Below are 54500 nucleotides of genomic sequence, written 5' to 3' on the forward strand. Positions count from 1 at the left end.
ACCCGCGTCAGCTGTGACAGCTCGTTCATCGCCAGCACGCCGTCGACCACGAACACCTCGTCGTCGGTCGTGGACAGCGCATTCTGCACGAAGCGGCGCAGTTCCTCCGGCATGTTGGCCTCGATCTCGAGCCGGATCACCGAGCCGCGGCGGCGGCGCTTCAGCGCGGTCTCGAACAGCCGCACCAGGTCTTCGGCCTCTTCCTCGATCTCGATCTCGCTGTCGCGGATGATGCGGAAGGCGCCCTGGCCCTTGACGGTGTAGCCGGGGAACAGCCGGCCGATGAACAGGCCGGTCGCCTGTTCGAGCGTGATCAGGCGGATCACTCCGTCCTTGGCGCCGGGGAAACGGATGAAGCGGTCGAGCTTGCCGGGCATGCGGATAAGCGCGTTCATCGGCCTGCCATCGGCGGTGCGCGTCAGCTGCAGGGCCACGGTGAAGCCGAGGCTCGGGATGAACGGGAACGGATGCGCCGGGTCGATCGCCAGTGGTGTCAGCAGCGGAAAGATGTTGGCGAGGAAGTGGTCCTCGATCCAGGCGCGCTCGGTCTTGGTGACGTCCTGGCCGTCGACCAGCACGATGCCGAGCTCGGCGAGAAACTTGCGCAGGTCGCGCCAGATCGCCTGCTGGTCGATGGCGAGCTGCGACACCGTCTCGTTGATCAGCTTCAACTGCTCGGTCGGCGTCAGCCCATCCGGGCTGCGTTCGGCGATGCCCTCGCGCACCTGGGCGCGGATGCCGGCGACGCGGACCATGAAGAATTCATCAAGGTTGTTGGCCGAAATCGACAGGAAGCGCACCCGCTCCAGCGCCGGATGCCGCGGATTGACCGATTCCTCGAGAACGCGGCGGTTGAAATGCAGCCAGGACAGCTCCCGGTTGATGAAGCGCTCGGGGCTGGAGGCGATCTTGAGCGGGGATGCGGAAACCGGCTCTTTATCTTGAATCTCAATGGCTTGTTCGGTGTCCATCAGAACTTTGTTCCATATCCGATAACGGCATCAAATCAGTCGTGCGCAGCGGCGGACCGTAGCTCAATTGGGATGACCAGGGGATGACGTTCCCGACACCATTGAGGTTCCCCCGATGTCAGCCGTCAAGATGCCGGCGGGGGGGGCCAGGTCAGAGGGGACGCAGCAGTTCGGCGGCGAGCGCCCGGGTCACCGGCCGCCCCAGCCGCAGCGACTCCTCGTCCAGCAGCGCAATGGTCCGGCGTGCGGCGGCGTAGGAGCGCTCGATGCGGGTGGTGAGATAGCTCACGACCGTCTCGTCGATCGACAGCTGCCGGTCCGCCGCCAGCTTGACGATGAGGGCGCGGAACAGCTGGTCGTCGGGCGGCAGCAGGGTGATCGCCGGCACGGCGCGCAGCCGTGACTTCAGGTCGCTCAGCGCGATCGGCAGCGCCACCGGAGCGTCGCGTGCGGTGATCAGCACGAACGCCTCGTCCTGGCGCGCCAGATTGAGCAGGTGGAACAAAGCCCGCTCGTCGAGATCGGCCGCGGTCAGATCCTCCAGCACCAGGGCACCGGTGGCGAGCGCACCGGGGACGGCATTGGCCTCCAGCGCATGCGCGGACAGCGAGCGCGCGCCGGCGCGCTCGGCCCAGATCGCGGCCAGATGGCTTTTCCCGGAGCCGTCGGGCCCGACGAGAAACATCGTCCGTGCCGGCCATTCAGGCCAGGCGTCGATCAGCGCCAGCCCGGCCGCGTTGCCGGCGCCTTCGAGGAAATTGTCCCGTGTCAGGCTTTCCGCGTGTGGCAGCGTGAAGGCCAGCTGACGCGGGGGAATGTGGCCGGCCAAGTTTGACGTGCTCCCTGTGATGGCGTGCGCGAGACGTGACAATCGTGAATCGCTGCGGCGGGCCCGCTGCACCGATTCATCGCACCTCGATGGTGTTCATGTGGCGAACCCATTCGACCAGATAAAGCCCGACCGACACGAGGGTAAAGGTCGTCACCAGCACCATCAGCACCGCATCATAGGGTTTCGGCTCGAAACCGAAGCTGAGCGAGGCCAGCACAAGGGCGGCAAATCCGACCTGGGCTGCCGTGTTCAGCTTCGAGACCATCAGCGGCTTCATCGCGACCGGGCGGTCGAACAGCCAGGAGACGATCACGGCGGCGACGATCATGATGTCGCGCGACACCACCAGGATCACGATCCAGCGCGGGATGGCCCCCCAGATGCCCAGGGTGACGAAGATCGACACCAGCAGCGCCTTGTCCGCCAGCGGATCCAGCAGCGCACCGAGTTCGGAGCGCAGATTGAACCGCTTGGCCAGAAAGCCGTCCACGGCATCGCTGACCCCGGCGACGACGAACACCAGGAAGGCGACTTCCATCTCACCGGCGGCGATGGCCCAGACGACGATCGGAACCAGCAGGATTCGACCCAGCGTAATCAGGTTGGGGAGACTGTGGGGAATGGTCACGCAGCAGGTCCCGACGGCAACTCGATCAAAACACCACCCGATTCCGAAGCAGGGCGAACCGGTCCGGTTCCTAGATAGTATGGGGACGAGCCCCTTGCGAGCCATTGCGCGCAGCCGGAATCCGACGTAACCAGCGGCCAGATTAGGGGTTTTGACCATGACCGAGCGCAAGAACGGGCTCACTTATGCAGATTCGGGCGTCGATATCGACGCCGGCAATCGTCTGGTCGACATGATCAAGCCCCTGGTGCGCGCGACCGCCCGCGCCGGCGCCGATGCCGAGATCGGCGGTTTTGGCGGCCTGTTCGACCTCAAGGCAGCCGGCTTCAAGGATCCGATCCTGGTCGCCGCGACCGACGGCGTCGGCACCAAGGTGAAGATCGCAATCGAGACCGGCCTCCATGGCGGGATCGGCATCGATCTCGTCGCCATGTCGGTCAACGATCTCGTGGTGCAGGGCGCCGAGCCGCTGTTCTTCCTCGACTACTTCGCCTGCGGCAAGCTCGATCCGGAGGCCACCGCCTCGATCGTGGCCGGGATCGCCGAAGGCTGCCGCGAATCCGGCTGCGCCCTGATCGGCGGCGAGACGGCGGAGATGCCGGGCCTGTACAAGGACGGCGACTATGACCTGGGCGGCTTTGCCGTCGGCGCGGCCGAGCGCGGCACGCTGCTGCCGTCGCCGGACATTGCTGCCGGCGACGTCGTGCTGGGGCTGGCCTCATCCGGTGTGCATTCCAACGGCTATTCGCTGGTGCGCAAGATCGTCGCGCAGTCCGGTCTCGGCTTCGACGCGCCGGCGCCGTTCGCGCCGGTGCTGACGCTGGGCGCCGCGCTGCTGACGCCGACGCGGCTGTATGTGAAGTCCTGCCTGCGCGCGATCCGCGAGACCGGCGCGGTGAAGGGGCTGGCCCACATCACCGGCGGCGGCTTCACCGACAACATTCCGCGGGTGCTGCCGAAACATCTCGGCGTCTCGATCGACCTGCCGCGCCTGCCGGTGCTGCCGGTGTTCAAATGGCTGGCGGAGCAGGGCGGCATCGCCCAGCTCGAGCTGCTGCGCACCTTCAACTGCGGGATCGGCATGATCGCCATCGTCAAGGCCGATGCCGTCGACGCCGTCACCGAGGTGCTGACAGCAAGCGGCGAGCATGTCGCGCGTCTCGGCGAGGTCGTTCCCGCCAGCGGCGACCAGCGCGTGATCTACACCGGCGCGCTCGACCTGGCGCTGTGAGACGAGTGGCCCGATGAAGCGGCGCGTTGCCATCCTGATCTCCGGACGTGGTTCGAACATGGCCGCGCTGATCCGCGCCGCGGCGCAGCCGGAGTTCCCGGCGGAGATCGCCGTCGTGATCTCCAACCGCGCCGATGCGGCGGGTCTGCAGAAGGCCGCCGAGAACGGCATCGCCGTCGAGATTCTCGAGAGCAAGCCGTTCGGCAAGGACCGCGCCGGCTTCGAAGCCAAGCTGCAGCAGGCGCTGGATGGGCGCGGCATCGAGCTGATCTGTCTCGCCGGCTTCATGCGATTGTTCACGGCGGAGTTCGTGCAGCGCTGGTACGGCAGGATGCTCAACATCCATCCGTCGCTGCTGCCGTCCTTCCCTGGCCTCGATCCGCACGGCCAGGCGCTGCGCGCCGGCGTCAAGATCTCCGGCGCCACGGTCCATTTCGTCATCCCGGAAACCGATGCCGGTCCGATCGTGATGCAGGGCGCCGTCGTCGTCAGGGACGCCGATACACCCGATACGCTGTCGGAGCGCATTCTTGGCGTCGAGCACCGCATCTATCCCGAGGCGTTGCGGCTGCTCGCCAAGGGGCTGGTGCGACTGGAAGGCGATCTCTGCCGCACATCGTCGGTGTCGGGGACCGATGCGGTTCTGGTCTGGCCCGCTGCTTCGTAGCTCGCTTGCGCACAAAAAAATCCCCGGCGAGGCCGGGGAACATCAAGGCTGCCCTTGCAACCGCGACGCAGTCTAGAGATCCGCATGCTCTGCGGAAATTGGCCATTGATACGCAGGAGGACGCACGCGCTGCTCCTGCTCGACCGCTGTCTCAGGACACCTTCAAGTTCTCGGCTGACGTCTTGCCGCGGCTTTCCACCAGATCATATTCGATGGCCTGGTTTTCGTTGAGCGTCGTCAGCCCCGCGCGTTCCACGGCCGAGATGTGGACGAAGACATCCTTGTCTCCGCCGGACGGCTTGATGAAGCCATAACCCTTGGTCGGGTTGAACCATTTCACGCTGCCTTTGTAGCTCGGCATCGCTGTCTCCTCGTCTGGACGAAAAAAAGACGCGGCCACGCTCTCGCGTGCCACGCCACAAACGGGCTTCCCGAAGTCTGCTGGATTTCAGTTGTCACGAAACGCACAGTCGAACGGCCAATCCGATTGTACGCGGATTGCATCACGATTTTCCGTAGATATCAAGTTGGCGCCCAGGCCGCGCGGACGCGTCGCGGCGTCGCGCCGGCCAGCTTGCGCCAGCGGTATTTGTTGTGGCTCGGGAACCACATTTCTCTGCAGCGCGGCTGGGCGGCGGCAGAGCTGGATTGACCGGCATGGGGAACTGCGGGCAAATCGTCTCGGCCGATATTTAGCAAATTTGAACTGGTGACCGCATCGATGCGTGGGGCATCTCGGACAAGTCAGAACGGGCGAAGCTGCACCGGGGCGCGTTGCGGGGCTCCGGCTGCGCGGGCCTTCGGCTTGGCGATCGCCCTGGTTTGCACGCAGGCGCAGGCGGAGAGCCTGCCCAGTGTCGCCGCCGGTCCGCTACCGAGCCCGTCGCCCAGCCCGACCCCCGCGGCTGTCAGTGCCGACCTGTCGTCCGGACAAGTCGTGCTCAATCGCGGATCGAGCTTCCTGCAGCGTCTCGGAACCGAGGCGACGCATGGCGGCAACCGGCTGCTGCGCAGCAATCCCGGCGGCGGCGGCGCTTCGGAGGCTTCGGAGGCGCCGAGGTTCAGGACGTGGGGCGAGACCTACGGCATTACGGCCCGGGCCAGCGCCCAGGGTGACTTCGCGGGCGACCGACGGACGACCTGGGGCGGCGTCGCTGGTCTCGGCATGCGCGTCATCCCCGGCGTGAACATCGGCCTGTCGGTCGACCAGAGCCGCACCTGGGTCGATGTGCCCTTGGCACTGCAGTCGGCCACGCTCGATCTGACCCAGTTCGGCTTCAACGCCTCGGTCGACAACGGTCCCTGGACCTGGGCGATCGCGATCGTCCACGGCTTTGGCGGCATCAATGCGCGGCGCGACACCGGTTTCGGAGCAGCCAGTTCAGCCTACGCTGCTCACATCACCGGCGTGCTGAGCGAGATCGACTATTATTGGAGCATCGGCGAGAGCCGCGTCGTGCCCAAGCTGGCCTTGGAATATGCGCGCGCTACCACGGCCGCGTTCCAGGAGAGCGGCGGGCTGGATCCGGTGTCGGTGAGCGGCACCTCGCTGGAGCGTGCGCGCATTCTGGTCGGGGCTGAGGTCGGCCGTTACTTCGTGGTCGACGGCAAGATCCTCGATCTCTCCGCCTACGCCAAGTTCGTCGACAATGTCGTACAGAATCTCGGCTCACTGACCGTGAGCCTTGGCCCACAGAGCATCACGCTGCAGGGATTGGGCGAGGGACACTATGGAGCCGACGCCGGCGCGGCGATGTCATTGTCGTTGACCCGCACGGCCCGCATCTATCTGAACTACGACGCGAAGCTCCGGTCCGTGCTGCAATCGCATCAGGGCACGCTCGGCGTCGAGCTGAAATGGTAGAGCGGCCGGCCGTTCCCTAAACCGGCTTCGGAGCGACGTAGCTGCTGAAACCCGCGGTTTCCCTCGCTTGCGCCATCAACGGCACGAGATCGAGCGGATGAATGAATTCATCGCGGAAACAGGCGTGCGCCTTCGGGTCGAAGATCTGCTTCAGCCAGTCGATGACGATCTTGTGCCGCTCGGAGTTACGGAACTCCTTGTGATAGGTCAGCCACAGGTCCATGTGATAGTTGATGCCGAGATCGACAGGCACGAGCGGCGCGCCGAGCGCGACGGCTGACGTCGGCAAAAATCCGATGCCGGCGCCGCGCTCGACGGCATAGAGGGCTGCAACGCTCGAATTGGTCGAGATGCCGACGATGCCTTCGAGGGACTCGAGACCAAGAATGCGCGCGTAGCCGGTTTCATCGAGCTGGACGCCGTGCTGCTTGATGATGCGATGGTTCTTGAGATCGGCCAGCGATGTCGGCAACCCATACGCATCCTGATAGGCCTCCGAGACGAAGCCGTAGATGTGCAGCCGGCCGAGCTTGCTGACGATCACGTCGGGGTTGGTCGGCCGCGCGAACTGAATCGAGATGTCGGATTCGAGACGCGAGACGTCGGCCTGTTCCATGGCGCAGCTGAGTTCGACCATGATCCGGCGATAGGTCTTCTGAAAGTCGATCAGTCGCGGCAGAATCCAGAAATTGCCGGGTCCCTCTGTCACGGCAACACGGACCGATCCCTGCGCATCGGTCGCGATCGCGGCGCGCCGGAAGATGTTGAAGCTCAGCCGTTCCATCTGTTCGACGTCGAACAGAAGCGAACGTCCTTCGTCACTGAGTGAGAGTCCGGACTGATCACGGATGAAGAGCCTGAACCCGAGCTCCTCCTCGAGACGGTCGATCTTGCGCATCAAGGTGGTGCCAGTCAGTCCGAGAACGTCCGCTGCGTTTCTGAAGCTCTGATGCCGCGTGCAAAGAAGAAATGCTCTTAAATCTTCCCATGAGGCATTAAGCGCTTCGTCAGACCTGCGGTGCTGCGTAGATGCAGCACCCCGATGCAAATGTTGCCGCATACACTCGAGCCCCGACAAGTATGATGACGTCATCAAAGCCTAGCTGGAAACATAGATGCAGAACCCACGTTTCGGAAGCACGGAATCGATGGTGCGACATCAGCTCGACAGTTTACCATCAACAGATCTAATTAATGCGCATCCGGTCAGGTCGGATCAACTCGGCGAACTGGCAGCGCTCGCGCGGAAGGAAATTCCGGGCGTTCGGGCGTCCGAGCGGGAGCTTGCGGAATTCCTGCAGCACGATCCAACGTCGATCTTCGTGTTGTGTCGCGGCAGGAACCTGCTCGGCGGCATCGCCTTTCTCTATCTCAACTGCGCCGGAGTTGAGGCGCTGTTAAACGATGAGTTCAATTTGAACGATCCGCCGCGGAGGTATCTGGCGCGGCCGGATGAAGATGTTGCTGCAATCTATGTCTGGGCGCTCGTCGCGCAAGGCCGCGGAGCGATCGGACTTGGCAATGTCGCAGAAGTCCTGCGCGGCGCGCGCTTCCGCTCGGCGGATTACTACGCGCAGCCGTCCAGCACGGAGGGGCGGGCGTTCCTCGGCGCGCTCGGATTCACCCCTGTTCCAAGCTTCCGGCCCGACCTTTGGATCTACCAGAGACCCTGGAACCGGTTGCGCGAGATTGTCGCACCGTCGATCCAGTTGATGCAAAATCACGCAGAAGGGAGCGTTTCCGATGCACGGTATTAGTTCGGTCAGGCCGGCAACGGCGAACGCCCGCGCCATCACGGTGCGGATCGCGCGCGACCCCAATGATCTCATGCTCGTCACGGCGATCCGTTCGGCAGTCTATCTTGCCGAGCAGGATTGTCCGATGGAGGAGGAGTTCGACGGCAATGATCTCGTCGCGGCGCATTTTCTCGGCTTTGTCGGCAACGAGCCGGCGGGCTGCGTGCGCGTGCGCTTCTTCGGCGAGTTCGCCAAGGTCGAACGTCTCGCGGTGCGTCACCAGCACCGGCGCTCGCGACTGTCGTTCAAGCTGGTCCGCGAGGCGCTCGACTATTGCAGGCGCAAGGGTTTCAAGAAGGCCTATGGCCATGCGCAGGACCGCCTGGTCGATTTCTGGGCGCATTTCGGCGCAAAGCCGCTCGGCCATAACCGCAAGCTGACGTTCTCCGACTTTTCCTACACCGAGATGGTGCTGGATCTCGAGCCTTGCGAGGATGCGATCACACTGGACAGCGATCCCTATCTGATCATCCGTCCCGAGGGCGACTGGGATCGGCCGGGTGTGCTCGATCTCTCCGCTGGCCGGCCGGCATCGTCGCCATTGCGCGACCTTGCCGCCGCGAGGGCATGATGTCGAACCGCGACATTTTCGGCCAGACCGAATCGGACCCGCCGGTTCTGGTCTGTGCCGACCTGCAGTGCGAATATCTCGCCGAGGGGCGCAAGCATCTCATCGCCGACGGCGAGCTCGTGATGTCGCGCTGCCGGCAGCTGTTGGCGTTGTGGCGCGGCAATCTCTGGCCGATCATCCACCTCAAGCGCATCGCGCAGGCCGCGTGGTTCAATCCGGCTTCCAACCTGACGAACTGGCTTCCGGAGTTCAGGCCGACGCCCGGCGAACTGAGCTTCGAGCATCCGCTGCCGTCGGCCTACAGTTCTGCGCGGTTCGCCGAGTACATGTCGAACATGCGCCGCATCCGCTGCGTTCTGCTCGGCTTCTCCCTCGACGAGACGATCCTCTCGACGGTGGTCGACGGCTTCCATCGCAGTCATCGCTATCAGGTGATCGAGGATGCCGTGGCCTGCCGCCAGGCGTGCGCCGGCGACGCCGCGACGTATCGGCTGGTGGTGACCGGGGTGATCGGCAATTTTGCCGGCGTTCTCGACAGCGCCGATCTGAGTAAGGCCTGCGGCCGGCTGGTGGTGTGATCCGATGTGATCCGCCGTGGCACTAGCCACCGGCGAGCCGCTCTGCCAGTTCGATGACCAGGCGACGGTCGGACGGAGCTGTGATCTTGTTGAAGGCGATGACGAGCCGCAGGGCCTCCGCGACATGCGAGTCCACTGGGTTATCGCTGATGAGGCGGAGCAGCTTCTGACCCGGCGGTTCGCGATCGTCCTTGCTCACGCGGTGGCTCCAGCAACGAGAAATCAAAAACAATGACCCGAGAGGACGAGCTCAGACAGCTGGCGAGCAGTCTCCGGGCGGCCATTGCCAGGGCACGACGGCTCGACCTGCCGACCAGCGCCTACATCCTGTCGATGGCTCTGGTCGAGGTTTCGCAGACAATCGAGGCGGAGTTGAGGGGACGGACAGGCGCCGAGTGAACCTGGGGAGAACCTGGGCACCATGGCCGGATGCGGCGGGGCCTGCAATAAACTGGGTAAACGAGGCCGGCTTGGGCCGGCCGTCTCAGGCCCGGTCAACCCTGATGACGCGGCCCTTCTCGATCGCCAGCGCGAGCTTGCCGTGCTTGAGCGCCAGCGCGGCCTCGCCGAACAGCTCGCGTCGCCACCCCTGCAGTGCAGCAACGTCGGCCGCGTCGTCGGCCGCGATCTGCTCGAGATCGTCGACGGTCGCGATCACCTTGCTGGCCACGGCGTGGCGCTCCGACGTCATGCGCAGCAGCACCTTGAGCAGCTCGACGATGGCTGCACCATTGGAGTTGTTGCGCGGCTTCTCCAGCTTTGGCAGCGAGGCGGGGTCGCGTGCCAGCCCGCGCTGCACCGCGGCCACGATGTCGGCCCCCCATTTCGAGCGCTCGAAGCCCTTCGGCAGCGAGCGCAAGGTGCCGAGCCGTTCGATCGATGTCGGCGCATGGGTGGCGATGTCGCCGACGGCGTCGTCCTTCAGCACCCGGCTGCGCGGCACGTCGCGGCTCTGCGCCTCCTGCTCGCGCCACGCGGCGACCTCCATCAGGACGGCGAGCTCCTTCGGCTTGCGGACCCGCGTCTTGAGCCGCTCCCAGGCGCGCTCGGGATGGAAATCGTAGGTCTTGGGCGAGGTCAGGATCTCCATCTCCTCGCTGACCCAATCGCTGCGCTTGCGCTTCTTGAGGTCGGCATCGAGGGCTGCGAACACGTCGCGCAGATGGGTGACGTCGGCCTCGGCGTAGTGAACCTGCTCCTTGGAGAGCGGCCGGCGCGACCAGTCGGTGAAGCGGTGGGTCTTGTCGGGACGGTGGCCGGTGATGCGCTCGACCAGCTGGTCATAGGCGATGCTGTCGCCGTAACCCAGCACCATCGCGGCGACCTGGGTGTCGAAGATCGGGTGCGGCACGATGTTGGCGCGGTGCCAGATGATCTCGATGTCCTGGCGCGCGGCGTGGAAGACCTTGAGCACCTTCTCGTTCGCCATCAGGTCGAAGAACGGCGTGAGATCGATGCCGTCGGCCAGCGCATCGATCACCAGGGCTTCGTCCGTGCTCGCCATCTGCACGACGCAGAGCAGGGGGTAGTAGGTGGTCTCCCGCAGGAACTCGGTATCAACGGTGATGACCGGATGATGAGCGAGACGGGCACAGGCGGCCGCGAGATCCGCGGTGGTGGTGATCAAGTCCATGAACGATCCATGACGAGGCTCTTACGCCGTCGTCCGAAAACGCTGACAAGTCAAGGGTGTCGGCAAAGGGCGGGGGACGAAATTCGTCCCCGCTTGTCGGCCCAATCAGGCCGGAACGCAAGCGTAACTGTGGCGGCCGATCGCTCTATGGTTGACGGTAGCCAGGGCGGGAGGGTCAATGGTGCCTGACGCGGCCAGAGGGCCGGCGCCCAGCGGGGACTGCGAGCACGATCAGGCACAGCGCGATCATTGCCAGACCCATGAATTCGAACACCAGCGCGTCCACGTCTGCAACCTCCCCCGATGAGTTGCATCAACTTGTCGGGGCTGCGTTGATCGTTTCTTAAGGACGCAGACGCGGTGCAGGCGATGGTGGATGCGAGGTTAAGACTGCGTGTCAGGTGCCGCAGAAGGTCTGCAGCACGCGCTCCTCGGGCTGCGGGGGATCGGCATAAGCGGCACGGTCCGGCTGGTCGTCATAGGGCCGGGCCAGCACCGCATGCAGTTCCTCGAACGGCGCGTAGTCGTCGTTCTCGACCGCCGCGGTGATGACGGCCTCGATGCGGTGGTTGCGCGGAATGAAGGCCGGATTGACCTTGCGCATCGCCGCCTGCCGTTCGGCCGGAGCTTGCGGTTCCCTGGCGAGGCGCTGCTGCCAGCGCGCCGCCCATTCGTCAAAGCCCGAGGGATCCTCGAACAGCGCGCGGGCTCCGCTGAGATCGCCGCTGCCGGCAGCGTCGCTGAGCCGTCGGAAGGTCAGGGTGAAGTCGGCCTTGGCCGCCGCCATGGCATCGAACAACGCCTGGGCCAGCGGCTGGTCGCCCTCCGCTTGCGTTGATAGGCCGAGCTTGCGGCGCAGGCCCGCCTGGTGGGCGTCGGTGAATTGAGCGGCAAAGCCGTCGAGCGCGGCCTCGGCCTGCTTGATCCCCTCGTCCTTGTCGTCGCCGAACAGCGGCAGCAGGCATTCGGCCAGCCGCGTCAGGTTCCACAGCGCGATGCGCGGCTGGTTGGCGAAGGCGTAGCGGCCGAACTCGTCGATCGACGAGAACACCTGCTTCGGATCATAGCCGTCCATGAACGCGCAGGGGCCGTAATCGATGGTCTCGCCCGAGACCGAGCTGTTGTCGGTGTTCATGACGCCATGGATGAAGCCGACCAGCAGCCAGTCGGCGATCAGCTTGGCCTGGCGCGCGATCACGGCGTCGAGCAGCGCGTGATAAGGCCGCTCGGTGCCGGCGAGATCCGGATAGTGCCGGTCGATGACGTGGTCGGCGAGCCGGCGCACCGCCTCGACGTCCTGGCGGGCGGCGAAATACTGGAACGTGCCGACCCGGATGTGGCTGGTCGCGACCCGCGTCAGCACCGCGCCTGGCAGGCCGGTGCCGCGATAGACCTGCTCGCCGGTGACGACCGCCGCCAGCGACCGAGTGGTCGGGATTCCCAGTGCCGCCATCGCCTCGCTGACGATGTATTCGCGCAACACAGGCCCCAGCGCGGCGCGGCCGTCGCCGCGGCGGGAAAATGGCGTCGGGCCGGAGCCCTTGAGCTGGATGTCGCGTCGGGTGCCGTTGCGGTCGACGACCTCGCCGAGCAGGATCGCCCGGCCGTCGCCGAGCTGCGGCACGAAATGCCCGAACTGGTGCCCGGCATAGGCCATCGCGATCGGCTCGGCGCCGGCAGGCACGGTCTTGCCGGCCAGGATCTCGGCGCCCTCCGGCGTCTCCAGCTCGGCCGGGTTGAGCCCGAGCTCCTCGGCCAGCGGCCGGTTCAGCTTGATCAACCGGGGTGCTGCGACGGGTGTCGGGGCCACCCGGGCAAAGAAATTGTCCGGCAGCGCGGCGTAGGAGTTCTGGAAGGGGAAATGCACGGTCATGGCTCCAAGATAGGCGCAAGGCGGCCGCTTTTCGAGCCCAAACGGCCGTCAGATGAGCGCTTCGGCGCCAGTCCAATCCGGCAGCAGCCCGTCGGGTTGCATCTGCCCTGGTCCGCCCCCGAGCTCATCGCCGCGGCAGGGCGGAAAAGGCCCGTTCCTGCGGTTGCCGCGCCGGGGCGGCTCGGCTAAACCCTGCGCGCATTCGGCCATGCGCCCTTACGGCTGCGCCGATTCCCTTTTCCTCACGACGACCATTCAGGACGACCATGCATCGCTACCGGACCCACACCTGCGGCGCGCTCCGCGACAGCAACATCGGAGAGACGGTCCGGCTGTCCGGCTGGTGCCATCGCATCCGCGACCATGGCGGCGTGCTGTTCGTCGATCTGCGCGACCATTACGGCATCACCCAATGCGTCGTCGATCCCGACTCCAAGGCGTTCAGCCTCGCCGAGAAGCTGCGCTCGGAGTGGGTCGTGCGCATGGAAGGCAAGGTTCGTCACCGACCGACAGGCACCGAGAATGCCGAGCTGCCGACCGGCCAGGTCGAACTCTACGTTGCCGACATCGAGGTGCTGGGCCCCGCGGCCGAGCTGCCGCTGCCGGTGTTCGGCGAGCAGGAGTATCCCGAGGACATCCGGCTGAAGTACCGCTTCCTCGATCTGCGCCGCGAGAAGCTGCACCAGAACATCATGACTCGCGGCGCGATCATCGATTCGATGCGCCGGCGCATGAAGGAGCAGGGCTTCTTCGAATTCCAGACGCCGATCCTGACCGCGTCCTCGCCGGAGGGCGCGCGCGACTTCCTGGTGCCGTCGCGCATCCATCCCGGCAAGTTCTACGCGCTGCCGCAGGCGCCGCAGCAGTACAAGCAGCTGCTGATGATGTCGGGCTTCGACCGCTACTTCCAGATCGCGCCGTGCTTCCGTGACGAGGACCCGCGCGCCGACCGTCTGCCCGGCGAGTTCTATCAGCTCGACGTCGAGATGAGCTTCGTCGAGCAGGAGGACGTGTTCGCGGCGATGGAGCCGGTCATCACCGGCGTGTTCGAGGACTTTGCCAAGGGCAAGCCGGTCACCAAGGGCTGGCCGCGCATCCCGTTCGCCGAGGCGCTGCGAAAATACGGCACCGACAAGCCGGACCTGCGCAACCCGATCGAGATGCAGGACGTCTCCGAGCACTTCCGCGGCTCCGGCTTCAAGGTGTTCGCGCGCATGCTCGAGGACCCGAAGAACCAGGTCTGGGCGATCCCGGCCCCGGGTGGCGGCAGCCGCGCGTTCTGCGACCGCATGAACTCGTGGGCGCAGGGCGAGGGCCAGCCCGGCCTCGGCTACATCATGTGGCGCGAGGGCGGCGAGGGCGCGGGTCCGCTCGCCAACAACATCGGACCTGAGCGGACCGCTGCGATCCGCAGCCAGATCGGCACCAAGGAGGGCGATGCCGCCTTCTTCGTCGCCGGTGATCCGGAAAAATTCTGGAAGTTCGCAGGTCTCGCCCGCACCAAGGTCGGCGAGGAATTGAACCTGATCGACAAGGACCGCTTCGCGCTGGCCTGGATCGTCGACTTCCCGATGTACGAGTACAACGAGGACGACAAGAAGGTCGACTTCTCGCACAACCCGTTCTCGATGCCGCAGGGCGGCCTCGAGGCGCTGCAGACTAAGGATCCGCTGACCATCAAGGCGTTCCAGTACGACATCGCCTGCAACGGCTACGAGATCGCCTCCGGTGGCATCCGCAACCACAAGCCGGAAGCGATGGTGAAGGCGTTCGAGATCGCGGGCTATGGCGAGCAGGAGGTGGTCGACCGCTTCGGCGGCATGTACCGCGCGTTCCAGTACGGCGCCCCGCCGCATGGCGGCATGGCCGCCGGCGTCGACCGCATCGTGATGCTGCTGTGTGGCACCAACAACCTTCGTGAGATCTCGCTGTTCCCGATGAACCAGCAGGCCATGGACCTGCTGATGGGCGCGCCCTCGGAAGCATCGACCAAGCAGCTCCGCGAGCTGCATATCCGCACCAACCTGCCGAACAAGTAGTTCGGCGCGGTGCTCACCTCTCCCCGCGCGACGAGCCGCGGGCGGGGAGAGAGCCGACTTGAACCATGTGTCCGTCATGGCCGACTTGAAGAACGAGGCTTGGTGACGCAAGTTGTGATCGTGCGTAGGTCAGCCGTCGGGGACTGATGATCGAGGCTCGTTCAGTTCAAATGCCGATCATCTCCGGCGGCGCTCTTCGCGCCTGCTTCCGATGGATCGCGAGCGTTCTAGGCGGAACGGCGCTGCTGTGGCTGGCGGGCCTCGCCGGCCTGCTCGCCCTGGCCAACCTGGTTCATGTCGATATCCCCGCGCAACTCGCGCGCAAACTGCCGCTGCTGCAATCGCACCCCCGGCTGATCTTTGCCGGCGAGAGCCGGACCGAGTTCGGGGTCGACCCGTTGCTCGCGGCGAAGCTGCTGCACCAGGCGCAGGGTTACGCCGTCAACATCGCCTATGAGGCTGGTGAGCCGCTCGCCGTGATGGGGGCCGCGCATGCATTCCCCGAGGTGTTTCGCGATGCGCATGTCGTGCTCAGCGTCGCGCCCTTCAACTTCAACGAGGGCGTCCGCTCGGCGGCCGTCTATCCGCTCGGTGTCGCGGCGCGGCTGACGGTGCCGCAGCAGCTGGCGACGTTTCTGCCGCTGCGACTGGGAACACTGATCCGCTATATCCGCTCGGCCTTCGCCGCGCGTCTCGCCGACATCGAAGGCGTGGCCATTCACGGCCCGGTGCCTGCGCAAGGGGGCGTCCTGATGCTGAACGGCAGAGCGCCGGACTATCCCAATCTCGGCCGGCATCCGCATTACCAGGGCTGGGACATTTCGGGACCGAGAGCCCGCGGCGCCGTCGCGGCGATGTGCGAGCTGGCACGCCTGTCGCGCAAGCTCACCGTCGTGGAGCCGCCCTGGATCCCCGGAGATCGCAGCGGTGACGCGGCGTGGCTCGGCTACGAGGCCGACACGTTGCAGCTGCTGCAGCGCGCCGCCGAGCGCTGCGGATTCAGGGTCATCAACATGGCCGCGATCGCGGGGCTGAGCGCGGCCGAGTACAGCGACGAGATGCACGTCAATCAGGACGGGATGCCGATCTACACCCGGGCCCTGATCGAGCGGCTCGATCCCTGACCGCTATGCTATTCTCCTCGTTCACCTTCATCTTCCAGTTTCTGCCGGCGACGCTGCTGGCCTTTGCCGCAGCACGCCGGCACTCGGCGCGCGCGGGCATCCTGGTGCTGCTGGCGGCGTCGCTGATCTTCTACGGAGCCTGGCATCCGGCCTATCTGCTGCTGCTGGTGGCGTCGATCGCGATGAACTTCTCGCTCGGCCTGCTCATGGAAGAGGAAGGCCGGCGCCGCGTGGTCGGCCTGTGCGGCGTCGCCGTCGATCTCGGGCTGCTGGCCTATTTCAAATACGCCAATTTCCTGCTCGACAGCTTCGGCACAGTCACGGGCACGCATGTCGCGCTGGCAAACATCCTGCTCCCGCTCGGCATCTCGTTCTTCACGTTCCAGCAGATCGCGTATCTGGTCGACGTCATGCGCGGCGCCAGGGTGGAGCGCGACATCGTCAGCTACGCGCTGTTCGTCACCTTCTTCCCGCATCTGATCGCCGGCCCGCTGGTGCATCACGCCGAGATGATCCCGCAGTTCAAGCGCGCGCCGAGCCGTCGCACCGCGGTGCTGGCGGCGCGCGCGGTCGCGATCTTTGTTGCCGGGCTGTTCAAGAAGGTGATGATCGCCGACGAGCTGTCGCAATTCGTCAGTCCCGTGTTCGCACATCTCGACGCCGGCGGCACCGCGTCGCCGGCCTTCGCCTGGCTCGCGACGCTGGCCTATGCGCTGCAGATCTATTTCGATTTCTCCGGCTATTCGGACATGGCGATCGGGCTCGCCCTGATGTTCGGCGTCCGGCTGCCGGTGAACTTCCGCTCGCCTTATCGATCACTGTCCATCATCGACTTCTGGCGGCGCTGGCACATCACGCTGTCGCGCTTCCTGCGCGACTACCTCTACATCCCGCTGGGCGGCAACCGGCAAGGCCCGGCGCGCCGCCATGTCAATCTGATGATCACGATGCTGCTCGGCGGCCTCTGGCACGGCGCCGGCTGGAATTTCGTGATCTGGGGCGGACTGCACGGCGCCTACCTGATCATCAATCACTTCTGGCGAACGCTGCGCGGCAGCGACGGCAAGCCCCGTGCCATGGCCGAGCGTCTGGCAAGCTGGGCGGTGACCTTCGCAAGCGTCGTGCTGGCCTGGGTGTTCTTTCGCGCAGGCACGACCGGCGGTGCGGCGCGGATGTTCGGCGGACTCGTCGGCTATCCGCTCAGCGGGCCGGACTATGTGCCGTCGCCTGTGTTCACCACGTTCGGCCTTCCCGTCTGGGTCGGACCGAATGGCTTCCTTTGGCTCGGTGCCGCGATCGTGGGATGCGCGCTCGCGGTCGCGATCGGCTGTCCGAACACGCTGCAGATCTTCGGCTACCGGGAATATCATCGTGCGCCCGAGCCGGATGGCTGGCTGCGCTGGCGGCCGACAGCCGGATGGGCGGCGCTGACCGCGGTGGCCTTGACCCTGTCGCTGTTCGGGATGTGGCAGCGGCTCGAATTTCTCTACTTCCAATTCTAATCGACACGGCGGCGCAGGGGGCCGCTGCAGCGCGGCTCTCGCGCAAGGTGACCCAGACCTTAAGGAACCGTTGCGCGTTTGAGCGTCTCGCGTTAACGCCGGTTAAGACTGCCAACAAATTCATCTCACGCTCGTACTCGCCTTCGACGCGCGGCGTCCCGGCAAGAAGCGTTGCGCGCGTGTCACCGAACCACGTCCCGCGGAACGCTGTGCGATGCGGTAAATCGTTGAACGCGTGGCGGCAATCGAACGCATGAGTTGTTAGTGCGAACCTCACGACAGGCAGCTCGCAACGCGCCGCCACAGCAATTTCGCGGCAGGCTCCCTCGCGTGGCCATCAGTCGTATGGAGGTTGCGGTGTCATGCAACCTGTCCTTATTAGGATGCCTCCCTGACCCAAGTCGTCAACGTAGCCAACCAATCAAAAGAAACGGAAGAATTGAAATGACCGTTCGCTGGTGTGTGCTTCTTCTCGCGTCCTGCTCGTTCGTACCTGCGGCCTCCGCGACCGCGATCTCTCCCGATGTCGTTCGTGATCTTTCCTCCCGTGTCGGTCCGGTCGTCGGCCAGGCCGCGACCTGCCGGGACATCGCCCAGGGGCGGGTCCAGACCGTCATTGATAAGTTCAGCGAGGTGATCCGTCACGCCTCGTCCAGCAACGGCGAGCGCGACGGGCTCATCCGCAGCTTCAACGGCTACATCGCCGAGGGCCGCGGCCGGGTCTCATCCGCGCTGGTGAACTGCCAGACCGCAGACCGTCAATTGGCCGAGCTGGAGCGCTCGCTCACCGCGCAACCCACGGCCACCACGCTGTCATTCGCGCTGACCCCCTCCAGTGCCGCTGCCGCGACGCAGCCGACGGCCAACCTGCCGCCGCCGCTTCCGAACGGCGTCACCGAGACCGAGATCCGCTTCGGCATCGTCATCCCGTTTTCCGGAGTCCGCAAGGAGCCCGCGCGACAGATGAAGCTCGGCATCGACACCGCCTTCAACCGTGCCAATGACGCCGGCGGGATCAACGGCCGCAAGCTGCGGCTGATCGCGGCCGACGATGGCTACGACCCGACGCGGACGCTCGCGGCCATGGCTCAGCTCTACGAGAAGGATCAGGTGTTCGGCTTCATCGGCAACATGGGCACGGCCAACGGCGCGGTGGCGATTCCCTATGCGCTGGAGCGCCGCGCGCTGTTCTTCGCGCCCAATAGCGGCGCCTCCGTCCTCCGCCGCGATCCGCCGGACCGCTACGTCTTCAACTACCGTGCGAGCTATGCTGAAGAGACCGATGCGATCGTGCGCTACCTGATCAAGGTCAAGCGCATCCCGGCAAAGCAGATCGCGGTGCTTGCGCAGGACGATGCCTACGGTGACGATGGTGCCAACGGCGTCGCCAAGGCGTTCCGCGCGCTCGGCATCACCGATCCGATCATCCGCTACAGCTTCCCGCGCGCCACGCTGGATGTCGACGAGGCTGTCGGCAAGCTCAAGGCACAGACCAAGCCGATCAAGGCCGTCATCATGATCGCGACCGACCGCGCCGCCGCAAAGTTCATCGAGAAGACCCACGATGCGGTTCCGGGACTGATCTATGCCAGCATCTCCGCCGTCGGATCCACGTCGCTCGCCGCCGAGCTGAAGCTGCTTGGCGCGAAATATACCAACGGCGTCATCGTCACGCAGGGCGTGCCCTCGGTGGCCGGCCATTCGAGCCTCGTGCTCGAGTACAAGACGGCATTGGAGAAGTATTTTCCGGGCGAGGGGCCGACCTACACCTCGCTCGAGGGCTTCATCTCGGCGAGCATCCTGATCCAGGCGCTGAAGCAGACGACACCGCTCGAGACCGAGCGGCTGGTCGATACGCTGGAGGCGATGCAGAGCATCGATCTCGGCCTTGGCAGCAAGCTCTCCTTCGGCCGCGCCGAGCACCAGGCCTCGCACAAGATCTGGGGCACCGCGCTGGATGAGTCCGGAACCTACCAGGCGATCGAACTGGAGTAGGGCTTGGCGCAGGAAGGCGAGCGGAAATCAGCTCGCGCGCCGTGCGAACAGCAGCGCGCCGCCGAGCCCGCACATCACGGCGCCCGACGCCTGCCGCATCCGCGTCACCAGGCTCGGCCGCTTGACCAGCCCATGCCGCGCTTTGGCCGCCCAGACCGTCACGACGAGGTCGACGCTGGTGTTCAGCGCGACCGAGATCAGCCCGAGCACGATGAACTGAGCGGCGACAGGGCCGGCGGGATCGACGAATTGCGGGATGAAGGCAAGGAAGAACGCCGCCGTCTTCGGATTCAGCGCCTCGACGACGATGCCCTCGCGGAACGCGCGCCGGCTGCCGGTCGTCGTCACCTCCGCAGGCGCGGCGACCCGCGCCTCGCGCCAGGTCTTGATGCCGAGCCAGATCAGATAGACCGCGCCCGCGATCTTCAGCGCCGTAAAGGCTTGCGCGCTCGCCATCACCAGCGCCGACAGCCCGACTGCGCCGGCGACCACATGCACGAGGCCGCCGAGCCCGAGCCCGACGCTCGAAGCCAGCCCCTCGCTACGTCCGCCCGCCAGCGTTCGCGCCACGATGTAGAAGATGCCGGGTCCGGGCGTCAGCGCGACGACCATGGCTGCGGAGAGGAAGAGGAGGAAGGTGGGGAGGGCGGGCATGCGCTGTGTCTTTGCTGTAGGGATGACGAACATTGTAGGGTCATCGGCTCGACGAGGCAAAGCGGTCTGCTTGCGACTGCAGCGCCGCAGTGACGACGGAATGATACGCGCATGCTCACGATGTCCATTGAAGACCCAGCTTCGGCCGCCGCCGAAGCTCTGATCGCGGAATTGTCGGCAACGCTCGCGCGCATCACTGGCGACAGCGGCCGGTCGTCATTCGATCCCGACGATGTGCGCGGACCCAAGGCGTGTTTCGTGGTGGCCAGAGACTGCGCAGGGCAGGCGGTCGGCTGCGGCGCGCTGCGCCCGTTGCAGGCCGGGATTGCTGAAGTGAAGCGGATGTTCGCCCGCCCCGGCACGGCAGGAGTCGGTGCGGCGATCCTCGATCATATCGAGGCGATGGCGGCCGGTTACGGCTATCAGGCGATCTGGTTGGAGACGCGTGTGGTCAACACGCGCGCGGTCGTCTTCTACGAGCGGCACGGCTATCGGCGGATTCCGAACTACGGCAAGTACGCCGGCCGACCGGAGGCCGCGTGCTTTGAGAAGCAATTGTGGCGACAGAGCAAGCCGAGGCGCGGCGCCCGTGTGCAGCCTCGACGCTGATAGCCACGGCGGTCTTGCCTGCAAACGCTTGAGCGACCATCCTGCCTCGAACTGCGTGCCGTGTGTATGGGTCCCGGCGTGCGCCGGGACGACAGCGGAGATGGGGGACGCAGTCGGGCCCACAGTCTTGTGGGCGCAGCGTCACGACTGGATGACAAATAAAGTTTGCGCGAATGGCAGAAGCTTTGACCGTGCTGGACCAACGACCACAACTGTCGTCCCGGCGCACGCCGGGACCCATACCGCGTGATCTATCGTGGAAGGTCACTGTTCGTTGATTGTCACCTTGGAAGCCATGTTCATGGTGACCAACGGAGATGACGGAGGCGGCACGGCCACTGTCATCATGCGCACATGATCCGCGAATGAGAGTCAGCGATGTCCAGCGCTCAGTCTATTCCCGACCGCTACCTGCCGCCCGGAACGGCCGTTCGCTATGATGGTCACCAGGATGGCGGCCCTGAATATGGCGTCGTCGTTCACTGCTGGCACGAGCCCGAGATCGGTGGCTACGATTGCTATGTCGCCTTCTTCGGAACCGAGCTGCCCGCTGGAAAGCCTGCCGTGAAACCCTACGTTCTAAGATACTCGGCGATGTCGCTAACCGTCATGTAGTTGGGCGTGCTACTTTTTGCCCGACGGGCAATCCGCGCAACCCCGTCATGCGCAAACTGCCCGTCGTGCAAGTTGAGCGCAATCTTTTCCCTTGCGCCGTCGGGCAAATCACCTCCACATTTCCGGCCATCCCGCCTCGATGAAGAGGGACGGTTCGCGGTCGTCACGAGACGTGAGGTGGGGAGGCGGTGGCTGCATCGTGGTCGCAACGTGCTCATGAGCGCGTGGACGAACGACACGGTGCAGGCGGTCAAGTCGCGTGGTCTCGACACCCCGACGCTGGTGTCACCGCGTGCTGTGCTGAAGCGCAGTGCGCGCATGGTGGCCAACAAGCCCGGCGCACCAGGGAGAGCGCGAAGCAGCCGAAAAGCCCACCGCGCAGGGAATGCCGGTTGACCGGCAGCACCTGTGGTACCTGCCGCCTGCATTTTTTTCGCAGGCGGGCCATGGGTTGCGGCCAGCACCCGGCATTCCCTGCGCCCTCTTCGTAGGAAGAGGGCCGAACGACCGGAACAACTCGGGCGAACGGGCCGCGGGATCGCGGAGGTGTGTCCTCCACCGGAGATGCCAGCCATGCTTCGTCTCGGAGCGCTATTCGTCCGCGCTTGCAGTTGTCATCTCGTAGCAGACTCTCTCCGAATGTCATTCCGGGGCGCGCGCGAGCCGCGAGCCCGGAATCCATAACCACGATGGTGCGAGAGGATCGAGATGCCTTCACAACCGACCTTCTTCGCCAATCAAGGTCCGGGAGTATGGATTCCGGGCTCGCGCTACGCGCGCCCCGGAATGACGGAGGAGAGAGCGGGGGACTCTCTCCTCACAGGAAACGACTCACGGCGCTGTCTGGGCCTCGATCTTGAACTGCGCCAGGGCGCTCGGCGGGTCGGTGGCGATGAGTTGGGCGAGTTGCAGGGCGGGGACCTTGGCGCGCGGCGAGAGTTTGAGCGTGAAGGTCTGGCGCGGCTTCTCGACGAACCGACCGAGCGCGTCGACGGCAGTGGCAACATCGACATTGTCGGCGGCGACCTGGGCGCCGATGGCCTTGATGCTGTCGACCAGCGCTTTGCGCGCGGCGCCACCATTGGAGATGCTGTGACTGAACGCATAGTGGGTGATGAGCACGTCGACGGCGCCGAGATCGCGCAGCGTGAGCTCGAGTCCGGTTGCCTCGATCCGTGCAGCCGCCGTGGTCGCCTGTTGCAGGTCGGTCGTGAACACTTCGCGCGGCACCTGCGACAGCGACACGTTCGCGGAGGCGGCGAACAGGCGGCCGACTTCGAGCTTGAACGGCGCCAGCGCGAAGGTCCCTGCGCTCTCAGACCAACCGAGGCCGAGATCGGCATCGACGGCGGCTGTGTCGATGCCCGCGAGCAGGAGCGCCAGCACCGCCCGGTTCGACGGATCGAGCGGACTGGCCAACTTGGCGACGAGCCGCGCCTGGGTGGGGATGGGGCCGACGAACTGGCCCCAGTCGAGGCTGAAATTGTCGATCAGCACCGGCTTGTCGCCGGCCTTGTACGGCGCGCTCAGCGCCTTCAGCTCGATGCCGGTGAGCAGCTTCAGCATCTCAGCGGCATCGGCCGGCGCCGGCTTGGCGCCGGTGGCGGCATATCTGGCGGCGAAGTGCATCAGCCCGGCGAGATCGAAGCTCTTCAACGCGAAGCGGCCGAGCGTGACCGGGCCGCTCGGCCCGCGGCCGTCGAAGCCCTCGATCGCCACGTCGCCCTTGCCGTCGTGCAGGTCGAAGCGGATCGCGCCGAGTTTGGCCGGCCCTTGCGGCGTGTCGATCGAGAGGCCGCGAATCTCCGCATTCCTGATCGCCAGGCCCTCGTAGACGCCTGCGACCTTCTCCATCAGCTCCCGCATCTGATCGGGCGTCGGCTGCGCGGTGGGCGAGGCGGGCAGCGCCGCGAACAGCGCCGGCAGTTGCAGCCGCGCCGGCTGGACGCTGACTTCGTCCGCGGCGGCGCCGTCCATGCGCATCTTGAAACCGGAGTCCGTGGTGATCTCGTAGGCCCCCATCGTGACCTTGCCGTAGACGCGATAGGTCCGGTCGTCCTTGGCGGCCTCGGGATTGAGGGCTGCCAGAATCGCGTTGGCATCCATGTCCTGATGGGCGATTCCCGTAATGCGGCCCTGCATCTTGTCGGCCTTGCCGCCCGGCTGCTGCGGGGTCATCGTGAAGGTGACCTCGTCGAGCTTGTAGTTGGCGATGCGGCCGGCCTTGATGGTGTCGAAGTTGAGCCCGGAATAGGTGAACTCGGCCGGGGCCGCCGACGGGCCGCCCTCCATGGTGCCCGTCGTCCGCGGCACGCTGATCGACGAGGCGCTGATCGCAACGAATTGCTGGCCAACCGCCCGGTAGGTCTCCAGCATGCTGGCGCCGGCCGGGATCGCGGCGAACCGCGCCGGGCCGGCATAGTCCTTCACCACCAGCTGCGGCAGCTTGTAGTTCAGACGGAGCGGCGCAGGGCCGGGGATCTGGCCAGCCATCGTGATATCGCTGACTTCGATGCTGGCGGCCGTGGCATGCTCGGAATCAGGCTGGTTCAGCCCGGTCGCGACGATGCTGCCGAAGCTGATGCTGGCCGGCGGCTGGCTGGACGACTCCAGCTTGACATCGGCGATCGTCAACTTGCGCGACCACAGGTCGAAGCCGACCTTGCCGTGGGTCGCGGTGGCGCCGCTCTGCCGGATCTGGGCGAAGCTGGCCTCGACCTCGCGCTCGGCGCGCGCCTGGGCGTACCAGGGGACGCCGACGAAGCCCGCGATGCCGAGCGCGACCGCGACGAGGATTCCGATCAGGATACGGGTCATTCGATGTGCTCCGCCCAAATGCTCGCCCCAAATGCTCGCTTAAGCCTTAGGCAGCAGGAGGGTGATGGTCTCAGGGAAATCGATGGAGTAGGGATGTGCTTCTGCGAAAAGGAAAATTGCTGGTCCGGGACGCCGCCGGCCATGGTTTCGGATGTTGCATGAAAGCCGTCCAACGTGCATCACATGCGCTTCCACCGGCCGGAAAAACCGACGTCTGAGCGAAACTCAAAAGACCAAAAATCCGGGTCGGAAACGCTGGAGCACGTATGTCGTCGTCCTTTTCTGAAGATCTTCGTTCCGCAGCCCTGGCCTATCACCGCCTGCCGCGGCCCGGCAAGCTGGAGATCCAGGCCACCAAGCCGCTCGCCAACCAGCGCGACCTCGCGCTGGCCTATTCGCCGGGCGTCGCCGCTGCGTGCACCGAAATCGCCAACAACCCGGCCGAAGCGGCGACGCTGACGGCACGCGCCAATCTGGTCGCCGTCGTCTCCAACGGCACCGCGGTGCTCGGCCTCGGCAATATCGGCCCGCTGGCCTCCAAGCCCGTCATGGAAGGCAAGGCGGTGCTGTTCAAGAAGTTCGCCGGAATCGACGTGTTCGACATCGAGATCAATGCCGAGACCATCGACCGCGTGGTCGAGACGGTGGCGGCGCTGGAGCCGACCTTCGGCGGCATCAACCTCGAGGACATCAAGGGACCGGAGTGCTTCGAGATCGAGGCGCGGCTCAAGGAGCGGATGAAGATCCCGGTCTTCCACGACGACCAGCACGGCACCGCGATCATCGTCGGCGCCGCGATCAAGAACGCGCTGTCGCTGGCCGGCAAGCAACTCTCCGAGGTCAAGATCGTGACGTCGGGCGCAGGCGCGGCCGCGATCGCCTGCCTCAATCTCTTGGTGTCGATGGGCGCGCAGCGCAAGAACATCTGGGTCTGCGACATCGATGGCGTCGTGCATGAGGGCCGCAACACGCTGATGGATCCGTGGAAGGCGGTCTACGCGCAGAACACCGACAAGCGCACGCTCGCCGAGGTGATCGGAGGGGCCGATATCTTCCTGGGCCTCTCCGCCGGCGGCGTGCTGAAGCCGGAGCTGTTGAAGCAGATGGCCGAGAAGCCGCTGATCATGGCGCTCGCCAATCCCAACCCGGAGATCATGCCGGAGGAGGCACGGGCGGCGCGGCCGGACGCGATGATCTGCACCGGCCGTTCGGACTTCCCGAACCAAGTCAACAACGTGCTCTGCTTCCCGTTCATCTTCCGCGGCGCGCTCGACGTCGGCGCCACCGCGATCAACGAGGCGATGAAGCAGGCGGCGGTCGATGCGATCGCGCAGCTCGCGCAGGACCCGCCGTCGGATGCGGTGTCCCGCGGCTTCGATACCGGCGAGACGCAAGGGTTCGGCCCGGGCTCGCTGATCCCCTCACCCTTCGATCCGCGGCTGATCCTGCGCATCGCGCCGGCGGTGGCAAAGGCTGCGATGGAGTCGGGCGTCGCGACCCGGCCGATCACCAATTTCGACGAATACACCGCGCTGCTCGAGCGCTTTGCGTTCCGGTCCGGCCTCGTCATGAAGCCGGTGTTCGCGAAAGCGAAGGCGCAGCCGGTGCGCGTGATCTACGCCGAGGGCGAGGACGAGCGCGTGCTCCGCGCCACCCAGGTGGTGCTGGAGGAGAAGCTGGCGCGGCCGATCCTGGTCGGACGTCCCTCGGTGGTCGAGGCGCGCATCAAGCGCTTCGGCCTCTCGATCAAGGCCGGGCGGGACTTCGACCTCGTCAATCCGGAAGACGATCCGCGCTACCGCTCCTACGTGCAGAGCTACATCGAGATCGCGGGACGCCGCGGCGTGACGCCGGATGCGGCGCGCACGGTGGTGCGTACCAACGCCACCGTGATCGCGGCGCTCGCCGTGGTCAGGGGCGAGGCCGACGCGATGATCTGCGGCGTCGAGGGCCGCTACATGAGCCATCTGCGTCATGTCCGCGAGATCATCGGCTTCATGCCGGGGGTCAGCGACTTCGCCGCGCTCGCGCTCACCATCACCAGCAAGGGCGCCTATTTCATCGGCGATACCCAGGTGCGCCCCGATCCGACGGCCGAGGAACTCGCAGAGATGGCCTCGCTCGCGGCCAATCACGTCATGCGCTTCAACATCAAGCCGAAGATCGCCTTCGTCTCGCATTCCGATTTCGGCAGCTACGACACCGCCTCGTCGCGCAAGATGCGGCAGGCGACGGCGCTGTTGAAGCAGCGGCGGCCGGACCTCGAGGCCGATGGCGAGATGCAGGGCGACACCGCGCTGTCGGCGACCGCGCGCAAGCTGATCCTGCCGCATTCCGATCTGGAAGGCTCGGCCAACGTGCTGATCATGCCGAACCTCGATGCCGCCAACGTCGCCTATCAGATGATCAAGGTGCTGGCGGATGCGGTTCCGGTGGGGCCGATCCTGATCGGCCCTGCCAGGCCGGCGCATATCTTGACGCCGTCGGTGACGGCGCGCGGCATTCTCAACATGACGGCGGTGGCCGCCGTCGAGGCGCAGGAGCGGGCGGGGAGGGCGCAGCCGACGCTGTTTGCGTGATCGAATTGACGTGATCGAAGTGTGGCGGAATTCGTCCGGTTTCGGTCGCATTCCGCCCGCCTTTATTGTTGAAAAGCGTTCGCGATGTCACACATCCCGCCGGCTGGCCGGCACCATTCGTTTCTAGTCGATCCGTGAGGGCGAGAATGCCGGGTTTCATTACATTCGGGCGCGTTCTGTTCGCCGTGATCTTCATCTACTCGGGCGCGACCAAGCTGTTCGGCATTCCCGTGACCGCCGATCTGATCGCCGCCAAGGTCACCATTCCGCCGCTGCTCGCGCCCTATGCGGCGCAGCTCGAGGCGGCCGCGAAAATGCCGATGCCGCAGATCCTGGCGATCGCCGCGGGCGCGTTCGAGCTGCTCGCCGGAGCCATGATCGCGCTGAATTTCCTTGGCCGCTTCTTTGCGCTATTGATGATCATCTTCGTCGGCGCGACGATCTTCTATTTCCACGATTTCTGGAACCAGACGCCGCCCGACAACGCCAAGACGCTGATCGACGCGCTGAAGAATCTCTCGATCATCGGCGCGCTGTTCATGATATTCGGCTATGGCCGCGGGCCGAAGGCGCCCGCGCAGAACGCCTATGGCGACATCTAGCCGGCCGCGGTCTACGCGGGCCGTTTCCAGGCGGTGACGCTGACGTCGTGGGCGGGGTCGAGCATCAACTGATTGGCGGGGCTGTAGCCATGCGCCGTCAGCACCTGCTGCGGGGACCGTCCGGGGCCGACCGTGGTGAAGCAGGGCTCTCCGCCGGGTAGGGAGACGTGAGGCGCGAGCGACAGGAAGAACGTGTCGTAGCGGTCCATGAACATGTCGAACACGACGGGACCGCCGATGATCGCCACCCGGCCAGCCGTCACGCCCGCGGCCTCGCAGGCGGCCTCGAACGAGGCGCCCGCGGGGTTCCACAGCGTGGAGAGCGGCTTCTCGGTGTCCGGCGCCAGCGCCGCCACCTTGCGGGTGACGACGATCCGCCGGCGCTTCGGCGAATTCGGCTGGTCCTCATACGAGTTCCGGCCGTGCACGATCAGATCGGCACTGTCGAGCGCATCGGAAAAGAACACGGCGTCGCCCGGGAATTTGAGCGCGGCCGGCATCACATTGTGGGAATCGGCCAACATGCCGTCGGCCGATACGATGACGTAACCTTCGAGACGAAGCTTGTTCACTGACGAAACAGATCCCAGATCATTCGGACACTGTCGTCACAACGCTCGAAACCGGCCGTTGGCTCACCGTCGGCAGCTTCGCGACCTTGCCGAGCTGCTCGTCATATTGCGGCAGCGACTGCACCGGCGCCTTGGCGCGCATCGCGACCACCTTGTAGCCGCCGGCCTTCAGGCGGCGCAGCAGCTCGGGCAGGGCCTCTGCGGTGTGCTTGTGGAAGTCGTGCATCAGGATGATGCCCTTGCCGAGCTTGTCGAGCTTCTTGAAGGTGACGTCGATCACCGCCTGCGCATTGCGCGCCTTGAAGTCGAACGAGTCGAGGTCGCAGGAGAAGATGCCGACGTTGCGGGTGCCGAGATAGGTGACCATCTCCGGCGGGTGCTGCAGCGCCGGGAAGCGGAAGAACGGCGCGGGCGAGTTGCCGCCGAGCGCCCATTTCACAGCGCTGATGCCGAGCTCGATCTCTTCCTTGCGCTGGTCGTCGGTCAGCTTCTTGTTGGTCAGCGCGGCGTGCGACCAGGTGTGCGTGCCGACCGTGTGGCCGGCGTTGTAGACCTGCTTCAGGATCTCCGGATAGTAGGTCGCGTGCTTGCCGATGATGAAGAAGATGCCGGTGGTGCACTGGTCGGCCAGCGCCTTAAGCACGCCGGGAGTGTTCTCCGGCCACGGGCCGTCGTCGAACGTCAGCACGACTTCGTGGTCCTTGAGGAAGTCGAGATCCTTGAAGTGCTCGAAGCCGAAGCCCGGGCCACCGGTGGTGTCGATCTCGACGGTGCGGCCGACGCCGAGCGCCTCCGCGTTCATGCAGGGGGCGCGTGGCGGCTGGGTCTGGGCGGCAGCAGCCGCGGGGGTTGCCGCAGCCGGTGCGGGAGCGGTCGCTGCCGCTGTGCGCTGGGCCTGCGACCAGGCCGCGCCAGACGTCAACAGCGAAGCCGCCAAAGAGCTTGCGAACACCAATCCAGCCGCAATCCGCATCTCGTGTTTCCTCGGGGTTGTTGCAACGGGAGCGCCGATTTCGGGAGTCGCTCCACCATCCGGGCCGGGATATTACCCCACGAGCCGGATGGGCGCCAAAAGGAAACGAGGCAAAAACACGGGGAAGTTGTCTGCCTCCGCCGCATTCTTGCCAAGTGTTGCTTAAAGTGTTGCTCAGCCGTCCGCGAGCATCCGGGCCACGGCGGTCTTGACCCGGGTATCGGTCGGGTCGACCGAGGAGGCGAAGACGTCGGCGATATAGCCGTCACGGCCGATCAAATATTTGTGGAAGTTCCAGCGCGGTGTCTCCTTGGGCCGCGCTTCGGCCGCCCAGCGGTAGAACGGATGGGCATTGGAGCCGGTGACCACCGCTTTGGCCGTCATCGGGAAGGTAACACCGTATTCCTTTTTGGCGAGCTCAGCGATGTCGCCCGCGACCCCAGGTTCCTGGTGAAAGTCGTTCGAGGGCACCGCGATGATCGACAGTCCACGCTGGTGGAATTCGCTCCACAGCTGCTGCAGGCCGACATATTGCGGGGTGTAGCCGCATTGCGAGGCCGTATTCACGACCAGCACCGGTTTGCCCGAGAAATCGGCCAGGCGGATCGGGTCGCCGGACAGCGCCGGAAAGGAGAAGCGGTAGGCCGTGGTCTTGCTCACCGCGTTGTCGGCCCGGGCGGCCGAGGCGAACGTCGCGCCAGTCAAGGACGCACCGAGGCCGAGAACAACCATCCTGCGATCGATCATTGTGAATCTCCTGTGCTGAGCCAGCCCCGTGAAGCACGAATCCGCCGACGCCTGACGGGCCGTTCGTTGAACGGCCGTGGCGTTGCGTTGGATCAGACTGCGTTCCAGCAAGGGGATACCCTTGCGGTAGGGCGGAAAGAGGGACGTCGTCGGTCGTCAGCGCAGCGAAAGAATGAACTCGGTGCCCTCGCCAGTTTCGCCCTGGTTGATGCCCTGGTCGGAGACGATCAGCGAGCTTCCGGCCGACAGCGCCTCGCCGAGCCAGGCCATGACATCCGCCGGGATGGTGATGCGGTCGAGCGCCTCGGCAGGGCTGTCCGGCACGATCGAAGGCTTGGCTTCGACATGGGGCTCCGCGGTCTTCTTGCCGCGTCGAACGGCCTTGTCTGCACCGTCATTGGCCGCAGCGCTGCGCGCAGAGGCTGGCAGCGAGATGACCGACCAGCGCATCGCGGCCGGATCGGCCTTGTCGGCGGCGGCCGTGAACACATGCGTGCCGAGCGGCCGGTCGCTGGATGCGATGGTCACGGGCGTGTTGAACACCGGCGCGAAGTTCTGCCGGACGTAGAGCTTGGAATCCTTGCGGCTGATGAAGATCGCGACCTGGCTGTTGCGCTTCAACTCCGGCTTGGGCGCGATGACCTTGTCCGGTGCCGCAACGCGCGACTGGTCCTTCGCGGCGTCCTTGGCGTCCGCGGGCGTGGCCGGCGCCTCTGCGCTCGTCGCCGGCGAAGCGATCGGCTTGTCCGTGACCTTGGTCTCGCCCGTGGCGGCGTTAGCGGGTTTGTCCGCGATCGTATTGGTCTCGGGGGCAGCGGCGTCAGCCTTCTCAGCCTTTGCCGGCGCGTCGGAGGCCGGGGCCTGGGCCGTGCTGGCTGGCTGGCTTGCGGACGAGGATCCGGCGTCGCCGTCTCCAGGCTTGCTTGCGTCCTGGTCGGCGGCCTTCGGCGCGGCCGAACTGGTCTCGGTCTTCGCCTCGATGGGGGTCTCGGTGACTGCGGGCTTCAAGTCGGCCGTATCACCGTTGTTCGCGGTCGATTCGGCGCCTGCGGGCGCGGCATCGGAAGCCATTGCCGGGAGGCCTGCGGAATTGCTGGCGTCGGCGGTGCGCAGCTGGCGGGAGGCGGCCGGCGCGTCCTCGCCCGAACGGCTGATCTCGGCGTAGCCGATGGTGGCGCGCAGGTCCGTTGTCGCGACGGTGATGGTCGCGGCGGCTGCAGCGCCCTTGTCCGACTTGACCGCGGCTGGGCCATTCGCCTCCGGCTGGACCGACGCGCTGGGCTGCGGCGCCTTCAACGCGGCGAGCATGGGATGCGAGAAACTGGCGGGAGCCACTTCACCCGGCGTCACCAGCACGCGCGAGCCCATCCGCGTCCAGCCATAGATTCGCGGCGCAAAGCTCGCGGGCATCCGGATGCAGCCGTGGGAGGCCGGATAGCCGGGAAGAACGCCGGCATGGAGCGCGACGCCGGACCAGGTGATCCGCTGCATGAACGGCATCGGCGCGCCGCTGTAGATGTTCGAGCGGTGGAATTTCTGCTTCTGGATGACGCTGAACACGCCCATCGGGGTGGAATGCCCCTTCATGCCTGTAGACACCGGCGCTTCCGCGAACAGGCCGTTGGCGTCGTACACCTTGAGCTGCTGCTTGCTGACCGACACGGCGATCGTGACCAGCCCTTGCGGCTTGGCGGCTTCCTTCTCGATCGTTGCCTTCTGACCGTGGCGCGCCTTGGGCTTGCGGGGCGTGGCTGCGCGCGGCGCCGGAGCGATCGCGATCGGCTGCTGCTCGTTCCAGTAACGATAGGATTGCGCCTCGGCCTGTGACGCTGCGGCTACGACAAGCGGGACTGAAACGATTGCGGCACAATAAAACCGCCCCCTGGCGGCTGCACGAACGCAGAACATTCCGGCAAATCCTCAAGAACCATCTGGTCTTTAGTGTCGCAGACGGAGTCTGCGTTCACCAGCTTGGGGCTTCTGCCCGGCATGATTTTCGTCCCAATCGTAGCAGAAAAGCCTCACATCGCGTTAAACGCGCATTGCGCAAAGCAAAGGCAGTACGCGTCTTCCTAGCGGGTCTCTGTGTTCCTACATGGGCGGTATGCCGTGCAGCGGCGGTATAACGGAGACCCAGATGTCGTTCAGAGCCACCACCCGGTTTGATCTGTGGCTGAAAACCCTAGCTTTGCTTTCGCTTGTCGGACTGTCTTCACCAATGGTGTCAGCCTATGCCGCCGATGAGCCGGATCTGATCTTCCGCCGCTCGACGGTGTTCAAGCTGCTTAGCCCGAATGACAAGCTCGCGACCTATGGCGTTGATGATCCTGAGGTCGAGGGCGTCGCCTGTCATTTCACCGTGCCTCAGAAGGGCGGCTATGCCGGCTGGCTCGGGCTCGCCGAGGAGGTCTCGGACATTTCGCTCGCATGCCGGCAGATCGGGCCGATCCGCTTCAAGCGCAAGCTCGAACAGGCGGACGACATGTTTCGGCAGCGGCGCTCGCTGTTCTTCAAGAAGATGCAGATCGTGCGCGGCTGCGACGCCAAGCGCAACGTCCTGGTCTACATGGTCTATTCCGACAGGCTGATCGAAGGATCACCGAAAAACTCGACGTCGTCAGTGCCGATCATGCCCTGGGGCAGAGCTGATGATGGGGAGCTCCAGAAGTGCGGTGATTTCATTCAATAACGCTGAATGTGAGATTGATGGCGGCCGCGTGCGGCCCCGCTGGCAGCAAGTGCCTGGTGGGACGTTGCGGCCGCTCTCCAACCTTTCCAGCGTGGCTCAACCTTGCAGGGAAAAAGCCGCGTCGGGGGCTGCAGTCGGGCGGCAAAGCGAGGGTAGGTTACATTGCCTTTGACTTGACCAAAGTGCGTCCTGCACTCTTTGGTTGTATTTTGTGTCGTCGATTGATTCGCACGAAACAATGCGTCTGAGCCAAGAAACCGTTTCTGGCTTGCTGCGCAGACGAAATGAAACATGAGACCGCTAGCTAATGACGACCGGTGATGAAGCCACGCCGATATTGATGGCGTCCTGCGCTCCGGTTGCGATGTCGAGAACCCGAGGCCATCCGTCCACCATGCTCTTTCGATTGGGTCTTGCGGCGGTCGCCGCGGTCTCTCTGTCCTGGTCATCCACGCAAGCCCGGCCCACGGCCCGCTTGCCTGACCTGCGCGGCGAGTTCGTTCGCCAATGTGCGCCTCACATGCTCGGACGCTGGCAGCACCCGGAAGCCGTCTGCTCTTGCCTGCACGACCAGGCCGCCGCTGTTGTCGAGGATGCAGACCTGCGCGAGGCGCTGCTGCGCGGCATCAGCGAGACCGGTGTGCCGACGATCGAGACCGGCTGGGTGCCCCCCGGGAAACAGGCGGAGATCGGCCCGACCTTCACCAAGATCGCGAAGCCCACCCTGCAGTGCCTGTTCGATCCGGCCGGATGACCGGACGACTGCCCACGTCCGAACTCGCTGCTCTGGTCTAGACCTTCCAAGACCCCACAGCAGCGGCTCTGAGCCGCTGCTGACCATGGCACCTGTTTCGATGTCAGGCGGCCGCGCTGCTCGCATTCCGATCGTGGGCGACCACCACGCGCTGGCCCCGCATCTTGGCAATGACCTCGTCGCGTGCTCCGAAGGCCAGCGACTTGCCGAACGACATCACCATGATGCGGTCGACATGCGCCAGCAATTGCGGGCGATGCGTCACGACGATCACGGTCCGGCCGGCGGCCTTCGCCTGGGCCATGGCATGGGCGAGCGCCCGCTCGCCATCCTCGTCGAGGTTGGAGTTGGGCTCGTCGAGGATCAGCAGCCGCGGATCGCCATACAGTGCCCGCGCAAGCCCGACGCGCTGGCGCATGCCGCCCGACAACGCCACGCCGCCTTCGCCGATCGGCGTATCGTAGCCGTTCGGCAGGCGCAGGATCACCTCATGTGCGCCGGCAGCCTTGGCGGCGGCGACGACGGCAGCCTCATCGACCTTGGCGAGACGCGCGATGTTATCGGCGACCGTGCCCGAGAACAGCTCGATGTCCTGCGGCAGGTAGCCGATGTGCTTGCCGAGCCGGTTCTGATCCCACTGGCTGTAGGCCGCATTGTCGATCCGGATCACGCCCTCGCGCAGCGGCCAGACGCCGGCCATGGCGCGTGCCATGCTCGACTTGCCGCTGGCGGAGGCGCCGACGATCGCGAGGCTCTCGCCCGCCTTCAGTGAGAAGCTGACGCCCTTGACCGACGGACGACCCGCGGCCGGCGGCCACACCACCGCGTTCTCGACATCGATGTCGCCACGCGGCGCCGGCAGGGCGGTCGGCGAGGCCGTGACGGGGAGCGCCTGGAACAGCTCGTCCAGCCGGCGGTAGGCGGAGCGGACCGCGATGATGCGCTTCCACTGGCCGACGACCTGCTCGACCGGTGCGAGCGCGCGGCCCATGATGATCGAGGTGGCCATCATGGCGCCAGGGGAGATCTGCTGCTCGATCGCGAGCCATGCGCCGATGCACAGCAGCGAGGTCTGCACCGCCATGCGGGCAAATTTGGTCAAGGAATGCATCGCCGCGCCGCGCTCGACCAGCGTGCTGTGGGCATCCACCATCGCCGACTGCCGGCAACTCCAGCGGTCCATGACGATGTCGCCCATGCCGAGGCCGCGCACCACCTCGCCATTGCGCAGCGCCGCCGCAACGAAGCGCGAGGCCTCGTTGGCGAGCGCATTGGTGCGCTCGACGCTCGAGCGGGTGTAGAACTCGGTGAACAGCGCCAGCGAGAACAGCACGGTGGCGCCGAGCAGCGAGAGGATGCCGAGATAGGCATGCTGCAGGAAGCACAGCGCGACGAACACCGGCGTCCACGGCAGATCGCAGGCAATGGCCGCGGTGCCGCTGGAGATGCAGTCGCGGATGGTCTCGGCGTCGCGGATGATCTGCTGGCCGAAGCGATGCCGCGGCGACAGCTCCGCCTTCATCATCGTCTCGAACAGTGGATGGCGCAGCGTGCCTTCGAACTGGACGCCGGCGCGCGCCAGCACGCCGGAGCGGGCGAATTCCAGCACGCCGTACAGCACCAGGAAGACGGCGACGATCAGCGTCAGCATGACGAGCGTGCCGATACTGCGGCTGGTGAGCACGCGGTCATAGACCTGCATGGAATACAGCGGCGAGGCGAGCATGCTCGCGTTGATGAAGAGGCTGAGCACGAAGGTGGCGGTGAGCGCGGGGAAGCAGGCGCGAAGCGCGGCTCCCAGCGGGCTTCGGGTGGTGGTGGTCGTCATGTCAGATCCCCTCTTGCAAATAGCCAGGGGAGCTTCCTCCAGGCCGGAGCAAGCCACCGTGATGAGGCTCACACAGACGATCGGGGCGACGCGGGCATGGCCCGTCGTCACCCCGGGCGTTCGCTCACTTCTCGCGGAACGTCTTGGCGAGCGTGTTGAGCAGCGGACCGACGAGATATTCGAGCACGGTGCGTTCGCCGGTGGAGATGATGACGTCGGCCTGCATGCCGGGCAGGATCTTGCTGGCGATGTCGGGCGGCAGGGTCGAATAGTCGATCACGACGCGCGCCGAGTAATAGCTCTGCTTGGTGGCCTCGTCGGCCACCGCGTCCGCCGAGACGCTCTGGACCTTGCCGAAGATGGTCGGCGTCGTGCGCGAGGAGAAGTTGGGGAAGCGCACCTCGGCCTTCTGACCGATGGCGACGCTCTCGATGTCGCGGGGAGAGACGTGCGCCATCACGTCGACGCCTTCGCCGATCGGCACGATCTCGGCCAGCGTATCGGCCGGCTTCACGACGGCGCCGACAGTGTGAACCTTCATGTTCATGACGATGCCATCGCGCTCGGCCCGGATGTCGACACGGCGCAGCACGTCCTCGGCAATGACGAGCTTCTCGCGCAGGTCCGACAGCTTGGCGCGGGTGCCGTCGAGCTGCTGGCCGACCTCGGTCATGTATTTCTGCAGTGTCTGATCGATCTGCAGACGCGTCTGCCCGGCGGTCTGGGTCAGCCGGGCAACATCGGCCTGCGCCTGGCCGAGATCACCCTCGACACGGGCCCGATCACGTTGCAGTTCGAGGAACTTGTTGCGCGGATAGTAGCCGGCGGCGACTGCTGGCCGCACATTGTTCATCTGCGTGTCGAAGCTGGCGAGCTGTGCGACGAGCGCGGTGCGCTGACGATCGCGGCCCGTGAGCTCCTGCTGCTGCTGGGCGATCTGCGAGTTGAGAATGTTGACCTGGCTGATCAGTCCGTTGCGGCGTTCGATGAACAGCCGCTGCTGGTCGGCGATGGCGAGGGCGGCCTCGGGAACGTTCTGCCGTTTGAGCAGGCTGTCGGGAAAGCTGATCATGCGGGCGTTGCCCCGCTCAGCCAGCAGACGTGCCTCTTCGGCCAGCGCGGCGTCCATCTGCTTGCGCAGCAGGTCGGTGTTGGCCTGCGCCTCCGTCGGCTGCAGCCGGAACAGCAGGTCGCCGCGGTGCACCGCCGTGGTCTCCTTCGCCAGGATCTCCGTGACGATCCCGCCTTCGCGATGCTGGACCACCTTGTGATCTCCCGAGACGGAGACGGTGCCCGGCGCGATTGCCGCGCGGTCGAGCGGCGCATAGGCCGCCCATACGCCGAAGCCGCCGAACACCAGCGCGATCGAGAGATAGCCGAGCAGGGCGTAGCGGTGGAAATCACCCTTGGGCGCCGTCCTGGCCCCGTTGCCCGGCATGCTGAAGGCACTGTCCATCGTGAGATCGTGCGACATCTGGTCCCCGTTCGAGCCCGAAAAACGGCTCTGCCGCGGATCTAACCGGAAGTGGCGGTGTCGCTTCTGTGCTGCATGTCACAGGGCTCGAGGCGGAGTGGAGGCCGCGGGGTGACTGCAGCATCCACGCGATTGCGTCACGGCCCCGGATGTGAATTTGACGCTGCTTCGAACGCCGTCAGGCGATGCAGCGACGCGACTACTTCTTCTTCGGTCCAAAACGCGGCACGCATTTCACGGCGCGGACAATGCCGGTTTCCACCATCTTGGATCCGGAGACCTCCTTGACCTGGCCGGGAGGGCAGGTGCCGTCGTCGACCAGCACGCGCTGCCCGAGCCGGAGGTCGGTGACGTCCTGCTCGCGGCCGACATATTGTGCCTCGACCGGAGCGGTGAGCACAACCAGGAGAAGACCGCTGAGCGAAGCGGCGCCCAAGAGCGACGGCAGGACAGGACGCATTTCTTCTACTTACCCTCGATCTTCAGGCCGTTCGGCCCGAGATTGATCTGCACGCCTTCGGGCTGTCGCTTGGCCTGATAGAGATTGTAGCCGAGCACGATGATGCCCGCGGTGAGAATGCCCAAGAGAAAATACAAAATATTGCGATGATCCGACATGCCAAATTCCAGAATACGTCATTGCAGAGTTTCGTATGCAGCAATGTACGAGCGGGGCTGCGATTCTGAAAGCATGTGCAAATCCGGTGCAACCGCGGATCGGTTTGTGGTTTGCTGCTGTCATCGGCAATTGGAACCTGGACAGGCATGATCACCCCAGACATCGCGCAGCGGATCGTCGACGCCGTCGACGCCGGCTTCGACCGCCAGATCGCAACCACGAGCGACTTCGTCGCGATACCCTCGACGCGCGGCGCCGAGGGGCCGTGCCAGGACATGTTCGGCGACCTGCTGCGCGCGCGCGGTTACGAGGTCGACGACTGGAACATCGATCTCGACGATCTCAAGGACATGCGCGGTTACGGTCCGATCGAGCATGATTTCTCCAAGGCGCGAACCGTGGTCGGCACCTATCGGCCGGCGACGACGGCAGGCCGCTCGCTGATCCTGCAAGGCCACTGCGACGTCGTGCCGGCTGGTCCGCTCGACATGTGGGACACGCCGCCGTTTTCGCCGGTCGTCAAGAACGGCAGGATGTATGGCCGCGGCGCATGCGACATGAAGTCCGGAACGATCGGCGCATTGTACGCGCTCGATGCCATCGGCGCGGCCGGCTTCAAGCCGACGGCGCGCATTCACGTGCAGTCGGTGATCGAGGAGGAGAGCACCGGCGTCGGCGCGTTGTCGACCCTGCAGCGTGGCTATCGTGCCGATGCCTGCTTCATTCCGGAGCCGACCAGCGGCAAGATGGTGCGCTCACAGGTCGGCGTGATCTGGTTCCGCATCAAGGTGCGCGGCTTTCCTGCGCATGTGTTCGAGGCGGGCATCGGTGCCAATGCGATCCAGGCGACCTATCACCTCATTCATGCGCTGGAGAAGCTGGAAGCGGACTGGAACGAGCGCGCCAAGACCGACCGTCACTTCAAGACGCTCAATCATCCGATCAATTTCAATCCGGGCATCATCAAGGGCGGTGACTGGGCCTCGAGCGTGCCGGCCTGGTGCGATGTCGACTGCCGGATTGCGATCCTGCCGGGCTGGTCGGTGAAGGAGTGCCAGAACGAGATCCTCGCCTGCGTTGCCGCAGCCTCGCGCGACCACCGCTTCCTGTCCAACAATCCGCCTGTCGTCGAGTGGTCGGGCTTCCTGTCGGAAGGTTACGAGCTGACCAATTCGGCAGAGCCGGAGGCGGCGTTCGGCAGGGCGTTCAGCGCAGTGTATGGCGGCGAGGTCCAGGACCTCGTGTTCACCGCGCTGACCGACACCCGCTTCTATGGGCTGAACTACGGCATCCCGAGCCTCTGCTTCGGCGCGACAGGCGCGGCGATGCATGGCTTCAACGAATATGTCGAGCTCGACTCGCTGCGTCAGGCGACCAAGACCATGGCCTTGTTCATCGCCGACTGGTGCGGGGTCGAGACGGCGTGAGCAGTGCGCTGATCGAAGGCAATGACCTCGCAGGTCATTGCCTTCGATGCGGCGCTCGGCGAATCCAGGTCACAGAGGCAGATGACGTGCCCTCGGAGATGAAGGGAACAAGGCAGCATGACGCCGCTCGAGAAGATCAACGCGCTGAAGATGCCGTTTGCTGAGCTCAAGGGCGTGACGTTCACCGAGGCAAGCTCCGAGCGCGTCGTCGCCAAAATGCTTGTTCGCCCGGATCTCTGCACCCTGCATCACACCATCCATGGCGGCGCGGTCATGGCGTTGGCCGATTCCGTCGGCGCCGCCGCCACCGTGATCAATCTGCCCGAGGACGCCAAGGGTACGACGACCGTCGAAAGCAAGACCAACTTCATCGGCGGCGCCAAGGAGGGAACCATCGTGACGGCGATCGCGACGCCTGTCCATCGCGGTCGCCGCACCCAGGTGTGGCAGACGCGGGTCGAGACCGAGGACGGCCGGCTGGTGGCCATGGTGACCCAGACCCAGCTCGTGCTGTGATGATTCGTACACAAACGAATTATTAACTCACGCTATCAGCGCATGGCGGCATGTTCTCCCCGTAGAGCATGGGGCTTGCAATGAATGTTGCGATGCACAATATACGCCCTGTCTAGGGAAAGACGTCTGTGTGCGAGGGGCTTCGAAGAGGAGTCTTGGCAGTGTCACAGTTAGATCCATTTCGTCCCCGGCCGGGTTTCGGCTATGTGCGGACCTTGAGCCAGCACGAGGAACTGCCGCTGCTGCGCGATCATCTGCTGCGGCTCGATCCTGAGAGCCGGCACGATCGCTTCAACGGTTTCCTCGATGACCAATTCATCGAGCGCTACGCGGCCCGCTGTGCGGCTGACGGCACCATCGTCGTCGCCTACATGGAGAACGGCATGGTGCGCGGCGCCGCCGAGCTGCATCCGCCGGAGCAGTCAGACGACGAGCTTCCGGAAATCGCATTCAGCGTGGAATCCTGCGTGCGCCGGCGCGGCGTCGGGAGCCTGCTATTCCAGCGCGTGATTTCAGAGGCGCGCTGGAAGGGCTATCGCCGGCTGCGGGTCACGACGGGATCGCAGAACCACGCGATGCGGGCGCTGGCCGCCAAGTTCGGCGCGCATCTGGCGTTCCGCCACGGCGAGTCGACCGGCACCATCGATCTGACGCAGCAGCCGCAGGATGAGCTCGCGAAGCTGGTGATCGACACGCCGATTGCCGCGGCACGCGCCTTGTTCCATCTCAATCGCGCCTGCTGGAAGCTGGTCACCCGCATGTATGGCAATCAGCGCGCGGCTTGAGGCGACCAGCCGCAGCAGCACAAAGAGCGCGACAGCTTGGCTGTCGCGCCCTCATTTAAGAAGTCCGGTGTGATGTACGCCGAGCGCGGACGCGCTCAGGTGCCGGTGCGCTTGTCGAAGTTGAAGCGGCGCACGGTGCGGCGCTCGACAACGACCGCGCGCTGCTGCGTGCCCTGATCGGCCGTGATGACGCGCGTATTGGTGCGCGCGGCGACGCGGACCGCCTTCTTGACTTCCGGCAGCACCTGCTCGAGCGGCATCCCCATCAGCGCCGACGCGATCTCGGCCTGGGCCTGCACGTCATCGGTGATGCCGGACGCGGCGAAGATCGCTTCTTCCAGAGTCGGGGGATCACGCCTGACGCGACGCGGACCGTACTTGGTGTTCCAATCTTCGCTCATGGGGACCTCGTGTCTCGTCCGGGATACCTAGAAGCAGCTTTGTTGCATTGCAATATATAATCGACGGGGCAGCCCAGCTATGCATTAACCATGTCGCGATTGGGCAACGGTGCCTCCGTCATGTGGATATCCTGAGGCCAGCGGCGCAAGGCCGCGTGGCCGGCTTTGGTCAGGCCGTAGACGCCGCGATCGGCACGATCGAACCAGCCATAGACATTGCGCTGCAGGATCTTCGGCGCATCGGGGATCTCCGCCTTGAGGTCGCGCAATTGTTTGGGGCCACCGGATAGCGCCGAAGCGCAGGCCAGCGCCTGCTGTCGATAAGCGGTCATCACCGGTGCGCGGGTCGAGCCACCGGCAACGGGATCGCCCTTGCGCCGCTGATGCTCGCTGACGAGACGCGATCGCTTCTTGGGGTTCTTGCGCGGCGCCGTGGTCGGCGGCGGCACCAGCACCTCGACTTGGCCGGCCGATGTCACCGCGAGCATGCCGAATCCGAGCCGGCGGCACAGGTTGCGATAGCGCGCGTCGCTCTCGCGGCCCTTGCCGCGCGCCGACAATTGGGCGGCGATCCAGACTTCGTCACATGCGCCGGCGCGATCGACGGCCTGCAGCAGCAGTTCCAGATTGAATGCCTGTTTCAGCTCGCAGATGACGACGATCGGCGGATCATCGCCTTTGAGCGCAACGACGTCGCAGCCGCCGACTTCCCCTTTGGCCGTGAAGCCGAGGTTCTCGAGAAAGCGTTTGACGGGGAGGTAGAGCGCGGTTTCCAAGGTCCGTCCATGCATGCGACTCAGGCGCGGGGGAGTCTAGCCCGATGCGTCGCGTGATGTCAGCGCCAAGTCGGCAATGCATCGCGTGCCGCCGCTACATGCGGCCGGCCACCGGTATCAGCGCGCCAGTCACACCGCTGGCCGCATCGCTGGCCAGGAACAAAATCACCTCGGCGAGTTCCTGCGGCGTCACCCATTTGTCGAAATCGGCCTTCGGCATGCTGGCACGATTCGCGGGCGTATCGATGGTCGAAGGCAGCACGGCGTTGACGGTGATCTTGCCCTTCCACTCCGCCGCGAGCGCCTCCGTCAGGCGATGGACGCCGGATTTGGAGGCCGCATAGGGACCCATGCCGGCCCCCGCCTGAAGCGCGCCCATGGCGCCGATATTGACGATGCGGCCGGTGCTCGAGCGGACCAGATGCGGGATCGCGGCACGCGAGGCGTGCAAGGCCGTCATGAGGTTTCGCGCATGCATCTTGTCCCACACGCTGTCATCGCCGTCGGCGGTGGTCTCGAACGCGAATGCGCCGGCAATGTTGATCAGAGCATCCAACGTCCCGAAATGGGCAGCCACCGAGTCGATTGCGATCTTCGCCTGTTCGGGATCGGAAAGATCGACGCCTCCGAGCTCGATACGGTCATCACTGGCCGGGATTTCCGCTTGGGCGTGATCGATTCCCGCCACATGGGCTCCCCGCGCCAGAGCGAGGTCGGCAACGCTGCGCCCAAGCGCGCCTTGCGCCCCCGTAATGACAATCACTGCTCCGTTCATTCCGTCCCCGGTCTCCGCTCACGCGCCCGCCACGCCCATCATTATACTATTGCCAAGCGAACGAGTTGCAATGGCTGCGCAGTCGCGGCATTGATTTGCAATCTCAGGGCGTGGCTGGGCCGGGAGTGATAATCTTGACGATTCCTTGCGATTTTCCCGACGCTTCTATTTCATTTCATTTCCCGCTGACGCATTTCCGGCAGAGTCTGAGCACTCAGCGGAAGAGCAGGGTGGTGGCGCTCGGCTCGTCCTCGACCGCGGGCGCCAATGGGATCGTCGGCTTTCCCGCACGGGTCGAGCAGCTGCTGCGCAAGGCCAATTTCGGCTGCGTGATCGACGTTCTCAACCGTGGCATCGGCGGGCAGGAAGCTGCCGACGAGTTGTCGCGCATCGAAAGCGACGTGATCGCGGAGCAGCCTTGGCTCGTGATCTGGCAGGTCGGCACCAACGCCGCCTACCGGTATCAGAACTACAGTTTCGACGAGGTCGAGGCGGCCCTGCGCCTGGGGCTTCAATGGTTGTCGCGGCTGCCTCTCGATGTCCTGGTCATGGACCTGCAATACACCGCTGCGATCGTCACGGTGCCGGAGAGGTTGAAGGCCGCAGAGGACATGCAGCGGCGGATCGAGCGGGTGACGTCCGCGGCCGGCGTGAACCTTTTCACGCGCTGGGCGCTCATGAAGAGCTGGTGTGACACCGGCAAGATACCGCTGGCGGCCTTGGATGACGGACACGACGACGGGCTCCACATGAGCGAATGCGCGACGGCAGCTGTCAGCAAGGCGCTGGCGCAAGCGATTGGCTCGCCGCCGGCGCCGCGCGTCTGATCGATAAAATTTGCCGGGCTTTCGTAAGGAGATTGCGAGGTTGCCGGGCTAGCGTCTCCTATGCCGCTTGATGGGCGTTGGAGCTTTGCCATGATGAGACATCTGCAGGACCATGGTTTGCCGCTGGTACAGCTGAAGGAGCAGCGGCGGGATCTCGTGGTCGCCTTGCAGAATCGAGCGGGCCCGGTCAGCGGCTGGGAGCTGATGCAGATTGCGGCCGTGCAACAGGCGATCTCCGCGTTCGAGGAGGTCATTGCCGATCTCGATGCGATGGAAGCCGCGGAGACGGCCGATATCGAAGCTGCCTGAAGCGGAGCTAGCTGGTCGCTTACTACGCCTCGTACCAGCTCCCCGAGAGCCGGTGATAATCTCGACGTGCGCTGCGCGTTCCATCCGGCTAACATGTGCGTATGAGTCCGATCCGCGCAGCCGCCGCCTCAGCCGTCATCGCCGCCGCTATCAGCATGGCAGCTTTCGGCGCCGAAGCGAGCTGCGTGGCTGATCAGCATCAGAGCTTCATCTGCGGTGAGGGCAAGGATGCGCTCCGCGTCTTTCCCTCCACGATCGCTCCATCGGGCAAGCTTGCCTTTGGCTGGCGCACGTCCGAAGGATTGCCGTCCGGACAGGCCGAGCCGTCCGGCGTTCTCGAAGATGTGCTGGTTAGGCTGCCGGACGGTGCCGTGCTCGGCCAACTCGGCGGCAGCTATTGGGCGACCGGCGAGATGCGCGCCAATCGCTACGATCTCATTGCTGCCTGGTCGCCCGACAGCCGTGCCGTCGTCGAGGTCGCCAACAGCCGCTGGGACACCGACTCCTTCCGCTTCTACGCCATCAGCGAGTCCGGCGTGGTGGTGCTGGATCTGCACGAGCTGGTCGAGCGCGCGGTGCGTGCCAACCCGCGCGGCGTCGACAAGAGCCGGGTGTTTCGCATCCGTGAGGACCTGCCGGTCAAGCTCGATGCCGAAGGCGGCTTGAGCTTTGCAGCGATCCTGTTCATCCCCAAGAGTGAAGAGGCCGCGCTCGGTTTTCGTGTCGAGCTCAAGATCAAGACGGTCAAATCGTCCGCCGTGGCTCGTGTCGTCTCTGTGCAGCGGGCGAAGCTGACGGACTGATCGAAACGGCTCTTAGGGAGCGAGGTAACGCTCCTGCAGGGCTTTGCGCTCCGCCCGGCCGAGACCCAGGCCGTGACTGAGATAATTGTCGACATCGCCGTAGTCGCCGCGCATGGCCTCGAAGGCCGCTGCCAGAAATGAGGTCTGCACCGTTCGGATCGCCTGGACCACATCGCCTGGGAGATCTGGATGAGCCGCGGCGTCGCTTCGATAGAGCTGGTTGGTGAGCAGGTAGTCTTCCAGAATGACATTCTCCGGCACGTCGAGCGCGTGCAGGAGCAGCGCGCTCGCGACCCCAGTGCGATCCTTCCCGGCGGTGCAGTGAATCACTAGCGGCGCATGATCCTGAAGGAGATGCTCGAACAGCGTGCGAAAGCGCGGCGTGTGCTTGCGGATATAGTTGCGGTAGGACTCGCGCATGAGATCGACGGCATTCTCGGTCGTGAGGCGTCCCGCAGAGGCCAGGGCTCGCAAGGCCGGGACGACGCTCGGCTCGATCGGCAGCGAGTGCACGGTGATGTCAGTCATTGTGCACGGGCCAGCCATGCGTTCGTCGTGACCGCGGAAATCGAACGCGGCGCGGATGCCGAGCCGCCGCAGGATCGTGAGATCGCTCTCGGTCAGTTGGCCGAGATGGCTCGACCGAAACAGCAGCCGCCAGCGGACGCGGCGGCCATCGCCGCTGGGGTATCCGCCGAGGTCTCTGAAGTTGCTGGCGCCCTGAAGGTCGAGATGACGATGAGGATCGGACATGACCTCATCCTATGAGATCGTGCTCCTGTGCGAAACGCCAATGTCTCGGTTCTCCTGCGCGGACGGAGGCTCTAGAACGGAGCAGGGGAAACGTGATGAAATCGATGTTGTCAGCGGCCTTGTTGACCGTTGCCGCGACGGTGGCCCTGCAAGCGCAGGCGAACGCACAAGCGGTCAGCAGTTATCGGTGCGCTGACGGCACCCGGTTCATCGTCGGCTTCTATCCCAAGGATTCACGCGCGTTCGTGCTGATCGACGGTGGCGAGGTGACCTTGGCGCGCAGATTTGCCGTGTCGGGACGGCGCTATTCGGGGGCGGGGGTCACGTTGACCCAGAGCAGGGATGGCCAAACCATGATCCGCCATGCCCGGCGGCCTGCGACGAGTTGCGAGCAGTCATAGACGCCGACGGCGGCGCCCAAGCAAAAGGGCCGGAACCTCATCGGTCCGACCCTTCAGTGAAAGCGCGATCGCGTCATCAAACAGCTGGGCATCAGCGGTCCCACGCCGGCTTGGCTTCCTGGATCGCCTCGTCATGATACCAGCTGCCGCTGCAGATGGTCGGCTGGATCGACGGCGCAATAGGCCGCGAGTCCGCCTGGCCATAAGGCCGTCCCGCCAGCCCTGCTCGGCCTCCGCGCGGGAATTGATAGACCCTTGCGGATCCCTCATCCAGTTGTGTGTCCATGTCACCTCTCCTCATCCATCGGACCACCGATGGTGCGCCCGACTCGTTCTCGTGTGGTTACCGAATCCCGATATCGGCCGTGCCCCAAGGAATGCAACATGATCAAAAGCAAATCACAATCTGCGCATTTCTGAGGCAGTCGGCTGATTGCTTTCAGCGAAGCAGCGTACCCGTGACTAATGCTTGGGCTAGACCAAAGGTTGCGGAAAGGCCGCGTGAGACTTTTCGAAAATGTCCGGGAACTGCCTCGGCCTTGTTCGCCAGGCTTTGCGCAGCGCCGCAAATGGCGCGAAATCAAGCGCGTATTCGCACAACTTCATGGACGATCAGACTTTCGTGAAAGGGTGGCCGCGTTGCTTTGCCGCACCCAGTGCGGGAGAAAAACAACCGGGATCGGTCCGGCGCGTCGATCTGCCGGTGCGACGGGACGCCGCGGATTTTGGCACGTTCCATGCTTAAGAGTGCGCTGGCCGATCGTGGCCGGGTAAGCGGGGCGCCTTCGATTGCTGGGCTCCCACCTTTCGATAAGATAGAGAGGCTCAATGACGAAATACAAGCTCGAGTACATCTGGCTCGACGGCTACAAGCCGGTGCCGAATTTGCGCGGCAAGACACAGATCAAGGAATTTTCCTCTTTTCCGACCCTGGAACAGCTGCCTCTTTGGGGCTTCGACGGCTCGTCGACGATGCAGGCCGAAGGCCATAGCTCCGACTGCGTGCTGAAGCCGGTCGCCGTGTATCCCGACGCTGGCCGTACCAACGGCGCGCTGGTGATGTGCGAAGTCATGATGCCGGACGGCAAGACCCCGCATCCGTCGAACGCCCGCGCCACCATCCTCGACGATCCGGACGCGTGGTTCGGCTTCGAGCAGGAGTACTTCTTCTACAAGGACGGTCGTCCGCTCGGCTTCCCCGAGTACGGCTATCCGGCTCCGCAGGGCCCGTACTACACCGGCGTCGGCTTCAAGAACGTCGGCGACGTCGCCCGCAAGATCGTCGAAGAGCACCTCGACCTCTGCCTTGCGGCCGGCATCAACCACGAAGGCATCAATGCCGAGGTGGCCAAGGGCCAGTGGGAATTCCAGGTGTTCGGCAAGGGTTCGCGTACCGCGGCCGACCAGATGTGGATGGCCCGCTATCTCATGCTGCGCCTGACCGAGAAGTACGGCATCGACATCGAGTTCCACTGCAAGCCGCTCGGCGACACCGACTGGAACGGCTCGGGCATGCACTGCAACTTCTCGACCAAGCACATGCGCGAAGTCGGCGGCAAGGAGTACTTCGAGAAGCTGATGGACGCGTTCAAGGAAGCGCGCGCCGATCACATCGCGGTCTATGGTCCGGACAACCACATGCGTCTGACCGGCAAGCACGAGACTGCTTCGATCGACACCTTCAGCTGGGGCATTGCCGATCGCGGTGCGTCGATCCGCGTGCCGCACTCCTTCGCCAATAATGGCTACAAGGGCTATCTGGAAGACCGCCGTCCGAACTCCCAGGGCGACCCCTACCAGATCGCGTCTCAGGTCCTGAAGACGATCGCCGTGGTTCCGACCGGCGCGAAAGCCGCAGCCTAAGACGCCGAACACGATACCCCGGGCAGGGGGCTGACCTGATGATCCGCCGGAGCAGCCGCTTCGGCGGATCATTCGTTTCGAGACTTCGCTTCGCGGCGGCTCCCTCTCCAAATCCGTCTTGATCGATCGCAAGACCGGCCTCCGGCGGCAGCGGTATGCGTCTCCTCGACGGCGGAGACGCGGATCTGGCAAGCGGAGTGTCGAATGAAGAATCGGAGATGGGTGGTTGGAGCGATGCTCGCTGGCACGGCGCTCTCGCTCGCCGTCGCGCCGGTGCCGTCCAACGCGGACCAATATCTGCCGCGGCTGGGCGACATCATGAATCTCGTCCAGGTCCGGCACGCCAAGCTGTGGTTTGCCGGCCAGGCCAAGAACTGGGATCTCGCCGCCTACGAGCTGGCGCAGCTGAAGCAGAGCCTCTCGGACGCCGCGAGCTTCTATGCAGGCCTGCCGGTGACCAACGTCACCACGCTGGGGCAGCCGATTCAGTCGATCTCCGACGCGATTACCGCCAAGGACGGCAAACGGTTCGCGGCGGCGGTCACCGAGCTGACGTCGGGTTGCAATGCCTGCCATGCGACGATGGATCGTGGCTACGTCGCAATCCGCATCCCGACCGAAAAGCCGTTCGGCAACCAGGATTTCCGGCCACAGGGCCGCTGACCGGGCCGGTTCGGGAGGCGTGGGTTGTGCGGTGCAAATTGCGCCTTCCACCGGCGGCGCGCATCGACTAAGAGCGGCGGCAACCCGTTCACCGCCTGAGTTCTCATGATCCGCCTCGACAACGTCAGCAAGCAAGTCGGCCACCAGATTCTGTTCATCGAAGCCTCCGCCGCTCTGCAGCGCGGCGAGAAGATCGGGCTGGTCGGCCCGAACGGGGCCGGCAAGACAACGCTGTTCCGGATGATCTCCGGCCGCGAGCAGCCGGACGAAGGCCAGGTCTCGATCGATCGCGGGGTCTCGATCGGCTACTTCAACCAGGACGTCGGCGAGATGTCCGGCCGCAGCGCCGTGGCCGAGGTGATGGACGGGGCGGGGCCGGTGTCGTCGGTCGCCGCTGAGCTCAAGGAGCTCGAGGCGGCGATGGCCGATCCCGATCGCGCCGACGAGATGGACGAGATCATCACGCGCTATGGCGAGGTGCTGGCCCGGTTCGAGGAGCTCGACGGCTACGCGCTCGACAGCCGCGCCCGTGAGGCGCTGGCCGGCCTCGGCTTCTCCGAAGAGATGATGGAACAGGACGTCGGCCGGTTGTCCGGCGGCTGGAAGATGCGCGTCGCACTGGCGCGCATTCTCCTGATGCGTCCCGACGTGATGCTGCTCGACGAGCCGTCGAACCATCTCGACCTCGAAAGCCTGATCTGGCTCGAGCATTTTCTCAAAGGCTACGAGGGCGCCCTGCTGATGACCTCGCACGACCGCGAGTTCATCAACCGCATCATCAACAAGGTCATCGAGATCGACGCCGGCCAGCTGACGACCTATTCGGGCGACTACGATTTCTACGAGCAGCAGCGGGCGCTGAACGAGAAGCAGCAGCAGGCGCAATACGAGCGCCAGCAGGCGATGCTTGCCAAGGAGATCAAGTTCATCGAGCGCTTCAAGGCGCGCGCGTCGCATGCGGCGCAGGTGCAGAGCCGGGTCAAGAAGCTCGACAAGATCGAACGCGTCGAGCCGCCGAAGCGCCGCCAGACCGTCGCCTTCGACTTCCTGCCGGCGCCGCGTTCGGGCGAGGACGTGGTGGCGCTGAAGAAGGTGTCGAAGAGCTATGGCAGCCGGCGCATCTATGAGGGGCTCGATTTCATGATCCGGCGCCGCGAGCGCTGGTGCGTGATGGGCGTCAACGGCGCCGGCAAGTCGACCCTGCTGAAGCTCGTCACCGGCACCGCAGAGCCCGATGACGGATCGGTGACGATCGGCGGCAGCGTCAAGATGGGCTATTTCGCGCAGCATGCGATGGACCTGCTCGATGGCGAGGACACGGTGTTCGAGTCGCTGGAACATTCCTTTCCGCAGGCCGGGCAGGGCTCCCTGCGTGCGCTGGCCGGCTGCTTCGGCTTCTCCGGCGACGATGTCGAGAAGCGCTGCCGGGTGCTGTCGGGCGGCGAGAAGGCGCGGCTGGTGATGGCCAAGATGCTCTATGATCCGCCGAACTTCCTGGTGCTGGACGAGCCGACCAACCATCTGGACATGGCGACCAAGGAGATGCTGATCGCGGCGCTCGCGAGCTTCGAGGGCACCATGCTGTTCGTCTCGCATGATCGCCATTTCCTCGCTGCGCTCTCCAACCGCGTGCTGGAGCTCACGCCCGACGGGCTGCATCAATATGGCGGCGGCTACACCGAATACGTCGCCCGCAGCGGCCACGAGGCGCCCGGCCTGCGCAGCTGATCCAACGGCGAGGGTACGCGCTCAGCTCTCCACCATCTCGGCGACACGGCCGGCCAGCGCCTCCACGTCGAACGGCTTCGTCAGCACCTGCATGCCCGGCGCGAGATGGCCGCTGCCGAGGATGGCGTTCTCGGCATAGCCGGTGATGAACAGCACCTTGAGGTCGGGCCGCGTCGCGCGCGCCGCATCGGCGAGCTGCCGGCCGTTCATGCCGCCGGGCAGGCCGACATCGGTGATCAGCAGATCGATCTGCGCGTGCGACTGCAGGGTGGCGAGGCCGGTGGGACCGTCCTTGGCCTCGATCACAGCATAGCCGCGCTCGTCGAGCACCTCGATGACGAGCATCCGCACGGTCGGCTCGTCGTCCACGACCAGAACGGTCAGCCCCGTCCGCGCCGACATCGCGGCACGCTGCCGCGTGGGATCGGCGATGTCAGCCTCGCCGACATGGTGGCGCGGGAAGTAGAGGCACATCGTGGTGCCCTCACCGAGCTCGGAATAGATCCTCACCTGGCCGCCGGACTGCCGGACGAAGCCATAGACCATCGACAGGCCGAGGCCGGTGCCCTGGCCGATCGGCTTGGTGGTGAAGAACGGATCGAAGGCGTGCTCGATCACGTCGGGCGTCATGCCGGTGCCGGTGTCGGTGACGCACAGCGAAATGTACTGGCCCGGGGGCAGGTCGCGCTCGAGGCCGGAGCGGTCGTCCAGCCATTTGTTGGCCGTCTCGATGGTGATCCGGCCACCGCCGGGCATCGCGTCGCGGGCATTGATGCAGAGGTTGAGCAACGCGCTTTCGAGCTGCGAGGAATCGACCAGCGCGGGCCACAGTCCTGCGGCCGTTACCACCTCCAGCGTGATCTGCGGGCCGACGGTGCGGCGGACCAGCTCTTCCATGCCCATCACCAGCCGGTTGACGTCGGTCGGCTTGGGATCGAGCGTCTGCCGCCGCGAGAAGGCGAGCAGGCGGTGCGTCAGCGCAGCCGCGCGTTTCGAGGCGCCCTGGGCGGCGGCGACGTAGCGGTCGACTTCCGAAAAGCGGCCCTGGCGCAGCCGGGTCTGCAGCATCTCGAGCGAGCCCATGATGCCGGTGAGCAGGTTGTTGAAGTCGTGCGCGATGCCGCCGGTCAGCTGTCCGACCGCTTCCATCTTCTGCGACTGACGCAGCGCCTCCTCGGCCTCGAGCAGGCGGGTCTGCTCGCGCAGCCTCTCGGTGACGTCATAGGCGAACTGATAGGCGCCGATCTGCTCGCCGTTGGCGTCGCGCAACGCCGAGAAGCGCAACTCGTAGAAGCGACGGTCGCGGCCGCTATCGCCGAATTCGCCGACCTCTACGAACTCCTCGCCGGCCAAGGCGCGCGCCCACACTGCACGAACCGCGGCCTGTTGCTGCGGAAGGCTTTCGAACAGCTCGACCAGATGATCGCCGACCTTGGGGTGGAGGCCGAAGATGCGTGCGAATTCCTGCACGGCGGCGCCGTTGATGGCGATCAGGCGGAACTGCATGTCGACCACCTGGACGAAGGCGTCGGTGCCTTCGACGATGTCGGCGAGCAGCTTGCGCTCGGCCAGCGCGGCGACGACGCGCGCTTCGAGCGTGTCGTTGATCTCCTGCAGCGCGGCCTCGGCGCGCTTGCGCGCGGTGATGTCCTGAAACAGCACCGCGACCTGCCGGCGGCTCACCGGTTCGACCCGGAAGGCGGCCAGCTCGAGGTAGCGGCCGGTCGCGACGAGCTCGCGCTCGAAACGGATCGGCTCGCCGGTGCGCAAAACGGCACCATAGAGCTCGACCCAGCCGCCGGCTTCGTCCGGCACCATCTCCCGCACCTTCTGTCCGACCACGTTCGGAATGCCGGCGTGCAGCGCGTAGGCCGGATTGGCCTCGACGTGGACGTAGTCGCTCAGCGGGCCGTGCGGCCCGTCGAAGAACTCGATGATGCAGAAGCCTTCATCGATCGAGTTGAACAGCGTCCGGTAACGCTCTTCGCTTTCGGCGAGCGCGGTCTCGGCGCGGGCCCGTCGCCCGGCATCGGCGGCAAACAGCGCCTCGAGGCGGGCATTCTGGCTTTCGAGCTCCTGCAGCCGCTGCCGGAGCGCGTTGATCTCGGTGGAGCTCACGCGGCAACGGCCTCGCGGAACGTCGGTCGCGGAGGACAGGGGCAGACGTGAAACGGACGGGGCATGTGCAACTCGATGTGAAGGTCGGCTGACAACATACCATGTCAACAATGCCTGCGGTACGCTCCTTCCTCATGGAACTCGCGGATCACGCGTCTGCCCCGCCACCGGGCGGGGCGCCGCTGTGATCTGCGCGTATCAGCCGCCGGCCTCGCACTTCTTCATGAAGCTGTTCTTGGCCGCGCCAGCGAGCTTCTTGCCGTCGGAACCGACTGCCTTGGTTTCGCAAGTGTCGGCCATGCACTTCTTCATGAACGAGGTCTTGGCCGCGCCGGCCAATGGCTTGCCGTCCTTGCCGACGGCCTTGGTCTCGCAGCTGTCTTGAGCGAAGGCGGAGCCGGCGGCGAAGGTCGCAAGCGTGGCAATCAGGAAAAACTTCTTCATGAGCGTGTCTCCTTGGGACAAACAACGCGGCGGATGGGAGCCGCAAATCTTGGCGCGATCAAGTTTCGTCTTGCGGCTATCACCCGAAATCCGGCCCTGTAGCAGGGCACATCGATCGTCGTGTGCTTCGAATGATGCGTCACCGGTAGCCGCGTGCTCATCAGTTGCCGCGCTGCAGAAAGGTCAGCGTCGCCGGATCCCGGGCGTCGTCGCAATAGCGCGCGAGCGCCTGGGCAAAGATGTCGTTCGGGCTGACCGCATCGAACAGCGTCATGCAGGAGCGAAACTTGACGTCGTCGGGCGAGCCGAGGATGTCGCGCAGCGACTTGCCGGTTACGGCAAGCACCAGACCGGTGCATTCGCGCAGGCGGGCGCCGAGCAGTGGATGGGCGAGGTAGGCTGCGGCTTGGGCGAGCGACGTGATCGCGTAGCGGCGGGCCATGGTGGAGTTGCCCAGCCCTTCGACCTGGGGAAAGACGAACCACATCCAGTGGCTTTGCTTGGCGCCGGCCGCAAGTTCGGCGATCACGCGGGAATAAATTGAATCCTGTGCGTCGACAAATCGGCCGAGATCATCAGGCGTCGCATTCATCGATTGCTCCAATTCTTTGAATCGAAACAAGAATTCTGGATTTTGGCCGGTCGGCGGGATCGCTGCCCGGCCGCATTGTCGACAATGCCGGAGCAACCCGGGGCTGGTGTTTGTCTAGATTATGCCGCAGTCTTGCCATCCTATGTCATGACGGGTCGAATCGTACCCCTTGGGGTCGGGCACTTCCGTGAGTGTCCCGAAGAGGGGGTATATCGGGGACGTGATGGCTTCCAGTGAAGCAAGCGTTGAGGTGCTGTTGTTGCGCGGACGTTTCGGACACTCCGAAGCGATCGCGGTCGTGCTTGCTGCGCTCGCGGTGGCCGCGGGTGTGGCCGCCTGGGTCGGCATTGACGGCGATCCGTCGACGCCACTGACGACGGCGGCCCTGCCGGCCGCCAATCCGCCGCCGTCCATGTCTTTCGAGACCCGCTTTGCGCCAGCCTCCGCGTCCGCATCTGCCTATTCGGAAAAAGACGCCGTCCGCGCGCTCGACCGCTTCGCCATGCGTGGTATCGACCGCCAGCTGCTCGACGCCCGCGCTGCGCTGGTGAAGGGCATGGAGTCGTCGCGCGACGCCGGCGGGCGCGACCTCGCCAGCAGCGATTGGCGGCCGACACTTACGGAAGGCAGCGCCGCTGCGCTGCCCGCACCCGGCGTGCCCCTGCCGCGGCCGCGACCGGCGGTGGCCAACCTGCCGACCAACCTGGTCTCGGCGAGCGCGACGGAAGCCATCGGGCGCGTCGACGACCGCTCGATCCTGCAGAAGCTCTCCGACCTGCTGCCGAGCCCGACGAAGTTCGCCTCGCTCGGCCCGGACAGCGGCGTCGTGCGCTCCGGCATCGACCTTGGTGCGCTCGGTTACGAGAGGACCGCGGTGTACGACATCAAGGCCAAGATGGTCTATCTGCCGTCCGGCATCGGGCTCGAGGCCCATTCCGGCATGGGCAGCCTGCGTGACGACCCGGAGCACGTCAATCAGCGCATGGTGGGCGCAACGCCGCCCGCCACCTACGATCTCAAGCCGCGCGAAAAGCCGTTTCACGGCGTCCGCGCGCTGCGCATGAACGTGGTGGACGGAACGACCCTCGGCCGCAGCGGATTGCTGACCCACCCGTATATGTTGGGTCCCGAGGGTGATTCGAACGGCTGCGTGTCGATCAAGAATTACGATCGCTTCCTGAAGGCGTATGATGACGGCGAGTTCAACCGACTCGTCGTCGTCGTCGGGCTCGAGGCTGGCACCCCGACGCGGACCGCGCAGAAGACCGAGTGACGAAGAGTTGCCGGAGCTGCGCGTGGCCGCGGCGGTGACCTCAGCCGCATCTTCCGGAAGGTCTTCATGAACGATCCCGCAAACTCGGAAACGCGTCTGCGTACCACCTTCAACATCAAAGTGAACGGCAAGCCGTTCTTGATTTCGACGGTCGGACAAGCCCATCAGTTCCTCACCAGCCTCAACGCCGTCGAATGGATGGAGTTCAAGTCGCTGCACGACGAGGCCATGACCGCGCTGCAGGGTGCGGCCGACAACGCCATCATGACGGTGCAGGCCACCAACGCGGTACGGACGCTGTTCGTGAGTGCGAAGCTGTTGTGAGCTTGTCTGGGACGGTGACGCCCAACAATCGGCCTCAGGCTCGTGTCGACCATCCGCTTGCCTTTCAATCGGTGTCATCGCCCGGCTTGACCGGGCGATCCGGTACGCCGAGGCGGCCGTGGTTGACTGAGAGGCCGCGGCGTACTGGATGCCCCCGCCTGCGCGGAGCACGACAGTGGGGAGTGGGGCGCCCTCTCGCCACCCGTCATTCCGGGGCGCGCGCCAGCGCGAGCCCGGAATCCATAACCACAGGCCCATGTGATGAGGCACTACGGTAGCTCCATCTCGTTTCACGAGTTCTGCTGCGGCGTATCCGGGCTCGCGCCGACGCGCGCCCGGGAATGACGGCGAGTGTGTCGAAGCACTGGGCCACGCATGGTCTCGCGTTCTCGCTGCGCTGGTGCGCCCGAGGTGTTCGTCCGTCTTGCCCTCCCAAACAGAGGGCGCGGGGAATGCCGGGCTGCTGGCTGCAACCCATGGCCCGCCTGCAGAAAAAAAGCAGGCGGCAGTCACCACAGGTTCAGCCGGGCAACCGGCATTCCCCGCGCGATGATCTTAACGGCTGCTTCGCGCGCTCCCCGGTGCGCCGGGCGTTCTGGTCACCGTGCACGACGACGTGCTTCTCAGCACGCCGCCGCGGGGGCATCAGCGTCGGGATGCCAGGACCACGCGACTTGACCGTACGCGACGGCAGCGTTCGTCGGCGCAAGATGCGCTGCGCTGCCATCGCGTTCACCGCTCCTCCCGCTCCACGTCCGTGACGATCGCGATACGCCCCTCTTGCGAGCAGGAGATGGCATGTAGGAAAGCACGAAACGGCAATTCTGAAAAGAAGAATATTTTTCGCGGCGGGACTGGACAGGCCAAATCAGCTTGATCTTTCAAG

55 protein-coding genes (1 of these 55 only partly in view) are annotated in these 54500 nt (G+C 65.2%); 29 read left to right on the forward strand and 26 right to left on the reverse strand.

Features of this window, described 5'->3' with window-relative positions:
- The 3 genes from ACQR07_RS01565 to ACQR07_RS01575 form a co-directional block, all read right to left on the reverse strand.
- Nucleotides 1–971, reverse strand: the 5' portion of a protein-coding gene (locus tag ACQR07_RS01565; protein ID WP_434900619.1) for an RNA degradosome polyphosphate kinase. 1225 nt of this gene lie to the left of the window's left edge; only the first 971 of its 2196 coding nucleotides appear in the window; its start codon is at nt 969–971; the stop codon falls past the left edge of the window.
- 151 nt (nt 972–1122) lie between these two features.
- A complete protein-coding gene (locus ACQR07_RS01570; RefSeq protein WP_434900620.1) occupies nt 1123–1800 on the reverse strand; it encodes a chromosomal replication initiator DnaA in 678 nt (225 codons plus the stop codon).
- A 76-nt stretch (nt 1801–1876) separates the two neighbouring features.
- On the reverse strand, nt 1877–2431 hold the full coding sequence (locus ACQR07_RS01575; protein ID WP_434900621.1) for a CDP-alcohol phosphatidyltransferase family protein: 555 nt from the start codon (nt 2429–2431) through the stop codon (nt 1877–1879).
- 157 nt (nt 2432–2588) lie between these two features.
- Between ACQR07_RS01575 and purM the strand changes: the two genes are divergently transcribed.
- On the forward strand, nt 2589–3662 hold the full coding sequence (gene purM / locus ACQR07_RS01580; protein WP_434900622.1) for a phosphoribosylformylglycinamidine cyclo-ligase: 1074 nt from the start codon (nt 2589–2591) through the stop codon (nt 3660–3662).
- Between the two features lie 13 nt (nt 3663–3675).
- Nucleotides 3676–4329: a phosphoribosylglycinamide formyltransferase gene (gene purN / locus ACQR07_RS01585; protein WP_434900623.1), complete on the forward strand. Its 654-nt coding sequence runs from the start codon at nt 3676–3678 to the stop codon at nt 4327–4329.
- 151 nt (nt 4330–4480) lie between these two features.
- Here the strand turns inward: purN and ACQR07_RS01590 are convergent, their stop codons facing one another.
- Nucleotides 4481–4690, reverse strand: coding sequence for a cold-shock protein (locus ACQR07_RS01590; RefSeq protein ID WP_434867014.1), 210 nt, complete (start codon nt 4688–4690; stop codon nt 4481–4483).
- 360 nt (nt 4691–5050) lie between these two features.
- Between ACQR07_RS01590 and ACQR07_RS01595 the strand changes: the two genes are divergently transcribed.
- Nucleotides 5051–6193, forward strand: coding sequence for an autotransporter outer membrane beta-barrel domain-containing protein (locus ACQR07_RS01595; protein ID WP_434900624.1), 1143 nt, complete (start codon nt 5051–5053; stop codon nt 6191–6193).
- Nucleotides 6194–6209: 16 nt separating this feature from the next.
- Here ACQR07_RS01595 and ACQR07_RS01600 read toward each other — a convergent pair whose 3' ends face one another.
- Nucleotides 6210–7253 carry a LysR family transcriptional regulator gene (locus ACQR07_RS01600; RefSeq protein WP_434900625.1) on the reverse strand — a complete coding sequence of 348 codons (1044 nt, stop codon included), beginning with the start codon at nt 7251–7253 and terminating at the stop codon, nt 6210–6212.
- A gap of 55 nt (nt 7254–7308) precedes the next feature.
- On the opposite strand from ACQR07_RS01600, the gene ACQR07_RS01605 reads away from it, so the two are divergent.
- From ACQR07_RS01605 to ACQR07_RS01615, 3 genes are read left to right on the forward strand one after another with little or no spacing between them, the layout of a single operon-like run.
- Complete coding sequence (locus ACQR07_RS01605; RefSeq protein ID WP_434900626.1) at nt 7309–7950, forward strand: hypothetical protein; 642 nt, start codon at nt 7309–7311, stop codon at nt 7948–7950.
- Entirely contained in the window at nt 7937–8560 is a 624-nt protein-coding gene (locus ACQR07_RS01610; RefSeq protein WP_434900627.1) for a GNAT family N-acetyltransferase, read from the forward strand. Before ACQR07_RS01605 ends, ACQR07_RS01610 begins: the two co-directional genes overlap by 14 nt.
- Nucleotides 8557–9138 carry an isochorismatase family protein gene (locus tag ACQR07_RS01615; protein ID WP_434900628.1) on the forward strand — a complete coding sequence of 194 codons (582 nt, stop codon included), beginning with the start codon at nt 8557–8559 and terminating at the stop codon, nt 9136–9138. Before ACQR07_RS01610 ends, ACQR07_RS01615 begins: the two co-directional genes overlap by 4 nt.
- Nucleotides 9139–9160: 22 nt before the next feature.
- Here ACQR07_RS01615 and ACQR07_RS01620 read toward each other — a convergent pair whose 3' ends face one another.
- Complete coding sequence (locus ACQR07_RS01620) at nt 9161–9337, reverse strand: hypothetical protein (RefSeq protein WP_434900629.1); 177 nt, start codon at nt 9335–9337, stop codon at nt 9161–9163.
- 32 nt (nt 9338–9369) lie between these two features.
- Here ACQR07_RS01620 and ACQR07_RS01625 point away from each other — a divergent pair, with 32 nt between their 5' ends.
- Nucleotides 9370–9537 carry a hypothetical protein gene (locus ACQR07_RS01625; RefSeq protein WP_434900630.1) on the forward strand — a complete coding sequence of 56 codons (168 nt, stop codon included), beginning with the start codon at nt 9370–9372 and terminating at the stop codon, nt 9535–9537.
- An 85-nt stretch (nt 9538–9622) separates the two neighbouring features.
- On the opposite strand, the gene rnd is transcribed toward ACQR07_RS01625, so the two are convergent.
- The gene (gene rnd, locus ACQR07_RS01630; protein ID WP_434900631.1) at nt 9623–10771 is read right to left on the reverse strand and encodes a ribonuclease D; all 1149 of its coding nucleotides are present in this window, start codon (nt 10769–10771) and stop codon (nt 9623–9625) included.
- 397 nt (nt 10772–11168) lie between these two features.
- Nucleotides 11169–12644: a protein adenylyltransferase SelO gene (locus tag ACQR07_RS01635; RefSeq protein ID WP_434900632.1), complete on the reverse strand. Its 1476-nt coding sequence runs from the start codon at nt 12642–12644 to the stop codon at nt 11169–11171.
- Nucleotides 12645–12910: 266 nt separating this feature from the next.
- Here ACQR07_RS01635 and aspS point away from each other — a divergent pair, with 266 nt between their 5' ends.
- The 4 genes from aspS (at nt 12911) to ACQR07_RS01655 (ending at nt 19304) form a co-directional block, all read left to right on the forward strand.
- Nucleotides 12911–14683 carry an aspartate--tRNA ligase gene (gene aspS, locus ACQR07_RS01640; RefSeq protein WP_434900633.1) on the forward strand — a complete coding sequence of 591 codons (1773 nt, stop codon included), beginning with the start codon at nt 12911–12913 and terminating at the stop codon, nt 14681–14683.
- Between the two features lie 170 nt (nt 14684–14853).
- Nucleotides 14854–15807, forward strand: a complete 954-nt coding sequence (locus ACQR07_RS01645; protein ID WP_434900634.1) for a hypothetical protein — start codon at nt 14854–14856, stop codon at nt 15805–15807.
- Between the two features lie 5 nt (nt 15808–15812).
- Nucleotides 15813–17309, forward strand: coding sequence for an MBOAT family O-acyltransferase (locus ACQR07_RS01650; protein WP_434900635.1), 1497 nt, complete (start codon nt 15813–15815; stop codon nt 17307–17309).
- Nucleotides 17310–17753: 444 nt separating this feature from the next.
- Complete coding sequence (locus ACQR07_RS01655) at nt 17754–19304, forward strand: ABC transporter substrate-binding protein (protein ID WP_434900636.1); 1551 nt, start codon at nt 17754–17756, stop codon at nt 19302–19304.
- A 27-nt stretch (nt 19305–19331) separates the two neighbouring features.
- Here ACQR07_RS01655 and ACQR07_RS01660 read toward each other — a convergent pair whose 3' ends face one another.
- Nucleotides 19332–19958 carry a LysE family translocator gene (locus ACQR07_RS01660; protein ID WP_434900637.1) on the reverse strand — a complete coding sequence of 209 codons (627 nt, stop codon included), beginning with the start codon at nt 19956–19958 and terminating at the stop codon, nt 19332–19334.
- 111 nt (nt 19959–20069) lie between these two features.
- Between ACQR07_RS01660 and ACQR07_RS01665 the strand changes: the two genes are divergently transcribed.
- Entirely contained in the window at nt 20070–20567 is a 498-nt protein-coding gene (locus ACQR07_RS01665) for a GNAT family N-acetyltransferase (RefSeq protein WP_434900638.1), read from the forward strand.
- A 378-nt stretch (nt 20568–20945) separates the two neighbouring features.
- On the forward strand, nt 20946–21182 hold the full coding sequence (locus ACQR07_RS01670) for a hypothetical protein (protein ID WP_434900639.1): 237 nt from the start codon (nt 20946–20948) through the stop codon (nt 21180–21182).
- 831 nt (nt 21183–22013) lie between these two features.
- On the opposite strand, the gene ACQR07_RS01675 is transcribed toward ACQR07_RS01670, so the two are convergent.
- A complete protein-coding gene (locus tag ACQR07_RS01675; RefSeq protein WP_434900640.1) occupies nt 22014–23999 on the reverse strand; it encodes a hypothetical protein in 1986 nt (661 codons plus the stop codon).
- A 266-nt stretch (nt 24000–24265) separates the two neighbouring features.
- On the opposite strand from ACQR07_RS01675, the gene ACQR07_RS01680 reads away from it, so the two are divergent.
- The gene (locus tag ACQR07_RS01680; protein ID WP_434900641.1) at nt 24266–26578 is read left to right on the forward strand and encodes an NADP-dependent malic enzyme; all 2313 of its coding nucleotides are present in this window, start codon (nt 24266–24268) and stop codon (nt 26576–26578) included.
- 146 nt (nt 26579–26724) lie between these two features.
- Nucleotides 26725–27180 (forward strand): DoxX family protein, encoded by a 456-nt coding sequence (locus ACQR07_RS01685; RefSeq protein WP_434867037.1) that lies wholly within the window; start codon nt 26725–26727, stop codon nt 27178–27180.
- An 11-nt stretch (nt 27181–27191) separates the two neighbouring features.
- Here the strand turns inward: ACQR07_RS01685 and ACQR07_RS01690 are convergent, their stop codons facing one another.
- From ACQR07_RS01690 to ACQR07_RS01705, 4 genes are all read right to left on the reverse strand, one after another.
- On the reverse strand, nt 27192–27752 hold the full coding sequence (locus ACQR07_RS01690) for a dihydrofolate reductase (RefSeq protein WP_434900642.1): 561 nt from the start codon (nt 27750–27752) through the stop codon (nt 27192–27194).
- A gap of 19 nt (nt 27753–27771) precedes the next feature.
- Nucleotides 27772–28725: a polysaccharide deacetylase family protein gene (locus ACQR07_RS01695; protein WP_434900643.1), complete on the reverse strand. Its 954-nt coding sequence runs from the start codon at nt 28723–28725 to the stop codon at nt 27772–27774.
- A gap of 174 nt (nt 28726–28899) precedes the next feature.
- Nucleotides 28900–29472, reverse strand: coding sequence for a glutathione peroxidase (locus ACQR07_RS01700; protein ID WP_434901037.1), 573 nt, complete (start codon nt 29470–29472; stop codon nt 28900–28902).
- A 156-nt stretch (nt 29473–29628) separates the two neighbouring features.
- Nucleotides 29629–31380: a L,D-transpeptidase family protein gene (locus tag ACQR07_RS01705; protein WP_434900644.1), complete on the reverse strand. Its 1752-nt coding sequence runs from the start codon at nt 31378–31380 to the stop codon at nt 29629–29631.
- A 229-nt stretch (nt 31381–31609) separates the two neighbouring features.
- On the opposite strand from ACQR07_RS01705, the gene ACQR07_RS01710 reads away from it, so the two are divergent.
- Nucleotides 31610–32161 carry a CreA family protein gene (locus ACQR07_RS01710; protein WP_434900645.1) on the forward strand — a complete coding sequence of 184 codons (552 nt, stop codon included), beginning with the start codon at nt 31610–31612 and terminating at the stop codon, nt 32159–32161.
- A gap of 394 nt (nt 32162–32555) precedes the next feature.
- Nucleotides 32556–32915, forward strand: a complete 360-nt coding sequence (locus tag ACQR07_RS01715) for a hypothetical protein (protein ID WP_434901038.1) — start codon at nt 32556–32558, stop codon at nt 32913–32915.
- A gap of 103 nt (nt 32916–33018) precedes the next feature.
- On the opposite strand, the gene ACQR07_RS01720 is transcribed toward ACQR07_RS01715, so the two are convergent.
- The 4 genes from ACQR07_RS01720 to ACQR07_RS01735 all read right to left on the reverse strand — a co-directional run bounded on the left by ACQR07_RS01720 (nt 33019) and on the right by ACQR07_RS01735 (nt 36835).
- Nucleotides 33019–34743 (reverse strand): type I secretion system permease/ATPase, encoded by a 1725-nt coding sequence (locus ACQR07_RS01720; RefSeq protein WP_434900646.1) that lies wholly within the window; start codon nt 34741–34743, stop codon nt 33019–33021.
- 124 nt (nt 34744–34867) lie between these two features.
- Nucleotides 34868–36199: an HlyD family type I secretion periplasmic adaptor subunit gene (locus ACQR07_RS01725; protein ID WP_434901039.1), complete on the reverse strand. Its 1332-nt coding sequence runs from the start codon at nt 36197–36199 to the stop codon at nt 34868–34870.
- 217 nt (nt 36200–36416) lie between these two features.
- Entirely contained in the window at nt 36417–36677 is a 261-nt protein-coding gene (locus ACQR07_RS01730; protein ID WP_434900647.1) for a DUF6719 family protein, read from the reverse strand.
- Between the two features lie 5 nt (nt 36678–36682).
- Nucleotides 36683–36835, reverse strand: a complete 153-nt coding sequence (locus ACQR07_RS01735; RefSeq protein WP_434900648.1) for a hypothetical protein — start codon at nt 36833–36835, stop codon at nt 36683–36685.
- A gap of 147 nt (nt 36836–36982) precedes the next feature.
- On the opposite strand from ACQR07_RS01735, the gene ACQR07_RS01740 reads away from it, so the two are divergent.
- The 3 genes from ACQR07_RS01740 (at nt 36983) to ACQR07_RS01750 (ending at nt 39564) form a co-directional block, all read left to right on the forward strand.
- Nucleotides 36983–38263 carry an ArgE/DapE family deacylase gene (locus tag ACQR07_RS01740; RefSeq protein WP_434900649.1) on the forward strand — a complete coding sequence of 427 codons (1281 nt, stop codon included), beginning with the start codon at nt 36983–36985 and terminating at the stop codon, nt 38261–38263.
- Nucleotides 38264–38380: 117 nt separating this feature from the next.
- Nucleotides 38381–38779 (forward strand): PaaI family thioesterase, encoded by a 399-nt coding sequence (locus ACQR07_RS01745; protein WP_434900650.1) that lies wholly within the window; start codon nt 38381–38383, stop codon nt 38777–38779.
- 161 nt (nt 38780–38940) lie between these two features.
- Entirely contained in the window at nt 38941–39564 is a 624-nt protein-coding gene (locus ACQR07_RS01750) for a GNAT family N-acetyltransferase (protein WP_434900651.1), read from the forward strand.
- 95 nt (nt 39565–39659) lie between these two features.
- On the opposite strand, the gene ACQR07_RS01755 is transcribed toward ACQR07_RS01750, so the two are convergent.
- From ACQR07_RS01755 to ACQR07_RS01765, 3 genes are all read right to left on the reverse strand, one after another.
- Nucleotides 39660–39965 (reverse strand): hypothetical protein, encoded by a 306-nt coding sequence (locus ACQR07_RS01755; protein WP_434867051.1) that lies wholly within the window; start codon nt 39963–39965, stop codon nt 39660–39662.
- Nucleotides 39966–40042: 77 nt separating this feature from the next.
- Nucleotides 40043–40741, reverse strand: a complete 699-nt coding sequence (locus tag ACQR07_RS01760; RefSeq protein ID WP_434900652.1) for a DUF2161 domain-containing phosphodiesterase — start codon at nt 40739–40741, stop codon at nt 40043–40045.
- Between the two features lie 94 nt (nt 40742–40835).
- Nucleotides 40836–41516: an SDR family oxidoreductase gene (locus tag ACQR07_RS01765; RefSeq protein WP_434900653.1), complete on the reverse strand. Its 681-nt coding sequence runs from the start codon at nt 41514–41516 to the stop codon at nt 40836–40838.
- A 65-nt stretch (nt 41517–41581) separates the two neighbouring features.
- Here ACQR07_RS01765 and ACQR07_RS01770 point away from each other — a divergent pair, with 65 nt between their 5' ends.
- The 3 genes from ACQR07_RS01770 (at nt 41582) to ACQR07_RS01780 (ending at nt 43455) form a co-directional block, all read left to right on the forward strand.
- Nucleotides 41582–42343 carry an SGNH/GDSL hydrolase family protein gene (locus tag ACQR07_RS01770; protein WP_434900654.1) on the forward strand — a complete coding sequence of 254 codons (762 nt, stop codon included), beginning with the start codon at nt 41582–41584 and terminating at the stop codon, nt 42341–42343.
- A gap of 90 nt (nt 42344–42433) precedes the next feature.
- Nucleotides 42434–42652 (forward strand): hypothetical protein, encoded by a 219-nt coding sequence (locus tag ACQR07_RS01775; RefSeq protein WP_434900655.1) that lies wholly within the window; start codon nt 42434–42436, stop codon nt 42650–42652.
- Between the two features lie 185 nt (nt 42653–42837).
- A complete protein-coding gene (locus ACQR07_RS01780) occupies nt 42838–43455 on the forward strand; it encodes a hypothetical protein (protein WP_434900656.1) in 618 nt (205 codons plus the stop codon).
- Nucleotides 43456–43467: 12 nt separating this feature from the next.
- On the opposite strand, the gene ACQR07_RS01785 is transcribed toward ACQR07_RS01780, so the two are convergent.
- On the reverse strand, nt 43468–44208 hold the full coding sequence (locus ACQR07_RS01785; protein ID WP_434900657.1) for a tyrosine-protein phosphatase: 741 nt from the start codon (nt 44206–44208) through the stop codon (nt 43468–43470).
- Nucleotides 44209–44303: 95 nt separating this feature from the next.
- Here ACQR07_RS01785 and ACQR07_RS01790 point away from each other — a divergent pair, with 95 nt between their 5' ends.
- Nucleotides 44304–44609, forward strand: a complete 306-nt coding sequence (locus tag ACQR07_RS01790) for an MliC family protein (RefSeq protein ID WP_434900658.1) — start codon at nt 44304–44306, stop codon at nt 44607–44609.
- Nucleotides 44610–44700: 91 nt separating this feature from the next.
- Here ACQR07_RS01790 and ACQR07_RS01795 read toward each other — a convergent pair whose 3' ends face one another.
- On the reverse strand, nt 44701–44895 hold the full coding sequence (locus ACQR07_RS01795; protein WP_434900659.1) for a DUF2735 domain-containing protein: 195 nt from the start codon (nt 44893–44895) through the stop codon (nt 44701–44703).
- 542 nt (nt 44896–45437) lie between these two features.
- Here ACQR07_RS01795 and ACQR07_RS01800 point away from each other — a divergent pair.
- The 3 genes from ACQR07_RS01800 (at nt 45438) to ACQR07_RS01810 (ending at nt 48863) form a co-directional block, all read left to right on the forward strand.
- The gene (locus ACQR07_RS01800) at nt 45438–46472 is read left to right on the forward strand and encodes a glutamine synthetase beta-grasp domain-containing protein (protein WP_434867059.1); all 1035 of its coding nucleotides are present in this window, start codon (nt 45438–45440) and stop codon (nt 46470–46472) included.
- Between the two features lie 204 nt (nt 46473–46676).
- Entirely contained in the window at nt 46677–47135 is a 459-nt protein-coding gene (locus ACQR07_RS01805) for a hypothetical protein (RefSeq protein WP_434900660.1), read from the forward strand.
- Nucleotides 47136–47240: 105 nt separating this feature from the next.
- On the forward strand, nt 47241–48863 hold the full coding sequence (locus tag ACQR07_RS01810) for an ABC-F family ATP-binding cassette domain-containing protein (RefSeq protein WP_434900661.1): 1623 nt from the start codon (nt 47241–47243) through the stop codon (nt 48861–48863).
- Between the two features lie 21 nt (nt 48864–48884).
- Here ACQR07_RS01810 and ACQR07_RS01815 read toward each other — a convergent pair whose 3' ends face one another.
- The 3 genes from ACQR07_RS01815 to ACQR07_RS01825 form a co-directional block, all read right to left on the reverse strand.
- Entirely contained in the window at nt 48885–50981 is a 2097-nt protein-coding gene (locus ACQR07_RS01815; RefSeq protein ID WP_434900662.1) for a PAS domain-containing protein, read from the reverse strand.
- Nucleotides 50982–51179: 198 nt separating this feature from the next.
- On the reverse strand, nt 51180–51425 hold the full coding sequence (locus ACQR07_RS01820) for a hypothetical protein (RefSeq protein WP_434900663.1): 246 nt from the start codon (nt 51423–51425) through the stop codon (nt 51180–51182).
- A 160-nt stretch (nt 51426–51585) separates the two neighbouring features.
- Nucleotides 51586–52017 (reverse strand): DUF1810 domain-containing protein, encoded by a 432-nt coding sequence (locus ACQR07_RS01825; RefSeq protein ID WP_434900664.1) that lies wholly within the window; start codon nt 52015–52017, stop codon nt 51586–51588.
- Between the two features lie 223 nt (nt 52018–52240).
- Between ACQR07_RS01825 and ACQR07_RS01830 the strand changes: the two genes are divergently transcribed.
- Together ACQR07_RS01830 and ACQR07_RS01835 are read left to right on the forward strand one after the other, a co-directional pair.
- Nucleotides 52241–53290, forward strand: coding sequence for a DUF2778 domain-containing protein (locus tag ACQR07_RS01830; protein ID WP_434900665.1), 1050 nt, complete (start codon nt 52241–52243; stop codon nt 53288–53290).
- A gap of 66 nt (nt 53291–53356) precedes the next feature.
- Nucleotides 53357–53614: a hypothetical protein gene (locus ACQR07_RS01835; protein ID WP_434900666.1), complete on the forward strand. Its 258-nt coding sequence runs from the start codon at nt 53357–53359 to the stop codon at nt 53612–53614.
- Nucleotides 53615–54500 lie beyond the last annotated feature (886 nt).

This window comes from Bradyrhizobium sp. HKCCYLS20291, from assembly GCF_051167715.1.
GTDB lineage: Bacteria > Pseudomonadota > Alphaproteobacteria > Rhizobiales > Xanthobacteraceae > Bradyrhizobium.

What these genes read in the sequence shown, in the direction of transcription:
- aspS (WP_434900633.1), top strand. Translation starts at nt 12,911, where the DNA reads ATGCATCGCTACCGGACCCACACCTGCGGCGCGCTCCGCGACAGCAAC.
- ACQR07_RS01730 (WP_434900647.1), bottom strand. Translation starts at nt 36,677, where the DNA reads ATGCGTCCTGTCCTGCCGTCGCTCTTGGGCGCCGCTTCGCTCAGCGGT.
- ACQR07_RS01735 (WP_434900648.1), bottom strand. Translation starts at nt 36,835, where the DNA reads ATGTCGGATCATCGCAATATTTTGTATTTTCTCTTGGGCATTCTCACC.
- ACQR07_RS01695 (WP_434900643.1), bottom strand. Translation starts at nt 28,725, where the DNA reads ATGCGGATTGCGGCTGGATTGGTGTTCGCAAGCTCTTTGGCGGCTTCG.
- ACQR07_RS01795 (WP_434900659.1), bottom strand. Translation starts at nt 44,895, where the DNA reads ATGGACACACAACTGGATGAGGGATCCGCAAGGGTCTATCAATTCCCG.
- ACQR07_RS01830 (WP_434900665.1), top strand. Translation starts at nt 52,241, where the DNA reads ATGGCTTCCAGTGAAGCAAGCGTTGAGGTGCTGTTGTTGCGCGGACGT.
- ACQR07_RS01610 (WP_434900627.1), top strand. Translation starts at nt 7,937, where the DNA reads ATGCACGGTATTAGTTCGGTCAGGCCGGCAACGGCGAACGCCCGCGCC.
- ACQR07_RS01740 (WP_434900649.1), top strand. Translation starts at nt 36,983, where the DNA reads ATGATCACCCCAGACATCGCGCAGCGGATCGTCGACGCCGTCGACGCC.
- ACQR07_RS01660 (WP_434900637.1), bottom strand. Translation starts at nt 19,958, where the DNA reads ATGCCCGCCCTCCCCACCTTCCTCCTCTTCCTCTCCGCAGCCATGGTC.
- ACQR07_RS01700 (WP_434901037.1), bottom strand. Translation starts at nt 29,472, where the DNA reads ATGATCGATCGCAGGATGGTTGTTCTCGGCCTCGGTGCGTCCTTGACT.
- ACQR07_RS01715 (WP_434901038.1), top strand. Translation starts at nt 32,556, where the DNA reads ATGCTCTTTCGATTGGGTCTTGCGGCGGTCGCCGCGGTCTCTCTGTCC.
- purM (WP_434900622.1), top strand. Translation starts at nt 2,589, where the DNA reads ATGACCGAGCGCAAGAACGGGCTCACTTATGCAGATTCGGGCGTCGAT.
- ACQR07_RS01595 (WP_434900624.1), top strand. Translation starts at nt 5,051, where the DNA reads ATGCGTGGGGCATCTCGGACAAGTCAGAACGGGCGAAGCTGCACCGGG.
- ACQR07_RS01790 (WP_434900658.1), top strand. Translation starts at nt 44,304, where the DNA reads ATGAAATCGATGTTGTCAGCGGCCTTGTTGACCGTTGCCGCGACGGTG.
- ACQR07_RS01605 (WP_434900626.1), top strand. Translation starts at nt 7,309, where the DNA reads ATGCAGAACCCACGTTTCGGAAGCACGGAATCGATGGTGCGACATCAG.
- ACQR07_RS01705 (WP_434900644.1), bottom strand. Translation starts at nt 31,380, where the DNA reads ATGTTCTGCGTTCGTGCAGCCGCCAGGGGGCGGTTTTATTGTGCCGCA.
- ACQR07_RS01820 (WP_434900663.1), bottom strand. Translation starts at nt 51,425, where the DNA reads ATGAAGAAGTTTTTCCTGATTGCCACGCTTGCGACCTTCGCCGCCGGC.
- ACQR07_RS01625 (WP_434900630.1), top strand. Translation starts at nt 9,370, where the DNA reads ATGACCCGAGAGGACGAGCTCAGACAGCTGGCGAGCAGTCTCCGGGCG.
- ACQR07_RS01710 (WP_434900645.1), top strand. Translation starts at nt 31,610, where the DNA reads ATGTCGTTCAGAGCCACCACCCGGTTTGATCTGTGGCTGAAAACCCTA.
- ACQR07_RS01680 (WP_434900641.1), top strand. Translation starts at nt 24,266, where the DNA reads ATGTCGTCGTCCTTTTCTGAAGATCTTCGTTCCGCAGCCCTGGCCTAT.
- ACQR07_RS01600 (WP_434900625.1), bottom strand. Translation starts at nt 7,253, where the DNA reads ATGCGGCAACATTTGCATCGGGGTGCTGCATCTACGCAGCACCGCAGG.
- ACQR07_RS01655 (WP_434900636.1), top strand. Translation starts at nt 17,754, where the DNA reads ATGACCGTTCGCTGGTGTGTGCTTCTTCTCGCGTCCTGCTCGTTCGTA.
- ACQR07_RS01675 (WP_434900640.1), bottom strand. Translation starts at nt 23,999, where the DNA reads ATGACCCGTATCCTGATCGGAATCCTCGTCGCGGTCGCGCTCGGCATC.
- ACQR07_RS01755 (WP_434867051.1), bottom strand. Translation starts at nt 39,965, where the DNA reads ATGAGCGAAGATTGGAACACCAAGTACGGTCCGCGTCGCGTCAGGCGT.
- ACQR07_RS01645 (WP_434900634.1), top strand. Translation starts at nt 14,854, where the DNA reads ATGCCGATCATCTCCGGCGGCGCTCTTCGCGCCTGCTTCCGATGGATC.
- ACQR07_RS01775 (WP_434900655.1), top strand. Translation starts at nt 42,434, where the DNA reads ATGATGAGACATCTGCAGGACCATGGTTTGCCGCTGGTACAGCTGAAG.
- ACQR07_RS01665 (WP_434900638.1), top strand. Translation starts at nt 20,070, where the DNA reads ATGCTCACGATGTCCATTGAAGACCCAGCTTCGGCCGCCGCCGAAGCT.
- ACQR07_RS01685 (WP_434867037.1), top strand. Translation starts at nt 26,725, where the DNA reads ATGCCGGGTTTCATTACATTCGGGCGCGTTCTGTTCGCCGTGATCTTC.
- ACQR07_RS01720 (WP_434900646.1), bottom strand. Translation starts at nt 34,743, where the DNA reads ATGACGACCACCACCACCCGAAGCCCGCTGGGAGCCGCGCTTCGCGCC.
- ACQR07_RS01635 (WP_434900632.1), bottom strand. Translation starts at nt 12,644, where the DNA reads ATGACCGTGCATTTCCCCTTCCAGAACTCCTACGCCGCGCTGCCGGAC.
- ACQR07_RS01785 (WP_434900657.1), bottom strand. Translation starts at nt 44,208, where the DNA reads ATGTCCGATCCTCATCGTCATCTCGACCTTCAGGGCGCCAGCAACTTC.
- ACQR07_RS01745 (WP_434900650.1), top strand. Translation starts at nt 38,381, where the DNA reads ATGACGCCGCTCGAGAAGATCAACGCGCTGAAGATGCCGTTTGCTGAG.
- purN (WP_434900623.1), top strand. Translation starts at nt 3,676, where the DNA reads ATGAAGCGGCGCGTTGCCATCCTGATCTCCGGACGTGGTTCGAACATG.
- ACQR07_RS01835 (WP_434900666.1), top strand. Translation starts at nt 53,357, where the DNA reads ATGAACGATCCCGCAAACTCGGAAACGCGTCTGCGTACCACCTTCAAC.
- ACQR07_RS01615 (WP_434900628.1), top strand. Translation starts at nt 8,557, where the DNA reads ATGATGTCGAACCGCGACATTTTCGGCCAGACCGAATCGGACCCGCCG.
- ACQR07_RS01765 (WP_434900653.1), bottom strand. Translation starts at nt 41,516, where the DNA reads ATGAACGGAGCAGTGATTGTCATTACGGGGGCGCAAGGCGCGCTTGGG.
- ACQR07_RS01800 (WP_434867059.1), top strand. Translation starts at nt 45,438, where the DNA reads ATGACGAAATACAAGCTCGAGTACATCTGGCTCGACGGCTACAAGCCG.
- ACQR07_RS01825 (WP_434900664.1), bottom strand. Translation starts at nt 52,017, where the DNA reads ATGAATGCGACGCCTGATGATCTCGGCCGATTTGTCGACGCACAGGAT.
- ACQR07_RS01590 (WP_434867014.1), bottom strand. Translation starts at nt 4,690, where the DNA reads ATGCCGAGCTACAAAGGCAGCGTGAAATGGTTCAACCCGACCAAGGGT.
- ACQR07_RS01810 (WP_434900661.1), top strand. Translation starts at nt 47,241, where the DNA reads ATGATCCGCCTCGACAACGTCAGCAAGCAAGTCGGCCACCAGATTCTG.
- rnd (WP_434900631.1), bottom strand. Translation starts at nt 10,771, where the DNA reads ATGGACTTGATCACCACCACCGCGGATCTCGCGGCCGCCTGTGCCCGT.
- ACQR07_RS01725 (WP_434901039.1), bottom strand. Translation starts at nt 36,199, where the DNA reads ATGGACAGTGCCTTCAGCATGCCGGGCAACGGGGCCAGGACGGCGCCC.
- ACQR07_RS01670 (WP_434900639.1), top strand. Translation starts at nt 20,946, where the DNA reads ATGTCCAGCGCTCAGTCTATTCCCGACCGCTACCTGCCGCCCGGAACG.
- ACQR07_RS01650 (WP_434900635.1), top strand. Translation starts at nt 15,813, where the DNA reads ATGCTATTCTCCTCGTTCACCTTCATCTTCCAGTTTCTGCCGGCGACG.
- ACQR07_RS01805 (WP_434900660.1), top strand. Translation starts at nt 46,677, where the DNA reads ATGAAGAATCGGAGATGGGTGGTTGGAGCGATGCTCGCTGGCACGGCG.